The sequence below is a fragment of the Litorimonas sp. genome (assembly GCA_029936425.1).
Lineage (GTDB): Bacteria > Pseudomonadota > Alphaproteobacteria > Caulobacterales > Maricaulaceae > Litorimonas.
The window spans coordinates 1-55,994 of sequence record JAPYSU010000019.1; the positions used below are offsets into that span (position 1 = coordinate 1).

The window sequence follows — 55,994 nt, forward strand, 5'->3', positions numbered from 1 at the left end:
AAGCTTATATCCTGACGAAGGAAGAAGGCGGGCGTCATACGCCGTTCTTCAACAACTACCGTCCACAATTTTACTTCCGGACAACGGATGTGACCGGTGTTGTAAGTCTTAAGTCAGGGACAGAGATGGTTATGCCTGGCGACAATGTGAACATTGACGTTGAGCTTATCGTGCCGATCGCCATGGAAGAGAAGCTCCGCTTCGCTATCCGTGAAGGCGGACGTACTGTCGGCGCCGGCGTCGTCTCTAAGATTACTGATTAGGTCTTAAGATTTCATAGCGGGTTGAGAAAGCCTCAGCCTGCCGCCCGATCGGGACTGCTTTAGGGGTGTAGCTCAGTTGGTAGAGCATCGGTCTCCAAAACCGAGGGTCGTGGGTTCGAGTCCCTCCGCCCCTGCCAGCTTCGCCCGAGCACTTTGTAAGTATCAAAGTGTGCTTCAGTTCGTGGCAATCAACAACGCGAACGGCTTTTAGGGCTGTTTCGCGTTTTGGAGTTTGAGGAAAGAATGGCCAAGAAAAAGCCAGTACCAGCCAAAGCCGGTAATGCCAAAGACGATAAGTCGTCTGTTGGGCCTGTTCAATATCTTGGACAGGTTCGTCAGGAGGCTCGAAAGGTTGTTTGGCCGACCTGGCGTGAAACGCTCACCACAACAGTGCTTGTGATGGTTATGGTTGTTCTGATGGGTGTGTTCTTCTTCTTCGTTGATTGGGCGCTTGCGACAATCGTCAGACTCGTACTGAACATGGGAGGCGCGTAACTGTGGCGGCTAAGTGGTATATCGTGCAGGCTTATTCGAATTTCGAAAAGCATGTTCAGCGCAGTATAGAGCGCGAAGCGGAAGAGAAGGGCTTGTCTCATCTTTTCGAGGAAATTCTGGTTCCGACAGAGAGTGTTGTTGAGGTTCGTAAGGGCCGCAAGGTTGAGTCAGAGCGTAAATTTTTTCCGGGCTATGTCCTTGTGAAGTGTGATCTGACGGATGCGGTTCACAACATGGTCAAGAATACGCCGAAAGTAACAGGTTTCTTGGGCTCTACTTCCAAACCGCTCCCGGTGAGCGAAAAAGAGGTTGAGCGCATTGTTGGACAAATTCAAGAGGGCGTCGATAGTCCTCGTCCTATGGTGCAGTTTGACCTTGGCGAAACAGTCAAGGTTGTCGACGGACCGTTTCAAAGCTTTAATGGCACGGTTGAGAGCGTGGACGAAGAGCATGCGCGCTTGAAGGTCCTGATTAACATTTTTGGGCAGGGAACACCTGTCGAATTGAATTACACCCAGGTCGAAAAACAGAGCTAGGTGAATATTGTCTGTGGGAGGCGTGGCTAAGTCCAGTCATCGCCTTTCTGTCTTCTGTTATCAGGAGGCGCACCACGGACACCACAAAGCAGGCGGCATGAGGCGGCCTGCATCAATCCTTCCGTTAAATCGGGAGACACTTGAAGGAGTGGAACATGGCAAAGAAGATTCAAGGCTATATCAAGCTGACGATCCCTGCGGGTTCAGCCAATCCCTCACCGCCCCTCGGCCCTGCATTGGGTCAGCGCGGTGTGAATATTATGGAATTCGCAAAGGCGTTTAACGCCAAAACGGAAGATCTCGAAAAGGGTATTCCAACACCAACTATCATTACTGTCTATCAGGATAAGAGCTTTACGTTTGTTACCAAAACAGCCCCTGCTTCTTATTATCTGAAAAAGGCGGCGGGCGTGCAAAAGGGCGGAACACTGCCTGGCTCCGAGGTCGGCGGAACAGTAACGATGGCGCAGTGCCGCGAAATTGCAGAAGCTAAAATGGTAGATTTGTCTGCAAATGATTTGGATCAGGCGACAAAGATTATTGCTGGGTCCGCCCGGTCAATGGGCTTTGAGGTGACAGGGTAAGATCATGGCAAAAACAGGTAAAAGAATGACAGCGGCGAAAGCCAATGTTGACCGCGATAATAATTACAGCGTTTCAGACGCCGTAAAGATTGTAAAAGACAATGCAAAAGTGAAATTCGATGAAACTATCGATTTGGCTCTAAACCTCGGTGTTGATCCTCGCCACGCTGACCAAATGGTCCGCGGCGTTTGTCAGTTGCCGAACGGTACCGGTAAATCTATCCGCGTTGCTGTATTTGCAAAAGATGCAAAGGCAGATGAGGCGCGTGAAGCCGGAGCGGATATTGTCGGCGCCGATGATTTGGCTGAGCAAATTCAAAATGGCGATATGCCTTTTGACCGCGTAATTGCCACGCCGGATATGATGCCGCTTGTTGGCCGTCTCGGTAAGGTTCTGGGTCCTAAGGGCATGATGCCAAACCCGAAGGTTGGCACTGTGACAATGGATGTAGCCAAAGCTGTAGGAGATGCTAAAGGCGGCGCTGTTGAATTCCGGGCGGAAAAAGCCGGGATCGTTCACGCCGGTGTCGGGAAAGCAAGCTTTTCTCAAGACAAGCTGGAAGAAAACGTCAATGCGTTTTTGACAGCTATTCAGAGAGCGCGTCCTTCCGGGGCCAAAGGTACATATATCAAGCGCATCACGATCAGCTCTTCCATGGGCCCGGGTGTGAAAATCGATTCGTCTGAGGTGTCGACTTAGGCGATTAAAGAATTTGAAGTCGCGGGCTTTTGGGTCTGCGGCTCAATACCGGACATTTTCCTAAAGATTATGTTCGGTCTGTCCAAGACCACCGGTGCTCCGCAAACGCAGGGCTTAATTTCCGGCGCAGACAGAGTAAGGCCGATATAATTGTGCGCCCCGCGCGCGCTTGCGTCTCGGTTCGAGCCCTGTTGACCTGAAAAGGGACAGAAAAACCGCTGCGTCCTTAACTGGCCGCGGCACTTGTCGGGCCCCGCATGGTGTGAGGCCCATTAAACAGGGAGACCGCAAATGGATCGTTCTCAAAAAGAACACACCGTTAAAGAACTCACAGAGATCTTTGATGGTGCAGGCTCCGTGGTTATGGCTGCTTATTCAGGCATGACCGTTGCGGAAATGGAAGATTTGCGTGCCAAGCTCAGAGAGCAAGGCGCGACTTTCCGTGTTGTACAAAACCGTTTGGCAAAGATCGCTATGAAGGGGAAGCCTTTCGAAGCGGCGGGTGAAAAATTCACTGGTCCTATCGCAATTGCGTGGGCCGAGGATATGATCTCTGCGCCAAAAGTGACTGTTGAATTCGCCAAGGACTCGCAAAATCTCGAGATTATTGGCGGTTTCATGGGTGAGGATGTCTTTGACACATCAGGTGTTGAAGCTCTGTCCAAGCTTCCAAGTCGCGAAGAGCTTATTGGTATGGCGGCTCAACGTCTTATCGGTCAGGCTTCTGAGGTTGCTAAGCGTCTTACGTCACAAGGATCAAACCTCGCTGGTGCGATCAAGGTGATAGAAGAAAAAGCGGCGGCATAACACTTTCCATTCTCGCAAAATTCGAACTGAAACCTAAAAGGAAACTAAAAAATGGCTGATGTAAAAAAGCTAGCTGATGAGCTGATGGGCTTGACCATCCTCGAAGCAAAAGAATTGAATGATATTCTTGAAGAAAACGGCATTAAAGCCGCAGCCGCTGTGGCTGTTGCTGGTCCTGCCGGTGGCGGCGACGCTGGTGCAGCTGAAGAGAAAGACGAATTTGATGTCGTCATGACCTCTTTCGGCGGCAACAAGATTGCTGTTATTAAAGAAGTTCGCGGCATCACAGGTCTTGGCCTGAAAGAAGCCAAAGAGCTTGTTGAAGCTGCTCCTAAAGCCGTCAAAGAAGGCGCGCCTAAGGCAGAAGCTGAAGACATCAAAGAGAAACTCGAAGCCGCTGGTGCGACTGTCGAGCTTAAATAGTCTCAGTAGTCCGGGGCGTCCTCGCTCCGGACTATCCTCTTTTCGGCCTGTAGAGTGAACAGTCCGTCTGGTGAAAGCAGGTTAAAACTTTCACGGAATTTTAAAAAGCGAAACGCGCTTCGGGACTGCAGCCCGGAGGCGGATTTTTGCTTTAAAAGAGAAGGTGTCTTTGATGTCGCTTACATTCACAGGTAAAAAACGCATTCGTAAAAGCTTTGGCCGTATTCCCGAAGTTGTTCGGATGCCGAATTTGATCGAAGTTCAAAAAAGCTCTTACGATCAATTCCTGCAAAAAAGCATAGAGCAAGCCGATCGCGGTAAGGATGAAGGGATGAACGGCGTGTTCAACTCTGTCTTCCCTGTTCGGGATTTTTCCGACCGTGCGGTTCTGGAATATGTGTCTTTCGAATTCGAGACACCAAAATTTGACGAAGAAGAGTGTCAGCAGCGCGATATTACATTCGCCGCGCCGCTCAAGGTCAAAATGCGTTTGGTCGTCTTTGATATTGATGACGATACAGGCGCGCGGTCTGTGAAAGACATAAAAGAGCAAGATGTCTATATGGGCGATATTCCGCTCATGACGGACAAAGGCACATTTATTGTTAATGGTACAGAACGTGTTATCGTCTCTCAGATGCACCGCTCACCCGGCGTCTTCTTTAGCCATGACAAAGGGAAAGGCCATAGCTCAGGCAAGTTCCTCTTCTCAGCCCGTATTATTCCTTATCGCGGGTCTTGGCTTGATTTTGAATTTGACGCCAAAGACATTTTATATGCCCGTATTGACCGCCGCCGGAAATTGCCTGCGACAACCGTGCTTTATGCTTTGGGCATGTCTAAGGAAGATATTCTGGACCAGTATTATGAGTCCATTTCTTTCAAATTTGACAAGAAAAGCAATGGCTGGGTTCGTCCATTTAACGCCGAAGATTATCGCGGCGCAAAACTGCTTCGCGACCTCGTTGATGCCAAAACCGGCGAAGTTGTTGCGCCATCAGGCCGCAAGCTGACGAAACGCGGCGCCAAGAAATTGGCGGATGATGGTTTAAAGAACATTCTGATTTCCAATGAGGAAATGTCAGAGCGCTTCGCGGCGGAAGATATCGTCAATACGTCAACAGGTCAGATTTACGCCGAAGCAGGGGACGAGCTTTCCATTGAGTCCATGGAGCAAATCAACGAAGCTGGTATTAATGAGTTGTCCGTATTGAACATCGATTACGTCAATGTCGGCCCTTATATCCGCAATACGCTTGCGGCAGATAAAAACGAAACACGCGAAGGCGCGCTTGTTGATATATACCGCGTCATGCGTCCGGGCGAGCCGCCAACAGCGGAAGCCGCAGAGGATCTCTTTAATTCACTCTTCTTTGATGGGGAGCGTTATGACCTGTCCGCCGTTGGTCGAGTGAAAATGAATCTTCGTATGGATATGCAGGATGTGGGCGACGAAATCCGTGTCTTGCGCAAGGAAGATATTCTGGCTGTTGTAGATACACTCAGCAAACTAAAAGACGGCATTGGCCAAGTGGACGATATTGATAACCTCGGTAATCGCCGCGTTCGCTCAGTCGGTGAACTGATGCAAAATCAATACCGTATTGGTCTTTTGCGGATGGAGCGCGCCATTAAAGAGCGTATGCAATCTGTAGATATCGAAACGGTTATGCCGCATGACCTTATCAATGCAAAACCGGCTGCCGCTGTTGTCCGCGAATTCTTCGGCTCTTCCCAGCTGTCTCAGTTTATGGACCAGACCAACCCGCTTTCGGAGATTACGCATAAGCGCCGTCTCTCAGCGCTTGGCCCAGGTGGTTTGACGCGCGAACGTGCAGGCTTTGAGGTTCGCGACGTTCACCCAACCCATTATGGCCGCATCTGTCCGATTGAAACGCCCGAGGGCCCGAATATTGGTTTGATTAACTCACTCGCCACACATGCGCGCGTGAATAAATACGGCTTCATTGAGAGCCCGTATCGCAAAATCAATAACGGCAAACTGACCAATGAGGTCGTCTATCTTTCTGCTATGGAAGAGGCGCGCTATACCGTGGCTCAGGCCAATGCCGAAATTAACGACAAAACAGAGCTGGCCTCTGACTTTGTGACCTGCCGGGTCAACGGCGAAGTAACCTTGGTTGCAAAAGAAGACGTTGATTTTATCGACGTGTCTCCGAAGCAGCTTGTTTCTGTTGCGGCCGCACTTATTCCGTTCCTGGAAAATGACGATGCGAACCGTGCCTTGATGGGATCAAACATGATGCGTCAGGCCGTACCTCTGCTGAAGGCCGAAGCGCCTCTGGTCGGAACCGGCATGGAGTCTGTTGTAGCTCTTGATTCCGGCGCAACCGTTGCGGCGAAACGCGAAGGTATTGTTGAGCAAGTTGACGCAAAACGTATCGTTATTCGCGCGACCAAGGAAACTGACCTGACCCGTTCCGGAGTTGATATTTATAACTTGCTGAAGTTCCAGCGCTCTAACCAGTCCACTTGTATCAACCAGCGTCCATTGGTGACGGTTGGAGACGAAGTGAAAGCCGGCGATATTATTGCTGACGGCCCGTCCACCGATTTGGGTGAATTGGCGCTTGGTAAGAACGTGCTCGTCGCGTTTATGCCTTGGAATGGCTACAACTTTGAGGACTCGATCCTGATTTCAGAGCGTATTGTGCGCGACGATGTCTATACATCTCTTCATATCGAAGAGTTTTCTATCATGTCGCGTGATACAAAGCTCGGCCCTGAAGAGATTACACGCGATATTCCAAATGTCGGCGAAGAGGCTCTGCGGAACCTCGATGAAGCCGGTATTGTGGCTGTGGGCGCTGAAGTTCATGCCGGGGATATTCTTGTCGGTAAAGTCACGCCAAAAGGTGAAAGCCCGATGACACCGGAGGAAAAACTCCTCCGCGCAATCTTCGGTGAAAAAGCGTCTGACGTCCGCGATACGTCCTTGAAGCTTCCTCCGGGAGCGTCAGGAACTGTCGTCGAAGTTCGCGTCTTTAACCGTCACGGCGTCGACAAAGATGAGCGCGCGATGCAAATCGAACGCGAAGAAATCGAAGCTTTGGGCAAAGATCGTGATGACGAGCTCTCAATTCTTGAGCGGTCAATCTACGGCTCCGTTCAGAATACCTTGATGGGTAAAAATGCTGTTTCCGGTCCTCGTGGTTTCAAGAAAGGCCCTGTGACAGAAGAAACACTTAACGATATTCCCCGTTCCGACTGGTGGCGTATCGGCGTTGATGACGAGCAGGCAATCGGCGAATTGGAAGCTCTGAAAGAGCAGTATGATTCTTCTAAGTCCCGTTTGGATGCCCGTTTTGAAGATAAGGTTGATAAACTCCAGCGCGGTGATGAACTTCCGCCAGGCGTGATGAAGATGGTCAAAGTCTTTGTTGCCGTTAAGCGTAAGCTTCAGCCGGGTGATAAAATGGCCGGTCGTCACGGAAACAAGGGTGTTATCTCCAAGATTAACCCGATTGAAGACATGCCATTCCTTGAAGACGGTACCGCCGTTGATATCGTGCTGAACCCATTGGGCGTTCCGTCGCGAATGAACGTAGGTCAGATCCTCGAGACCCATTTGGGTTGGGCCTGTTCCGGTGTTGGCAAGATGATCAACGAGGCGTTGGAAACTTACAAGGCTGAAGGCGATATGTCGGCTCTGAAAGAGACGCTTCAACATGCTTACGGCGAAGAGGAAACTCTACCGCGCAAGAATGACGAGCTTATCGAATTGGCCGGGAACCTGACCAAAGGCGTTCCGATCGCAACGCCCGTCTTTGACGGCGCGCGCGAACCTGATATTGTGAAAATGCTTGAGAAAGCTGGACTACATAGCTCAGGTCAGGTCACATTGCATGATGGCCGGACAGGTGATCGTTTCACACGTCAGGTAACAGTCGGTTACAAATATCTTCTGAAACTGCATCACTTGGTGGATGATAAGATTCACGCCCGTTCTATCGGCCCATACTCACTTGTTACTCAGCAGCCACTGGGCGGTAAGGCACAGTTCGGCGGACAGCGCTTCGGTGAGATGGAAGTCTGGGCTCTGGAAGCTTACGGCGCAGCTTATACGCTGCAGGAAATGCTGACAGTCAAATCCGATGACGTTGCGGGTCGTACGAAAGTATACGAATCTATTGTCCGCGGTGATGACGGTTTTGAAGCCGGTATTCCTGAGTCCTTCAACGTTCTGGTTAAAGAGATCCGTTCTCTTGGCCTGAATGTGGAACTGACAAACGGATAAATCTTAAGACAGGGCAGGGGTGTTGACATCCCTGCTACACTGACTTGTCGGTGAATCGTTCTATATACGAATTCACCAAAGAATTTTTAGAGAGGCGGGACGCCGTCGCTCACTTTGAAAGGAAAATCCCATGAACCAAGAGGTCATGAACATTTTCAACCCCGCGCAAGAAGGCCCGACCTTTGACCGTATCCGTATTTCACTCGCGTCGCCTGAGAAGATTCTTTCTTGGTCGTTCGGGGAAATCCGCAAGCCTGAAACCATTAACTACCGGACCTTCAAACCGGAAAAAGATGGCCTGTTCTGCGCCCGCATCTTTGGCCCGGTCAAAGATTACGAATGCCTTTGCGGTAAATATAAGCGTATGAAGTATAAAGGCGTCGTCTGCGAAAAATGCGGCGTCGAAGTGACTGTCACCCGCGTTCGTCGTGAGCGTATGGGCCATATCGAACTGGCTGCGCCGGTTGCGCATATCTGGTTCTTGAAGTCTCTACCCTCGCGTATTTCAACCATGCTCAACATGACGCTGAAAGAAGTTGAGCGCGTACTCTACTTTGAATCCTATGTTGTGACAGAGCCAGGTTTGACCTCTCTCGAAGAGCGTCAAATCCTGTCCGAAGAAGAATATATCGACGCGCAGGCCGAATTCGGTGAAGACAGCTTTACCGCCGGTATCGGCGCGGAAGCCGTTCGCGACATGCTGCAAAACCTCGATCTCGAAGCCGAGATTGAGCGCACACGTTTCGATATGACCGAAACCGGATCTGTGCTTAAATTGAAAAAATTCCGTAAGCGTTTGAAGCTTCTTGAGGCCTTCGTTCAATCCGGCAACCGTCCTGAGTGGATGGTTCTCACTGTCGTTCCGGTTATTCCACCGGAGCTTCGCCCGCTTGTACCTCTGGATGGTGGCCGTTTTGCAACGTCTGACCTGAACGATCTTTATCGCCGCGTTATTAACCGGAACAACCGTTTGAAGCGTCTGATTGAACTCCGCGCGCCGGACATCATCATCCGTAACGAAAAGCGGATGCTTCAGGAATCCGTTGATGCCTTGTTTGATAATGGTCGTCGCGGCCGCGTGATTACAGGCGCCAATAAGCGTCCTCTGAAATCCATGTCCGACATGCTCAAAGGTAAACAGGGTCGTTTCCGTCAAAACCTTCTTGGTAAGCGTGTGGACTATTCCGGACGTTCCGTCATCGTGGTGGGCCCAGAGCTGAAACTTCACGAATGCGGTCTGCCAAAGAAAATGGCCCTCGAGTTGTTCAAGCCGTTCATCTATGCGCGTCTCGACGCCAAAGGTCTGTCCGGCACAGTCAAACAGTCCAAGAAATTGGTGGAGAAAGAGCGCCCTGAAGTTTGGGATATCCTCGACGAAGTTATTCGGGAGCACCCGGTCCTACTTAACCGCGCGCCGACCCTTCATAGATTGGGCATCCAGGCGTTTGAACCAAAACTGACAGAAGGTAAGGCGATCCGTCTTCATCCGCTTGTCTGTTCCGCCTTTAACGCTGACTTTGACGGCGACCAAATGGCTGTCCACGTACCGCTCTCAATCGAATCGCAGCTTGAAGCCCGCGTTTTGATGATGTCTACCAACAACATCCTGTCACCTGCCAATGGTAAGCCCATCATTGTACCGTCTCAGGATATTGTTTTGGGTCTGTATTACATGTCTTTGATGCGCGACGGCGAAAAAGGTGAGGGCATGATGTTTGCCTCCATCGAAGAAGTCGAAGCGGCTCTGGACAACGGAATTGTTAGTATTCACTCCAAAGTGAAGGGACGCTTCCCTGTCACGGATGCAGATGGCAAGGTAACTTATGAAGTGGCCGAGACGTCCCCTGGACGGTTGAAGCTGGCTGAATTCCTGCCAAATCATCACCTCATTTCTTATGACATCATCAACAGAATTCTGACGAAAAAAGAAATCGGCAAATTGATCGATACGGTTTATCGTCATGCTGGTCAAAAGGCGACTGTCATCTTTGCTGATAAGATGATGGGTCTTGGTTTCCGCGAAGCGGCGAAAGCCGGTATTTCCTTCGGTAAGGATGACATGGTCATTCCGGAAGAGAAATATACGCTCGTAAATCAAACTCAGGACCTCGTTTCTGATTTCGAACAGCAATATGCTGACGGTCTCATCACCAAAGGCGAGAAGTACAACAAGGTTGTCGATGCTTGGTCCAAATGTACGGATAAAGTGGCTGACGCCATGATGGGTGAAGCCGCGCGCGAGCGTAAGGTCATCAACTCTATCTTCATGATGGCGGACTCCGGTGCTCGGGGCTCCAAAAACCAGATGAAACAGCTTGCAGGTATGCGCGGCCTCATGGCCAAGCCGTCCGGCGAAATTATTGAAACTCCAATTACGGCAAACTTTAAAGAAGGTCTGACCGTGATGGATTACTTTAACTCGACCCACGGCGCGCGTAAGGGTCTGGCTGATACCGCTCTGAAAACGGCGAACTCAGGTTATCTGACACGCCGCCTCGTCGATGTGGCGCAGGATTGTATTGTGACCGAACAGGATTGCGGTACAGAGCAAGGCATCGAGTTCAAGCCAGTTGTGGACGGCGGTGAAGTCGTCGTTTCTCTGGGGGAACGGACATTGGGCCGGACGCTCGCCGAAGATATTCAGGATCCGCGTACGGGCGACCTCATGTTCCCAGCCAATACCTATGTTGACGAAGACATTGCCGCCGCAATCGATGAGTCCGGATTGCAAAATCTTCGCTCCCGTAGTGCGCTGACATGTGACACTGTAACCGGTGTTTGTGCGACGTGTTATGGCCGCGACCTTGCACGCGGCACCAAAGTCAATATGGGCGAAGCTGTCGGCGTTATCGCCGCTCAGTCCATTGGCGAGCCGGGTACGCAGCTTACCATGCGGACCTTCCATATTGGGGGGACGGCGTCTGTTTCTGACAAGTCCGTTATTGAATCTTCGAATGAAGGTATACTTCAATATGATAAGGAAGACGCAATTGAAGCCGGTAAGGTCTTTATTGCCAAATCCCGTAAGCTTGAGCTCTCTATCGTTGATAAAGACGGCAAAGAGTTGGAAACTCACAAAGTCGATTACGGTACGCGTTTGTCCAAAAAATCTGGCGCGAAAGTGGCCCGCGGCGATCGTCTGGCGGAATGGGATCCATATGCGACTCCAATCCTGACGGAAGTCGGCGGTACTGTCCGCCTGCTTGATATTGTCGACGGCGTTTCTGCCAAGGAAGAGACCGATGAAGAAACCGGTATCTCTTCCAAGGTGATTGTTGACTGGCGCGCCTCTTCCAAATCCGGCGATATTCAGCCTGTGGCGGTTATCGAGGACGAAAACGGTGAACCAATCAAACTGCCAAACGGCAATATTGCCCGTTACATGCTGGCTGTTGGCGCAATCTTGTCCGTTCAGGACGGCGCAAAAGTCAAGCCGGGTACTATTCTGGCCCGTATCGCCAAGGGCGGTGCGACCCAGCGGGATATTACCGGTGGTCTGCCGCGTGTGGCCGAGCTCTTCGAAGCCCGTCGTCCGAAGGATGATGCGGTTATCGCGGACATGGACGGCAAGATTGAATTTACGCGTGATTACAAAAACAAGCGTAAAATCCAGATCACACCTGAAGATGAAACAATGGAGCCGTCCAGCTTCCTTATCGCCAAGGGCAAGCACATGCTCGTCTCTGATGGTGACAAAGTGAAGAAGGGTGACTTCATCATCGACGGTAACCCAGCGCCGCATGACATTCTGGCCATTATGGGCGTTGAGGCCTTGGCGGAATATCTCGTGGACGAGGTTCAGGGTGTTTACCGTCTGCAGGGCGTTCCGATTAACGACAAACATATTGAAGTTATCGTGCGTCAAATGCTGCAAAAGGTCGAGATCACGGATCCGGGCGATACGACGCTGCTCAAGAATGAGCAGATGGATAAAATTGAATTTAACCAGGTCAACAAAGCCTTGCTCGAGCGCGATAAAAACGCGACTCCTGCGACGGCCGATCCGGTTCTGCTCGGTATTACCAAAGCGTCTCTGCAAACACGCTCCTTCATCTCCGCAGCATCCTTCCAGGAAACAACCCGCGTTCTGACCGAAGCGTCCGTCCTCGGTAAGGAAGACATGCTCGAAGGTCTGAAAGAGAACGTCATTGTGGGCCGTCTTATTCCGGCCGGTACAGGCGGTAACCTCCGCAAGTATCAGAAGCTGGCGAATGACCGCGACGAGAAGTTCTTGGCAGATAAAGCGGCCGCCGCGCCGCAGCTCGAAGAGTTCCCAACGGAAATCGAAGAGGGCGCCGCTGAATAAGCGACACCATGTAAAATTAAAAAAGCCGCTCCATTCGGGGCGGCTTTTTTGTTTTCGTTGACTGATTAGGTGGGTTTATTTTATTTCTTTATTTGAGTCTCAGGACTTTCAGATTTTCATCATAGTCACTTAAAAGTTGGGTGCTTCGGTCCACGACGGCTTGCCGCGCATCAGGATCGTTGAAAACATGCAGACGGTTGCTTTCGACAGCGTTCAGACAAAGCTCTGCATAGACATTTGCGTCCATACCGTTCTCTATCAACTCCTTGACGGCCTGATAGTGTTTTGAGCTTCTGATGGCCTCTACAAATTTTCCGGCTACAGGGGCCTTCTCTGTTGTGTTGTGAATATTGGATTTTACCCAGGTGGGGCAGAGACAGGAGACCCCTATTCCAACAGTCGAGAGTTCTTTCGACAGAGCCTCGGAATAACCGACCACGGCAAATTTGGTTGTGAAATAGGGCGACATCCCGATATCGGTCGAATGGCCGGCCATAGACGCCGTGTTAATCACATGACCGCCTTCCCCTTGCTCTATGAGAGTGGGTATAAAAGCTTCGCATCCATAGACGACGCCCATCACGTTGATATCGACGATCCATTTCCAATCTTCGAGCGCGATTTTACCGGGCCTTCCGCCAAGGCTGACGCCTGCATTATTAAATATCAAATGGACTTTTCCAAAAGCCTCTAAGGTGGCTTTGACGGCATTTTCAATATCACTGATTTTTGAGACATCGCATGTAACAGTTGCCGTCTGGTCAGGTGCGTTTAGCTTCTCTTGTGCGGCTTTCAGACCGTCAACATCAATATCTGCCATCATCACCTGAGCGCCCCGTTTTATCAGAGCTTCGCAAAGCGCGTAACCAATCCCCGAAGCCGCCCCGGTGACAAATGCAATTCTATTTTTTATTTCAGTCATGGATTTCCCCTTTTAGACCTGACTATAGTGGAGCCTGCGAAGAAAAAGACACGAATATGTTTAGCGCACATGCATATCCTCATTCCCGACTCGTAAATATCGACAATTATGCTTATCTCTAGACCATGAGGTTTGGCGAAGCATTTCTGGAGGAAATAAAGGCGCGCGTGCGTCCGTCCGATGTTGTGGGCCGCCACGTAAAACTTAAACGACAAGGGCGGGAATTTGCCGGCCTGTCTCCGTTTACGAATGAAAAAACGCCTAGCTTTTTCGTCAATGATGAAAAAGGCTTCTACCACTGTTTTTCGTCCGGAAAACATGGAGACGCCATCTCCTTTTTGATGGAGGTGGAAGGCCTGACCTTTCCGGAGGCGGTTGAAAAACTCGCAGGCCTCGCCGGTCTGGAAATGCCAAAATCCGACCCGCAGGCGGAAGCCCGTGCGGCGCGGAATAAGGAAACAATTTCCTGGATGGAGCGAGCGAAAGAGTTTTTCGAGCGCTCGCTTTATCGACAGGCCGGACAGGAGGCGAGGGACTATTTATCAAATAGGGGCCTGTCCAAAACGGCGGCGGAATATTTTGGAATGGGATTTGCGCCAAATGATTTTTCCGCGCTTAAGTCGGAATTAATTCAGCAGGGGGCGACGGAAAAACAATTGGTCGAAGCGGGCCTGATTATCGAGTCCGACGACAAGTCCCGCGATAGCTGGGACCGATTCCGAAATCGCATTATGTTCCCTATTCATGACAGTCGCGGGCGCTTGGTGGCGTTTGGCGGCCGTGCGATGGAAAAGGACGCCAAAGCCAAATATCTCAATTCGCCTGAAACCCCGGTTTTTTCAAAAAGCCGGTTATTGTACAATTATCACCGCGCCCGGAAAGCGCTTGCCGCCCCTAAAAACGGGGCGCGGGGCATGATTGTGGCCGAGGGATATATGGACGTTATTGCCCTATCCCGCGCCGGATTCGAACATGCCGTCGCCCCAATGGGGACGGCGCTGACAGAAGAACAACTTGATCTCCTCTGGCGCGCCGGGCCGGAGCCTGTGCTGTGTTTCGACGGAGACAGTGCAGGATTACGGGCGGCGTACCGTTCTATTGAACGGGCCCTGCCGTTGCTGAAGCCGGGCTATTCTCTCCGCTTCGCTCTCTTGCCCGAAGGTCAAGACCCGGATGATTTGATTCGCGCAGATGGCCCGCCCGCTATGCGCGCAGCGCTGGATAATGCTCTGCCTCTTATCGATATGCTCTGGCGGCGGGAGCGGGAGAAGGAGCCGCTTTCAACGCCGGAACAAAAAGCCGGGTTTAAATCCAGGCTCTATGCCGCATTGGACGAGATTGAGCATGCAGATGTAAAATCTCTTTATAAGACCGAGCTCTTGGCGAGGTTTGACAAAGCCTATGGATGGAGACCAAATCGGCGACAGAACCGCTCAGAGGAACCTAAGGCGGATAAACTGGCTATGAAACGCGATGCTGCCGCGCTGACGAAGAATTTGCGCCGAGAACGCGCTTTAATCGGGGCTGTTATGCTATATCCTGAGCTTTTGACGCGCGTGGACGAGACCCTTTTTGAGCTTCCCTTTACCAACCCGGGCTGCGCCCGTCTTCAACGCAGCCTTTTGTCATATTGGCGAGTCACAAAAGCGGTTGAAATCAATGCGCTTAATACGCATATATCAGAAGAGGGACTGGAAGCCTTACGTAAGGATATTCTCCGGGACCGATTATTAATAATAGCGGCCATGGGTGGTGCGTCTTCGGATTTGGATACACGAAAAGCCTTCTGGGAAGCAGAAGCTACCGCTCTTTTAGAGCAAGCCCAAACAAGTGACGAAACACATGGCACAAGACTGCGAATGGCCGACACCATTCGGGAAGACAACTCGGAAGCGCTCAGGCGCTTGATGCGGGCGGCCAAGCTGGATGACGACAGCTAGCGGCACGTGAAGTAAACTTATGGCCGTATGTTAGATTAACATGCAGCTAAGACTATATTAAAGCCTGATGAGTATATCTTCAGCCTTTGACATTGGAAAGGTGCCTCTATGGCCGGCACAGCCACCTCTAAGAAAAAACAGTCTTCTGAGACAACAGAAGTCACTAAAGATACAGATGCCGCCGTGATCGTTCCCGGCAAACGCCTTGATATGGAACATATCGAGGTCAAGCGAATGCTTGCCAAAGCGAAGAAGAACTCCGGTCTTCTTCCGGTTGACGAATTGCGCAAGCATATTGATATGGACGGTATCTCGGCGGACGAGATTGAAGTCGTTTTGGCGGCGTTATCCGAGCAGGGTATTTCCGTCTATGATGATACGGAAGAGCCGACACTTGGCTCCAAAACACTGGCACGGGCCGAAACAACCACTGTTAAAGGCGGTAACTCCAAAGAAGAATTAGACCGTACCGACGACCCTGTGCGCATGTATTTGCGTGAAATGGGTGTTGTTGAGCTCCTTTCCCGTGAAGGCGAGATTGCGATTGCCAAACGGATCGAAGCCGGCCGCGATACAATGATCAAGGGCCTGTGCGAATCCGCTCTGACTTTCGAAGCGATCATGATCTGGCGCGAGGAACTGGAAGAAGGTCACATCCTGCTCCGCGATATTATTGATCTTGATGGGACGTATAACCAGTCTATCGGGAATATTCAGGAAGACCGTTCTCAGGCCGCTGTTCGGCGCGAAAAAATCGAAAAAGGCGAGATCGAAGCCACGGAAGAGGACGACCTCTCCAAACCGGTACATCCACCACGCAATAAAATGCCCGAGCGCAATTACAAGCCGGGTGAAAAACCGATTGAGGATGATGACGAGGATGAGGATGATAAGACAAACCTCTCCATGGCAAATATGGAAGCGGCTCTCCGTGACACGATCATGGACAAGCTTGACCGGATTTCCGAAGATTTTGGCCGCTTTCAGAAGCTTCAGCAAATGCTTATCAAAGCGCGTTTGTCCGGTAAGAAACTGCGCAAGCCTCAAGCCGAGGAATATGATCAAATTCAGGAAACCATTATTGAGGAGATCAAATCCCTTCAGCTCAATAATGCCCGTATTGATGCCCTGATTGACCAGCTTTATGCAATTAACCGACGTTTCATCAGTCTCGAAGGACGTTTGATGCGCTTGGCTGATGGTAACGGCGTGCCGCGTCACGAATTTCTACAGGCCTATCTGGGCTCTGAGCTTAATCCGAACTGGATGGAAGATATGGCGGGCACGTCCGAGGCCTGGGATCGCTTCCTGAAACGCGAAAAAGTTTCTATCGATAAGCTTCGCAGTGAGATTGGTGGGTTGGCTCAAGAGACAGGCGTGCCAGTCGATGAATTCCGCCGCATCGTCCAAACCGTTCAAAAAGGCGAACGCGAAGCCCGTCAGGCAAAGAAAGAAATGGTTGAAGCCAACCTTCGTCTCGTGATTTCTATTGCCAAGAAATATACCAATCGCGGTCTGCAATTCCTCGACCTTATTCAGGAAGGCAATATCGGCCTGATGAAGGCGGTAGATAAGTTCGAATATCGCCGGGGTTATAAGTTTTCGACTTATGCGACGTGGTGGATTCGTCAGGCGATTACGCGCTCTATTGCGGATCAGGCCCGGACTATTCGTATTCCGGTGCATATGATCGAGACAATTAATAAAATTGTTCGGACGTCACGTCAGATCCTTCACGAAATCGGGCGTGAGCCGACACCGGAAGAGCTTTCCGCTAAACTCTCCATGCCGCTTGAGAAAGTTCGCAAGGTCATGAAGATCGCCAAAGAGCCTATCTCTCTTGAAACGCCAATTGGCGACGAGGAAGATAGCCAGCTGGGCGACTTTATCGAGGATAACAATGCAATCCTGCCGATTGAGTCGGCCATTCAATCCAACCTGCGCGAAACAACCACCCGCGTTCTGGCTTCTCTTACCCCGCGCGAAGAACGGGTTCTTCGGATGCGGTTCGGGATTGGGATGAATACGGACCACACGCTCGAAGAAGTCGGGCAGCAATTCTCGGTTACACGGGAACGTATCCGCCAAATCGAAGCTAAGGCTCTACGGAAGCTCAAACATCCGAGCCGAAGCCGCAAATTACGGTCTTTCCTGGATCAGTAAAATTCAAGCAAACCGCCTCCGGGCGGTTTTTTTGTGGCTAGAATCCTTTGAATTTCACGCATTGATTTTGAATGAGTTTCGCTTCACGCTATTTATAATCGGCATGTGCCAGTTTAAATATCTTTCAGAATAAATTTGAAGCGAGGACGATTATGACATTCAAACAATACACACTTTCAGGACTTTCGGCTCTGACCTTGGCGGCTTGCCAAACGACAGCCCCGGCGCCAGCCTTTGCGCCAGAGATGAGCGTTGCAGAGGTTCATGACGCTACTCTCACACTTGATACGCATATCGATATCCCTCTGACCTATATGAGCGAGATTGACCCGGGACTTGCAACAGACCTTCAGGTGGACCTTCCCAAACTTGTCTCCGGTAAGCTCGATAGCGGCTTCTGGATCATTTATACGCCGCAGGGCGAACTAACAGCTGAAGGCTACGCAGCAGGTCTCGACATTGCAGAAACGCGCGTCAAAGCAATCACGCAAATGTCTCAGGCCTATCCTGAAAGTATAGAAATGGCGAAAACGGCAGAAGATGTTCGCCGCATTGTCGGAGAGGGCAAGCATGCCGTCTTGATCGGAATGGAGAATGCCTATCCCTTAGGGGAAAGCGTCGAGACCATTCCTCTTTGGGCGGAAAGAGGCGTTCGATATGTTGGGCTGACCCATTTCGGTCACAATCAGTTCGGAGACAGTTCCAATCCGAATCCGGACAGAGACTCCGGTCCGAAATGGAACGGACTCTCGCCACTTGGCGAAGATCTGGTTCGGGCATTGAATGAGAACGGGATCATGGTTGATGTTAGCCATACTGGCAAAGCTACAATGATGCAGGCTGCGGATCTATCGACAACGCCGATCATCGCGTCTCATTCGGGTGTTAAAGCGATTGCGGATACAGAACGCAATTTGGATGATGAACAGCTCCGGAAAATTAGAGACGTTAACGGCGTCGCGCAAATGGTCGCTCTGGGCAGTTATGTAAAACTCCCAACACCGGAGCAACAGGCCGCTCGTGATGCTCTGGATGAAGAGTTCGGCGACCGCAGCGATTGGGATCAGGCGAAGCGAGATGTCTATGGAGAGCGCAGAGCCGAAATTACGGCCATGGCTCCGGAGGCGAATGTGTCAGATTTTGTTGACCATATAGATCACGCGGTTGAAGTGGCGGGAATCGACCATGTCGGTATCGCCTCGGACTTTGACGGCGGCGGCGGGATTGATGGATGGCAGGACGCTTCAGAAACGGAAAACGTAACGGCTGAGCTTCTCCGCCGCGGCTATTCCGTGGAGGAAATCGAAAAGATTTGGGGCGGCAACCTGTTACGGGTATTAGAGACGGTTGAAGCCGCTGCCGCAAATTAGGCCAATAGGTCAGCCCATGGCCTGCATGACGAGCCAAACTAAATAAGCGATATAGGCGGCCACCATCAGGCCGCCTTCCCATCGGGAAATGCGGTGGCGCGTTGCCGCAAAAGCGAACATCGCTATTGTTGCTACGACGAGTATCACCCCATCCCAGATAGAAAATCCACCTAGATCCGTTAAAGGGAAGAAAAGCCCTGTAATGCCCAAGACGGCAAAGACGTTGAATATATTTGATCCAATTATATTGCCGAAAGCGATGGCGTTTTCCTTTTTGAAACTCGCCATAATGGAGGCAAAAAGTTCCGGCGCGGAGGTGCCGACGCCGACAATGGTAATGCCTATGATCGCTTCCGGAACGTTATAAAATGTGGCGATACCGGATGCGCCTTTAATCAGAAGTTCCGCGCCTGCAACCAAAAGCCCGATACCGAAAACGCTGAGTATGAGCGCTATGGGCATGGAATGAGCGACTACGGAGACTTCGCTTTCAAACCCGCCTTTATCAGAGCGGAAAAGTTGAACCATATATACAATAAAAACAGCCAATAAAATGGCTGCCATCCAGACGGGCAATCCGCCAAGGTAAATGATGAGAAGGCAGATGAGAGAGGCCAACATCACAAAAAAGAAATCCAATCCCAGTCGTCCGCGAGGCGCAGCCATAGGATAAATAAGCGCGCAGGCCCCTAGAATCAGCAATAGGTTAACAGTGTCGGATCCAACGACATTGCCCAAAGCGATAGCGTCTTCGCCGGCAGCGGCGGCCCCAAAACTGGCCACAAACTCCGGCATGGACGTTCCAAATCCTACAAAAGTGGCCCCGATGAGAGCTTTGGAAAGCCCCATACGATCGGCAATGGCGACAGAGCCTCTAACGAGAAACTCTCCTCCGCCCATTAACAAACCCAAGCCAATTAAGACAAAAACGATACTTAAAAACATATATTATGCAGATTTCTTTTTTCGGCGGCGCCAAAACCAGCGCAGTAAGAGGAGTCCCGGCAATATAACAAAAACAAGCCAGGGAAGTACAGAAGCAAAAAAGCTGATAACACCTGCCAGACCATAAGACAGCTCACCAAAAAAGTTTTTCATGGCAGTCAGGATCGGCGCAAAAGCGCTCCGGCTGACAGCCACGCTTTGAGATTGGTAATTGATGTTGACCTGAGACATGGTCACGCGTTGTTGCAGAACGGCCAAGGTGGTTGTTGCGCTTTCTATTTCGCTTTGAACACGGGCTAATTCGCGCTCGAGAGCAAGCAAATCCTGGAGTTCGGCGTCTCGCGTCGCCAGCAATCCTTGAAGTCTGTCACGTAAAGTCGTTTGAGCTTTCAGTCGGGCGTCCGTATCCAGGATTGACCGGGTGAGATCTTCGGCCGACACGGCATTAGATGTCATGCGTCCATCGTTTTCAGAAACAGAGGATTGGATCTGAACAATGAACGTTTCGAGCCAGTCCGGCTCAGCGCGCAGGCTTAGATTAGCGCTGACATACTCATCATTAGAGTCGTTTGTGGAAGAGGAGAGAAGTTGGCATTTATTTGCGCCGGCGCTTTGGCACATCTCGGCGTGTGACTTCGCTGTCGCGGCCACTGTCTTAGCCGGGAGTTCAAACCCATAATTATATCGGTAGGCAAGATAAGATTGACGGCTGGGGTTGTCCGAGCTGTGCGGCACAGGTTCGGACGAGGCTTTGCTGTAAGCCATATCGCTTTCCATGCGCATAGCCGGGGCAGGCGAAGGCTGAGCCCCTTCATAAGGCGGCGCAGCCCCGTCCTGATTGCAGCCTGCCAGAAAGAGCAGGCTCGCAGCTACGAATAATGAACGCATTTATTCAGCAGGCTCATTGAGAAGAACAGCTTCGCCAAAGCCCAAATCATTCAGGCGGTCAGCTTGGGAGCTGGCATCGCCCACAACGATAATGCGCATAGCGTCAGGACGGATAAATTGCCCCATCAGCTCTTTGGCACTCGCAAGATCCATCGCTTTGACTTGCTCCATATTCTGCTTGTTCACATCATCTGGAAGGCCGTTACGGCTGATTTCCTGAACCAGACGCAATTTATCTCCAAGCGTCTCATTTTTAAGAGCCTGACCGCGAAGGAGCGCGTCTTTTGTTTCGGTCAATTCTTCCTCTTCCATCGTTGTGGCATGGTCTTTGAGGATATCACGGATAAGCTCGAGGCTTTCTTTCGTAGCATTGGTTCGCACAGACGTTTGAACGCCGAACGTGCCGTCTTTGGCATTTCCGTTGGCATAGGACCGGATGCCGTAAGTATAGCCCTTATCCACGCGTAAAGTCGTATTGAGCTTGGATGTGTAAATGCCGCCAAGTGGAAAGTTCAGGGCCTCTAGCTTGGCGTAATCCGGATCGGTTATCGGGAGAGCGGGACGTTCCATTCGGATGACGGACTGTTTGGCTTCAGGTATATTGTAAAAATAAACCGTGGTATCTTCGACAGGTTTCATATCCGGCAATGGCTTTGGATCCGGAGATGTATCGACGGGGTCTGCAATGCCCCCAAACAAGGTCTCCACATTTGCCGCTTCAAAATCTCCGACAATATTTAATTTCGCGGTGGACAGGTCGAAATATTTGCCGTGGAAATCTTTCACGGCCTCCAAGGTGATTGCGCGAACCTGATCTTCAGATCCCGAACCGGCTGTCGCGAGAGGGGTCTCTTCCGCATAGGCTAATTTCTCTGACTCACGAAGCGCGATGAAGTTAGGGTTGGCCAGAGACGCAACAGCGTTTTGAGCGTAGCTTTCCCGTAATGTTTCAAATTCGGTTTTATCAAATTTTGGGGCATTAATGATGTCAGCCAAAAGCGCCACCGTTTCCGGTAGGTTCCGCGCCAGTGTTTTACCGCTGATGGTCGTGAATTGATCGCCTGTTGAGACAGAAAGTTCAGAACCCAGCTCCCCTAGAGCCTCTTCAAACCCAGCCGTGTCGTAGTCTCCGGCGCCTTTCAGGAGCATGTCGCCAGTGAAGGACGCCAGGCCGGGCGTTGCCAGCGGCGCGCGGTTTTTACCCGCGTCAAAATCCAAGGAGAACTGAATTAACGGAACTTCTTCAGACTGTATTCCATAAATTTTGACACCGTTTTTTCCTTCGGCGTGGAAAATTTGAGGAGATGGGAGCGTATAGCTATCACCAAAAGGAGGTTCAGTTGTGCGATCAAAAGAGGACGGCGTAGGCTCAAAAACACGGGCTTCCGGATTATAGGGAACATCTTTTTCTGCGCCTTGTACAACTACTTCTTCAACGACTTCGGCTGTCTCAGCGCCTTCCAAGCCGAGCTCGAGCTGTCCTTCTGGCACAAAGCTGGTTGCAACATAGGGTTTGTCTTTGATGTAACGGTTATAGACGTCCATCACATCATCAGCAGTGACGGCTCGAAGGCGCTCTACATCTTTGGTAAAAAAGCCCGGATCTCCGGTAAATGTATTATATTCTCCAAGCGCGATGGATTTTCCGAGCGCGCTTTGGACCTCGTCATAAACGGCGACTTCGGCTTCGGTTTTGATACGCTCCAAAGCGTCTTGCGGAATCCCGTTTTCCTCGAACCGGGCGAAGGCGGTTTGAATGGCGGGCAAAAGAGCATCTGTATCTTCACCGGCTTTGGGAGAGATAAATAAATAAAGTTCCCCTGCAATCTCTTTGACATAATTGAAGCCGCTGACACTTGTCGTCAGCTGCTCCTCGTCAATCAACACTTCATTCATTGGGGCGCGTTTTCCGTCTGTCATATAATCCAGCAGAACGTTTAGGGCATAGGAGTCGGGGTGGTATTCCGGAACCGTTGGCCACACCATGGTCAATTGCGGGACAGTGGCAAAATTGTCTTCATGAATGAAAGTTTTTGTTGTTTCTAGTTTAACAGGCTGGGCCTCAATCTTGGGGATAGGCTCACCTGCCGGAATTTCGCCGAAATATTTTTCAACCATGTCTTTGGCGTCTGAAATGTCGAAGTCCCCAGCAATGGTGACGGTGACATTATTTGGCTGGTACCATTTGGCGAAAAAGTCCTTAGTGTCTTCCAACGACGCGTTCTCAAGATCTTCGAGCGAGCCGATGACCTGATGGTTATAATGATGACCTTCAGGATAAATTGCTTTCCCGATAACATAGAGATTATGCCCATAAGGCTGATTATCTACGCGTTGACGCTTTTCGTTTTTGACGACCTGTTTTTCGCGGTCGATCACGTTTTGGTTGACGGTATTGATGAACCAACCAAGCTTGTCAGCTTCCGCCCAGATAATTTTTTCCAATCCATCTTTCGGGACGGCTTGAAAATACTGGGTCATGTCATTGGTGGTAAAGCCGTTCGTGCCTTCGCCGCCAATGCGTGTGTTCATTTCATCTAGGCCGCCATAGCCAAGGTTTTCAGAATCAAGAAACAGCAAATGCTCGAATAAATGAGCGAAGCCGGTCTTGCCGGGCGTTTCCCGTCCAGACCCAACATGAGCGGCTAAGTCAATTGCGACGACCGGGTCAGACCGGTCCACGTGGAAAATTACATCCAGGCCGTTATCAAGAGTGATTTTTTCATATTCGATTTTTGGAAGCGCACTGGCCTCTGTTTCAGCTGAAGTTTGTGCTGCCGTTTCAGGATTGGAGGCCGTCGTCTCTTCAGCGGAATTACAAGCCATGAGCGCCAAGGGAGCCAAAAATAAAGCGGTATTTTTAAAACAGAGTGTCACGTGAAGTCTTTCTGAAAAACAAAGTGTTATTTCAAATTACGCTATGACTACACGCATGTCGATAAGTAAGGCGGTGTGATATATTGCCTTTTTGTAATGTTACTTCTTCAATCGTCGAAGCGGCCGGTTTCTGTATTTTTATGGAGCTCTTGAGCTTTGAAAACCCGGCCGTTCATTATGCCGTAAACCCCGGGCGAAAGCGTCTGAGCCGCTATCATGGCCCCTCCGACATTAAATCCTGCATCTGACCGCCCGAGAGATTGAGGCCTCATGGCGCCCGTTAGTATAATGGTCTTGTTTTTGACCTTACCGTCCAGGAACTGCGCCGTCAGCTCCATGGTTCCTGTGCCGTGGGTTACAATAATTCGGGTCTCAGGCGCTTTCTCAATCGCCTCCAATATTTTCTGTCGGTGGGTATCTTCCATATCAAGACTGTCTATCTGAAAGAGGTTTTGCCGCCGCACAGGCCGGCTGCGGCCCTGTTTCAGAATGGCGGCTATTCTGGATTTTCCCTTGGGATCGAAAATCAGGCTCTCGGTCTGGGTGTCGTGAACCTTGTCCATTGTTCCGCCGGTAACCAATATTGCAATTTCATGAGTCATTAGCGTTCTTTAGTCCAAATTTAGCTGACTCCCAAGAGCCATTCGTCTTTAGCAAATGTCAGGACAGACTTGCATTTTTGTGTCTTCACCTTTTGTATTGCTCCTGGCATCCCTATATAGGGCGTGAAGATAAAGGAGAGCGCTATGCTTCTAACAATGATGAAAGGCAAGATTCACCGGGCCACGGTGACACAAGCCGATCTGCATTATGAAGGATCTATTTCAATCGACCAAGACCTCTTGGAGCGCTCCGGAATCCTGCCAAATGAGCAGGTGGATATACTCAATATTACCAATGGCGAGCGGTTCACGACTTATGCGATCACAGCGCCGAGAGGGTCCAAAACCTTTGGTCTGAACGGCGCCGCCGCGCGACGGGTTCAAATCGGGGATAAGATTATTATTATCTCTTACTGCCAGATGGAAGCGGAAAAGGCCCGCAATTACGCGCCGGATGTTGTCCTTCTGGACGAAAATAACGACGTCATAATTCCGCCCGTCCACTAGGATACAAAAAGAAATATTCGAATTTGGTATTTAAGCGGGGGCTAAGCCCCGCTTTTTTTATTACTCAATTGCGTAGCTCAGATTGACGGTCACTCGGAGAGATTGCTCTCCGCCTGCGATAGGTGTCGGCGCACTTTCTAGAGAATCGCTGGCATAACGTGCCTGCATCATGGGGCGCGGCGGATTGCCCGTATTGGATTCGCTCATATTCAGGAGGGGACCGAGTTTAACGCCCGCGGCCTCTGCCATGCCTTGCGCTTTTACTTTCGCCTTTTTGATCGCCTTTTCTCTGGCACGGCTTAAAACTTCTTCCGGATCATCTACAGAGAATTCTATTCCGCCAATATTGTTGACTCCGGCTTTGACTAGGGCGTCCAGCATAGCGCCGACGGATTGTATATCTTCGCTTTTGGCCGAAACGTTGTTGCGGGCCTCATAGCCGTCGATTGTCGGTGTTTTACGGTCTTGGTAATTATAACGCGGCTGAAGCGAGAGTTGACTGGTCTGAATGTTTTTCTCTTCGATTCCGGCGGCGATCAGTTCTTCAAAAACAGAATTCATTTTCGTGGCATTAGCCATCATGGCTTCGCGCGCCGTTTTCCCTTCGGTGACGACACCCGCGCTCACTGTGGCGCGATCCGGCGCAGTGGAGACATCTCCTGTCGCGCTGACATCAAGGCTCGAGGTTCGGGTGTCAGAGGAGCTCACATGTGTGACGGGAGCAGGGGTGCAGGCGGCAAAGCCCAAAGCGGCGAGAGAACTCAATACCAGTAAACGCATAAAATCTCCTTTATTTTTAAGTCATTATGTCTGGGTTACGATGCAAATCAATGCTGAAATTCTGTCTAAATTAAGTCATTGATTTCACTCCGAGCATAAAATTTTATTGTTTTTCAATAATAAATTGACATATCTATCCTTTTGGTTTATCGAAAAACGATAAAGGAGAATATTATGACCCACTTTCAAAATAAGAAACGATTTAAAGCCACTCTTGCGTCTTTGATAGTAGTTGCTGGTGCCACGGGAACTACATTCACCGCGCAGGCTCACCCAGACCACGAGGAAAATGGCAGTAAAAAACGCGTTGAACAGAGTTTTGATTACCGGGATTTCGACAAAATTTCTGTCGTCGGCGTTTACAATATGGATGTAAGGGTTGGCGAGCCTGATTACACAATCAATATGTCCGGCGAAGAACGTTACATGTCTAATGTAAGAGTCTATGTCGATGATGATACGCTTTATCTCGAGAATGACGAAGACGAGAAAAAACGATCCTGGAGAGGGAAAAACAATAGAGGTATTGATATTACAATTACCCTTCCTGCCCTGAACGGTTTAGAGATAACAGGCATTGGAAACGGTGAAGTCTACGGGATCAGTAGCGATGAATTTGAGGTGGAATTCGCCGGACTGGGCTCAATGGAGCTATCTGGTGAATGCGGGACGCTGGATGCCGATTTTGCCGGTATGGGAGACTTGGACGCACGCGACCTGGAATGCGAAGATGTCACAATTGATATGTCGGGAATGGGGTCTGCCAGTGTCTTTGCTTCGGAGAGCATTGATGCCGACATATCCGGAATGGGGAGTATAGATGTCTTCGGCAGTCCGAAAACAGTGAAGAAAGATAAGGGCTTTATGTCCTCTATCGATATCCGCTAATAAAGATAATCATACGTCAGAAAGGAAGAGCGCGCCGGCTCTTTCATATCAGGAAAGTCGTCGCGGAAATGTCCGCCGCGGCTTTCTTCTCGCGCGAGTGCGGCCGCCGCAATAATGCGGGACGTCACGAGCGGATTGGCCCGTCCGACTTGGTGAATTAATTCGTCAATATAGCTGATAAGTTCATTCAATTCATTCGCGTTGCGTCTGACGCCGCATTTCAACGTCATGGCCTGGCGCAAGCCCTCGCTCACCCCCTTGGTCATGGACAGCCAAGGCTGTGATCGAATAGTCGTGGCCCGCTTCGGGGATATTTGCATATTGTTTATATGCGCCGCGGCACGCCCGCCAAATACAATGGCCTCAAGCAGGGAATTACTTGCTAAACGATTGGCACCGTGGAGGCCGGTTGCGCTACACTCCCCGATAGCAAATAATCCGTCGAGACTGGTTTGCCCCACACTGTTTGTCGCCAAACCGCCCATATGGTAGTGGACGGCAGGTGACACAGGAATGAGCTGCGTGCGCGGATCAATTCCGGCTTTCATGCAACTTTCAAAAACAGTCGGGAATTCTTTATCGAAATGCGTTCCGATGGCCTCTCGGCAATCCAGAAAAGGTTGTCGACCCGCTTGTATTTCCGCGAAAATTGCGCGGGCGACATCGTCTCTGGGGGCGAGTTCACCTTGTTCATGATATCGATGCATAAATCGCACGCCGTCGGAATTGGTCAGGGTTGCGCCTTCTCCGCGTAAGGCCTCTGTGGCCAGTGGAGCCGGATCGCGTCCCACATCAATAGCGGTGGGGTGGAACTGGACAAATTCCATATCGCGCATCTTTGCCCCGACAACCGCCGCCATACCAAGCGCGTCGCCTCGAGCGGTTCTGGGGTTGGTTGTAACCGAGAATAAGCCGCCAATTCCGCCCGTCGCCATAACGGTAATATCGGCTTCAATTCCAAGTAAAGCACCGTCATCGCGGCGCGCTAGTGCGCCCGCAATGCCGCCATAACCGTCCGTTAGGAGGCTTTCTGCGCGCCAACCGATTAGGCCTGTAATATGATCGGCGGTTTGAACCTTTTTGACCATGATATTGATGATTTCGCGGCCGGCTGTATCGCCTTTAACCCGGGCGACACGCGGCATGGAATGCGCCGCTTCCAGTGAAAGATAGAGCCGCCCTTGATCGTCACGATCAAAGGGAACGCCCATTTCGGCCAGGTCGTGTACCCGCGCAGGACCCTCTTCGGACAGGATTTTGGCGATGATCGGGTCAACTAATCCGTCTCCGGCCGCAATAGTATCGGCGGCGTGACTTTCCGGCGTGTCATCCGGCGACAGCGCGGCGGCGATACCGCCCTGGGCCCAGGCAGACGCCGCCCCGACCGTAGAGCGGCGAGAGGTCAAAACGAAGACCGGACGTGGGGCGAGTTTTAAAGCAAGATAAAGGCCCGCTAACCCTGCGCCCACGACAAGGACTGCGCCCGGCGGCAGGCGTTTCGTGTCGAGGGACGACGACAAACCTAGATCACTTTCACATTTTCTTCGGGCAGAGTGGGGTCGAAATGGCCTTTAACAGGGTCAAACTTGACATTTATCATCCTCATGACCGCGTCATAGGCTTTAACGCGCATGTCTTCGGGAACGAGCACTTCATTGGTTTCGTCGCGAAGGCACTGATACATATTTTCCAGTGTAATACGTTTCATGTGCGGGCAGAGGTTACATGGCCGAACAAAATCCGTGTCGGGGTTCGCCATCGCTACATTATCCGACATGGAACACTCTGTCAGAAGAATAACGTTTCTCGGGCGGTTATCAGACACGTAATCGCTCATCGCTTTTGTCGAGCCAGTAAAGTCTGATTCTTCAACCACTTCTGGTGGACATTCAGGGTGAGCCAAAACCGTTACCCCAGGATTAGCTTCGCGCATCTCGCGCACATCTTGAGCCGAGAAGCGGGCATGAACCTCGCAGCGGCCATGCCAGGCGATAATTTCAATATTTGTTTGCTTGGCGACGTTTTTTGCCAGAAATTCATCTGGAATCATGATAACTTTATCCACGCCCATTTCCGCTGCAATATGTTCAACAACCGCCACGGCGTTTGAAGACGTGCAGCAAATATCGCTTTCGGCTTTCACATCGGCAGAGGTATTCACATAAGTCACAACCGGAATGCCGGGGTAGCGCTCTTTGATAAGTTTTACGTCTTCACCCGTAATAGAGGAGGCAAGAGAGCATCCGGCCCGCATGGAGGGGATAAAGACTTTTTTGTCCGGACAAAGAATCTTAGACGTCTCAGCCATAAAGTGAACGCCGCCCTGAATAATCATATCGGCATCTGTTTTGGTGGCTTCTATGGCGAGGCCCAAGCTGTCGCCGCGATAATCTCCTACGAGACCGAAAATATCCGGCGTCATATAATTATGCGCAAGAATAACCGCGTTTTTTTCTTTTTTCAGCTTGTTGATAGCGTGAACAAGCGGGGCATAAGCCGGCCATTCAAATTCGGGGATAAAGTCGCTGACTTGTTCATAAAGGTGGTCCGTTGCTGCCTTGACCTCGTCGTCATAAGGCAGATCTTTTCCAGGCACATCCGGCACGGCACAAACGCCGTTCTCGACCTCAAGCGTTTGGCCGATCCAACGACCATTTTCCCAATTGACGAGTTCTTTGCCCATAGTCCTGCTGACCTCCTAAAAATGTCCTATGACGTATATAAGGACGTGGCACCAGCGATGCTATTGAATTTCTGGTATTAAATCTCTTTACAGATACGGAAGGGCAAGGACGATAAGACCGCCGATAAAGCCCAGAAAAATACCAAGATTGCTTACTCGCGAGACGGGAAGCGGGGCTCTGCGATCCATAAAGCGACCGATAAAGCCAAAAACAAGTGCTACTAAAGCGCCCGTCATCGCCATTAGCTGAAGCGCCATTTTACTTGTCGAATTGTCAATAAACATATCTGTTGCGTGACCGAAAAGCAAATAAGCAATGGCAAAGACTGCAAGGGCAATGCCGATAATCGTAAGCGTGTTAATGAGTCTGCGCATAATAATCTAACGTGTTATCTTGTTTGAGAGTTCCTCAAACCGCTTGAGAAAAGCTTGTTCGGCCTCTCTGACGGGTAAGGGCGAAAGGGTCAAGCTAAGACCTTTTGGAGGGCGCTTGAAAAGTGTGTTGGCTTCGTCCTTGTCGAATCCGGCGATTTGCGTGGCTTCAAACCAAGCGCAGTAAATATCACAGCGTTTGATCCGTTTTTTCAGAGCTGCCGGTATTTTTGCCGGAAGGCCAAATCGAAGATGGATGGCTTCCTCCAGACGGACTTCAAAAGATTTATAATCCAATCCGAGGGCGTTTTTGAACGGACTTATCATATCTCCGATAACGTATTCCGCTGCGTCATGTAGAAGCGCCGTGAGGCGCTGCTCCGGCATTGAGTCAGGGTAAAGCTCTGTCAGCAACTCCTCAACAATGACGCTGTGCTCGGCGACTGAAAAGGCATTGTAACCCGTTGTCTGTCCGTTCCAACGCGCAACCCGCGCCAGCCCGCGCGCAATATCTTCGATCTCGATATCAAATGGGGAGGGGTTGAGCAGGTCAAGTCGCCGACCCGAGAGCATTCTCTGCCAGGCGCGTTTCGGAGAGGGAGCCTTCGTCACGCCACCTTCCGTACAAAAATGGCCCCAGCAGAATACCCGGCGCCGAAACTACAGATTAAGCCAGTTTCGCCGGCTTCAAAGTCATCGCTATGTTTGTGAAAGGCAATAATAGAGCCAGCGGAACTGGTATTGGCGTATTCATCCAAAACGACTGGGGCTTGCTCGATTTCGACATCTTTGCCGAGCACCTTTTTGGCGATCAGAACGTTCATGTTGAGGTTGGCTTGATGTAGCCACATGCGTTTTAAATCATGCGGGTCAATTCCGTTGACTTCACATTCATGCGTAATCATTTTTGCGACGAGCGGCACGACTTCTTTAAAGACGCTGCGGCCGTTCTGAACAAAGAGTTTGTCTGTCAGGCCTTTGCGCCCTCGGGCGCCGTGGAGACCATCATCTTCCGGTGCAGCCGTGTTGAGAAAACCGAAATTGTTTCGGATGTTGTTGGAAAATTGCGTCACTAATTTCGAGCCAATAATTTCCCAATGCTCCGTCGGTGCCATGTCGTCGGATTCAACTAAAAGAGCCGTCGCCACATCGCCAAAAATAAAATGCGCGTCCCGATCTTTGAAATTCAGATGGGCTGTGCAGATTTCGGGATTGACGACTAAAACGGATTTGGCCTGCCCTCCGAAAATCAGGCCGCGCGCTGTTTCAAGCCCGAAAGTGGCAGAAGAGCAAGCCACATTCATATCGAACGCAAACCCGGACGTTCCCAAAATAGATTGTACTTCAACGGCGATAGCCGGATATCCGCGTTGTAAGTTGGAGCAGGCGACGATGACAGCGCCGACATCCTCTGCGCTACGTCCCACCGCATCGAGAGCCTGTTGTGCGGCTTTGGCGGCGATTTCGGCCAGAATAGAGGGCTCTTCATTCGGGCGGGCCGGAATACGCGGCGCCATAATCTCGGGGTCAAGAATTGGGTCTTTGGAGATGACATAGCGAGATTTAACGCCTGAGGCTTTTTCTATGAATTCTGCGTTGGAATAAGTCAGCGCGTCAAGCTCGCCTGCTTCAATCGCCTCGGCGTTTTCTGCATTCCACTTATCGACATAGGCATTAAAGCTTTCGACCAGCTCTTCATTTGAAATTGAATTTTCCGGTGTCCAGAGACCTGTCGAACTGATAACGGCTTTCATACCTTAACCCTTTGTAGGTTTTTATTTATCACATAGCTATGCAACGTTCCGCGCATGTAATTCAAGGGCTAAGAGGCAGAACATTTCCCCTCGTAATTACTTACCTTTTTCAATACGCCTCTATTTCAACAGGCAAGGAGGGTCCTCAACTTCACGGTCTTTATCCCTCAGGCAATCCACATAGCGTTCCATTCGAGAAGTTTCATCCTCATACGGATCGGGCTCTTTGGGTTTAGGATCGAACAGAGACGCGCAGCCAGTCAGTAAAATAGCGGACAAAGCTACGGTGAGGCTTGGAGAGAATTTCGACTTATTAAGCTCTCGCAACATTTTACACCCGCCTGGTGTTTTTGCATACTTCGTTGACGTGACAATTAAGGCTGTGATCATTGACCATCCCGACGGCTTGCATGAAAGCATAAAGAATGACCGGGCCTACAAATTTAAAGCCCCGCTTTTTTAATTCTTTCGACATGGCAATTGATTCTGGAGTTTCGACCGGCGCATCTTTAAATTCCTGCCAGTCATTTTGAACAGGTTTGCCATCAACATAGCTCCAGAGGTATTCCGAGAAATCGATACCTTCTTCATCCCGCATTTTAAGGTAGGCTTGCGCGTTTGAAATAGCCGCATTGATTTTCAAACGAGATCGAATGATGCCGGGGTTTTCGAGCAACCTCGCCCTGTCTGCATCTGTGTAATGCGCGATAATGTCCGGATCAAACCCGTCATAGGCTTTCAGCAAATTATCCCGTTTTCGCAGGATAGTAATCCAGGCCAGTCCCGCCTGTTGCCCATCCTGTATAAGTTTGGAAAAAAGAGATTTAGAATCGTAGAGTGGTCGTCCCCATTCTTTATCGTGATAGGCGCAGTAAAGCGCATCGTCCGGAGGCACCCACCCACATCGCGGCAGGTCAGGATCATGATTTGGGAAATCCGTCATTTCATCAGCTCCCGCTCTGTGAGTTCTTCATATCGGGACCGACCCTGAAATGTATCACCGGGTTGGCCGTTCTTCGTTATCCATTCCCAGTTCAAATCCATAGCCACACGACCATCCTCAAATTTGGTAAATTCTGCGATGGCTTTCCCCGCTTTCAAATCTCGTTCCGTCGTGAGGCAGTGATAGAGCATATGACCGCGGCCCGTTTCGTCAAACTGGCCGATGATGTGACCTTCCCGAACATCGCCGCCGAAATAATCCGCGAAAAAGACCATTCCCTCTTGCCAGAAATGAAATCGAGTGGTTCCGCTGACGACTCCGTTATCGGTGTTCTCAACCGGAACAAATACGCGGTTGTCGAGCGAAAGCCGGCTCACAGGATTTTCTCCATACCTATGTTGGCGCGCGCGTAAACCGGGTGGGGGCCCTCATGATTTACGGTCCAGCCATTACGAGCATAAAGACGCAAAGCCGCCGCATTTTTTGTATTGGATAAAAGAAAAATTGTTTTCAGCTTCAGTTCTTCCTTGGCGTAATTCTCAACCGCATCCATTAGAATCTGGCCGATGCCTTGCCCTCGAAACTGTTCATCGACTGCCATTTTTGTGAGTTCGTATCGCCCGTCTTCATGGCGTTTCAGAGCCACCGCTCCGGCAATATCGCCTTGGTAATGCGCCGAGAAAACGTGACTGCCATTTTCAATATAAATTTCAGGACGCGCTACCATTAATTTATCTGACTCTTCCATATGGTGAAGATCTTCGATCCACTGCGCATTCAGAGCCGCGAAACGGGGAAGGGCGCTTATGTCATTTCGTCTTATTTCGATTTCATCCGGAATGGCCATCTACCGAATCCATAATTTCAATATTCATATCATTTATTGAGGGCTCGACTTCGGCTTCTTTCCAGCGATTAAGCCGGATCATGGCCATGCCCATTTGTTCATGAACCGAGAGGAGTTCACCAATAACCCGGTCTCCCCCCATTATTTTGTCGCCTGCTTGAGCTGACCCTTCCAGGATTACGCCTCGCATTCGTTTTTTGACAGTCGTCATCCGTTTCATCCGGCTAACGACTTCTTGGCCGATAAAGCACCCTTTCTTAAAATCCACGCCGTGCATTAAATCCATATTGGCATCGGCGGGAAAAGTGGTCGCCGTTTCAAAGTCCCACTCACTCTCTACCACCCCGAGCGAGAGACGGTGAGCATTATAATCTCCGTCGCCGGGAATATCCGATTTAGAAATAACGCGCTTTCCCAGCGAGGCGTGCCTCGGGTCGTCATAACCTGAAAAGGTTTCTTCCTGACCTTTCGCATCGCCCCATATTGCGTAAACCGAATACTCGTCTGAAATGTTGTCGATTTGAATTGGGGCCCGCAATTTGTAGAGCGCCAAGCGTTTTTCCAGAAGCGATCCAAATTTCTGCGGCGTATCCAGGATTAGCCCAGTTTCATGCTTGGCGACAAAAAAATCAGCGATGATTTTCCCTTGCGGCGTCAGGAGGGCGGCAAAACTCATATCCTGAGCCAGAGTATTCGTTACCAAGCCGGAGAGCCAGTCTTTGACATTGTCCCCTGACAAACGAAGGAGGCTACGATTGAGGCGGGAAATAGGCATAATCCGAAGCTAATCCTTTGTCATAACTTTACAAGGCCGGAACCTTTTCAAAAACTGCGGATAGCAATGATAACTCCATTTTTCGGAAAGGAAAATTTTTATGTCTATCAAACGCTATGCATCTGCCCAATGGTCCGGAGACCTAAAAGGGGGCAAGGGCACTATTTCAAGCAAGAGTGGCGCTCTGACCAATCAGCCTTTTGGTTTCAACACACGGTTTGAAGATAAGAAAGGCACCAATCCCGAAGAACTTATAGGGGCAGCCCATGCCGGTTGTTTCGCGATGGCCTTCGCGAATGAGCTCAGCAGCCTTGATATTGTTCCGAAGGATGTTTCGACGAAAGCTACAGTGCATCTGGAAGAAATCGACGGCGAATTTAAAATTACGCGTTCCGATATTGATGTCACTCTGGACGCGCCGGGCGCTGACCGAAGTGATATTGATAAGGCCCTGAAAGCCGCAGAAGCCGGTTGTCCGGTCTCCAACGCCTTAAATGCCGAAGTAAAAGTGACTTTAACGGTCAAATAAGAAGGCACAAACAACCCAATAAAAAAGCCGCCCAGAGAGGCGGCTTTTTCTTTTTCAAGTTACGAGTGGCTTAGCACTTGTAATACATGTCGAATTCGACCGGATGAGGGTGCATGGCGAGGCGGTGAACCTCTTCCATCTTCAAATCGATATAGGCGTCGATTTGGTCGTCATCAAAAACGTTCCCGGCTTTCAGGAAGTCACGGTCTGCGTCAAGCGAGTCCAGAGCTTCACGAAGCGAGCCGCAAACCTGCGGGATTTTGGACGCTTCCGCCGGAGACAGCTCGTACAAATCCTGATCCATAGGATCGCCCGGGTGGATTTTGTTTTTAATGCCGTCAAGACCCGCCATAAGCAGAGCTGTGTATGTTAAGTATGGATTGCCGGCCGGATCCGGGAAGCGGGCTTCCAGACGTTTCCCTTTCGGAGACGCTGTCCAAGGAATACGGATAGAGGCAGAGCGGTTACGACTGGAGTAGGCCAGCATGACAGGCGCTTCGAAGCCAGGAACCAGACGCTTATAAGAATTGGTCGAGGCATTGGAGAAAGCGTTGATCGCTTTGGCATGTTTGATGATACCGCCAATATAATACAGACAGGATTCTGAAAGTCCTGCATATTCGTCACCTGCAAAAAGAGGCTTTTTGTCTTTCCAGATGGACATGTGAACGTGCATGCCTGTGCCGTTATCAGCATACATCGGCTTTGGCATAAAGGTTGCTGTCTTGCCGTAAGCATGAGCCACATTGTGCACGAGATATTTATAGAGCTGCATGTTGTCAGCCATTCTCAGCAAAGTATCGAATTGCATGCCGAGCTCATGTTGAGCCGGGGCGACTTCATGGTGATGTTTTTCCGGGCGCAGACCAAGCTCTTCCATAACGGAAATCATTTCGGAGCGCATATCCTGAGCGGAATCCACAGGAGGAACAGGGAAGTAACCGCCCTTTGGCCCCGGACGGTGACCCATATTGCCGCCTTGATACTGCGTTCCCGTGTTTTCCGGGAGCTCAGTTGAATCAATGGCGTAGCCCGTTACGTTTTTGTCTGTATTCCAACGAACATCGTCGAACACAAAGAATTCGGCTTCCGGCCCAAAATAAACTTCATCGCCGACATTAGCTGAACGCATATACTCTGCAGCGGCTTTGGTCGTTCCGCGAGGATCCCGGTTATAGGCCTCGCCTGTATCCGGTTCCAGAATGTCGCAGAAAAGGGCAATTGTGTCCTGCTGATAGAACGGGTCCATTTTCGCGGTCGAGGCTTCGGGCATAAGGACCATGTCGGACTCATTAATGTCTTTCCAACCGGCGATTGAAGAGCCGTCAAACATTGTGCCGTCTTTGAAAAGATCCTCGTCGACGAGGTCAGTATGGAACGTCACATGCTGCATTTTACCGCGCGGATCCGTAAAGCGCAGGTCAACGAACTTGATATCCTCATCTTTGATTTTTTTAAGTAGCTTCTCTGTATCGGACATTGTCCAAAGTCCTTTCCCAAAAGGTTCTTTTAAGTTGTTTTAAGTCTGTGCGTCGACGAAATTAAAGTGCCGCGTCGCCGGATTCGCCTGTCCGGATACGGATTGCCTGACTGACGTCAGAAACAAAGATCTTGCCATCGCCGATTTTGCCTGTCTTCGCGGCCGTTTGAATGGCTTCAAGAGCTGACTCGACTTGATCGTCAGCGACAACTAGTTCGAGTTTCAGCTTGGGTAGAAAGTCCACAACATATTCTGCCCCGCGATAGAGTTCTGTATGCCCTTTTTGGCGGCCAAAGCCCTTGGCTTCAACAACGGTCATACCTTGCAGGCCAACGCCTTGCAGGGCTTCTTTGACTTCATCGAGTTTGAACGGCTTGATGATGGCTTCAATTTTTTTCATGGGTTCCTCCTAAAGACCGTCATGATAATCGTCAGGACGGTTGAAAATCGACTCACTTCTGAAATCTGAAGGCATCAGAGTCGAGTCACGCGAACGGGCCAGTTTGATAGAGTGACCGGTAAAGGAATTATTGCACTTCTATTGGGCGACAACAACTGGTCGCGCCTTATTTTTAATCAGCAGAATTCAATATAAAAGCAATTATGGGTAGGATTGGAAGGCAAACGGCGTTATGAGCCTGCAAATTTAAGTGACAAATAAACCTATTGTATCATTGACTTTAAGACCTTTATTGTCGTGACCTAGAAATAGAGCGATGAATCAGGGACAGAACGAGACTTACGAATGGCAAAACTCGAACCGCGTCCACCGAAACGGACATATATCACTGACCAGCAGGCTTTGGATTTTCACTCCAAACCATTTCCGGGTAAATTGTCACTCCAGCCGACAAAACCTATGGCGACACAACGTGATTTGAGTTTGGCTTATTCTCCGGGCGTGGCGGTTCCTGTTGAAGCTATCGCAGCAGATAAGGACACGGTTTACGACTACACGTCCAAGGGCAATATGGTTGCTGTCATCTCGAACGGAACCGCGATTTTGGGACTCGGGAATCTGGGCGCGATGGCGTCCAAACCGGTCATGGAAGGTAAGTCTGTCCTCTTTAAGCGATTCGCGGATATCGACAGTTTTGACATTGAAGTTGAGGAAGAAGACGCCGAGAAGTTTATTGAATGCGTTCAGCGTTTTGGCAACACATTTGGGGGCATCAATCTGGAAGATATCGGGTCTCCGGAATGCTTCATCATAGAGCAGGAGCTTCGGGACAAACTTGATATTCCCGTCTTCCATGATGACCAGCACGGCACAGCCATTATCGCGACAGCAGGTTTGATAAATGCATGTCACCTGACGGGCCGGAAGTTCGAGGATTTGAAACTCGTCCTTTCCGGGGCCGGAGCCGCAGGCCTTTCTGTTCTCAATCTGGTTAAAGCAATGGGCGTTAAGGATGAAAACGCAATTGTTGTCGATAGTCGGGGGGTTATTTATCAAGGTCGCAAGGAATATATGGACCAATGGAAAGCGCCGCACGCCGTTGAGACTGATAAGCGGACTTTGGCTGAAGCGATGGATGGGGCGGATGTCTTTTTCGGACTATCTGTTGCCGGTATTGTAACCAAGGAAATGGTTGCCTCCATGGCGCCGAAACCGATTATTTTCGCCATGGCTAATCCTGATCCAGAGGTCCTGCCCGAGGACATTAAAGATGTGCGCGATGATGCTATCATTGCGACCGGGCGTTCCGATTATCCAAACCAGGTCAATAATGTTTTAGGGTTTCCCTATATTTTCCGCGGCGCGCTGGATGTGCGGGCTCGAAACGTAAATGAGGAAATGAAGCTTGCTTGCGCCCGAGCTCTGGCTGATTTGGCGCGACAAGACGTCCCTGAAGAAGTGGCGGCGGCTTACCACGGTAAGCGCCCGTCTTATGGACCGGAATATATTATTCCGGCCCCGTTTGATCCCCGTCTTATTTCTGAAATTCCGCCTTATGTGGCGCAGGCCGCCATGGATACAGGCGTAGCCCGCAAGCCTATTGAGGATATGGACGCTTATCGGAAATCCTTGGCGCGACGTCAGGATCCTACTGCGGCTATATTGCAAGGCATTACGGCTACAGTTCAGCAGGATCCGAAAACGATTATTTTTGCTGAAGGGGAAGAGCCTGCCGTTATTCGCGCGGCTCAGGCTTTCCAGCAACGCGGTCTTGGCAAAGCTATTTTGATCGGTCGGGAAAAGCCGATTTATGATAATATGAAGCTCTTGGGCATCGAAAAGCCAGATAGTTTAATGGTCCTAAATGCGCGGTTGTTTGATCGAAATGCAGAATTTACGGATTATCTCTACTCCAGATTACAACGCAAAGGTTTCCTTCGCCGCGACGCGCAACGCCTGGTCAATAATGATCGGAATGTTTTCTCCGCCCTGATGCTGCATCATGAATTAGCGGATGGTATGGTGACGGGGGTTACCCGGAGCTATGACATCGCATTGAATGACGTTCAGCTTGTTCTGAACCATGTCGAACATGAACGCACGATGGGCGTGAGTGTTGTGGTAAATAAAAACAGGACATTATTTATTGCCGACACCAATATAACCGAACTACCAGAAGCCGAGGACTTGGCAGATATTGCGGAAACAACAGCTCATTTTGCGCGGCAATTCGGTTTCGAGCCTCGCGTGGCCTTTTTATCTTACTCGACATTCGGAAATCCTATTGGAGAACGTATGCTGAAAGTCCGTAAGGCCGTCGAAATATTGGACGGGCGAGATGTTGATTTTGAGTATGAAGGAGATATTGCGGCGGATGTCGCGCTCGACCCGCTTCATGTTCTTACATACCCTTTCTCACGTTTGACGGATGCGGCGAATGTTCTCGTCATGCCGGCCATTCATTCGGCTTCGATTTCTACGAAGTTATTGGACGCCCTTGGAAGTGCTACCGTTTTGGGGCCTTTCCTGACTGGTTTGGAAAAACCCGTCCAAATTTGTTCCTTGGGGGCCACCGCGTCAGAAATTGCTCAAATGGCAACTTTGGCGGCATTTGCTCCGTCCCATCGAGATGAGTAACGATTGACAGACGATAACAGAGCTGAGCCTGATGAAACGCTTGATGCCAAGCTTTCTGAGGTATTACCGGAAGCTATTACGCCGCCCCTTACATCCGGAAAGGGTAAGGTCGATCTGACTGAAGGGCCTGTTCAGGGGCATATCTTCCGGATGCTCGGTCCTTTCGCGATTGCGGTCATCGCTCTGCTTTCGGCTGGGATCGTCGACACAATTTATCTGGGTAATTTAACCAATATAGACGGCGATCCAGCTCTGGGTGTCTTGGCGCTCGCCGCAGTCGGATTTGCCTACCCTCTCACATTTTTGGGTAATAGCGTAAATATCGGTCTTGGGGCCGGTACGATGAGCGCACTCAGCCGAGCCATTGGCAGTGGGCAATATGAAAAAGCCAAGCGTCATGCTGCGGCGGCAATTCTTTTCGCTCTCTTCGTCATGACTTTGACCGTGGCTTTTATCTGGATCACTTTGCCTTTTGCTCTCGATTTCCTGGGCGCAAAGGGTCAAGCGCGGGAGATGGCCCGGGAATATATGTTGATTTCTTTGCCTGGCTTGGTGGTCGTTTCGATTGCCATGATTTCGAACAACATATTGCGCGCAGGCGGAGAAGCTATTCTTCCGTCTGCCATCATGATCATGGGCGCCATCCTCAATATCATTATAGATCCATTCCTGATATTTGGGTTTGGGCCTTTTCCGCGGCTAGAGGTACAAGGCGCGGCGATCGCAACCGTTCTGGGAAATTCAATAGCCGCCATTTTCGGATTCTATATCGTCCAATTCCGCCGGAAAGCCGTTGATTTTGCTCATATGACAATGGCCTCTATTCGACATGCCTGGTGGATTATTGGACGGGTTGGAATTGTTGCAGCAGTCACAAATGTTGTGGTTCCGGCAGGGACTTTTCTTGCGGTTGCGGCCGTCCAGAGAACCGGAGGCGACATTTATAATGCTGCCTTTACGTTAACGAGCCGCGCAGAGCTGATTTCTGTAGGCGTACTTTACGGACTTTCTGCCTGTATCGGCGCCGTAACGGGGCAGAATGGCGGGGCGGGACTGACCGATCGTGTTGAGGAGACATTCCGGGTTTGCTATAAAATTTGTCTCTATTGGAGCACCGGAATGGCTATTATATTAGCTGTTCTGGCCGGTCCAATAACAGGGCTATTTACGAATGACCCGCAAGTCTATGATCTTGCCAAATCCTATTTCTGGATTGTCCCTATTACAATTGCCGGATATGGATTCGTTTTTGTCAGCGCGGCAGGTTTTAATGCCTTGGGACGCCCTCTCTACGGTCTGAGTTATACCGTCATTAGATCCCTTTTACTTTACGCCCCATTGGTCGCTATCGGCGTTAGCCTCGATGATCTCAGAGGCGCTTTTATTGGAATTGCAGCCGCGAATATTATCAGTGGTAGTATCGCTTATTATTGGTCACTGCACAAAGCACCGATGATTGCAAAAGACGGTTGACGAAGAGGGGTCAGACGGCTAATCCGCGCGCCTACTTACCACCTCTTTGAGGTGCGAGCATCGTGCGGGTGTGGCGGAATTGGTAGACGCGCCAGATTTAGGTTCTGGTATCGAGAGATGTGAAGGTTCAAGTCCTTTCACCCGTACCATTTGATTTCATGAAAATTTGAGGCGTGACTCTCCAGAGTCTCAGGCACATTTGTTCTGTCCCCTGCGCCATTAGAAACGCGCATGACCGTAGTCATGCCTGGCTGGCGAAATGTTATTTCACGGGTGTGTAAGTGACTAGCTAAGGACAGAGATGATAGCTCTTTCCTTCATACTTTGACCATACGTTTTGTTGGAACGATGGCGCAGCTATAAGCAGGCCATCGACTAAAGCGTGATCAGGTTACCTGTGGCAATCCAAGGAACGATAACTGCCAGAACAATACTGACAATAAGACCAAAGAAGAGTTTGCCCATATCCAAAAGAACGTCTCGAACAGCCTTTTTCAAAGGGCGGAGATTCGCAATCAGACTAATGGCCAATTCGCGGCCTGCGATAAGGCCCAGAAACACCCAGGTTGTTGACATGGGCACGTCGTTCATTTCCTTGAAATAATATAGGATGAGCGCGAAAATAAGGTCAATCAGAGTGGCAGCCCGAACATCCGTCGTATTGGTTTTAGACAGAACAATTCCCTGAATTTTACCGCCTCGGGACTTAAACACCCAGCCGAGCAAAGCGACCATTATAATGGTCGCAAAAACTAGAGTAGGGGTGTTAAACGCAACTTGCGTGACGCCGTCAATTTCGGTCGTCGTGCGCGGCAGGAAAATAAAGATATTTGCAAAGTCCTGCGCGAGCCATTGCCACCAAAGAAAAGCTGTCGAGGCCCATTGTATCAAGGTCCAGTAATAAGGAAGCGGGTGATCACGCGTATTACTGATCCAACGTGACCAGGCTCTGGAAATAATGGCATAAATCAAAATACCTGCTGCAAAAGCCACAATGTAGCCCATGCCGGACTTGATAAGCATTTTGCCTAAAACGCCCTCTGTTTCCGCTCCGCCAGTCAAGGCGAACACGGTCAAAACCAAGAAGGTCGTAGAAACAGGGATACCAAAGCGAGTTAGGAATAAGAGAACGATCGGAGGGAGGACATGATACCATTTCACGCCGCCTTCCGGGTAGGGAAGCCGGTTTAGCCGTCCAAACGCAATATCTCCGGCATTTGTGTAAAATCCATAAATCATAACAATGACAAGAACAGTGGCCGCAAATAACCACAAAACCCACCAAGGCCGCTTGGAATTGGATGATAAGAAAGTCCCCAAGGTTTGAATCGCATCATTGGCAACAACAGAATAGGCCGCGACCAAAAAGCCTAGAATGGCTAGTATTTCTATGCCCAGAAAAGACATTCAATTCTCCTACAAGTCTTGCCTGATTCAGGCTTGGAGCTTTTTCTTACGAGTTGTTACAGGCGTATGACAAAGAATGAACAGTTTTATGACAAACACATAAAATAGTTGTTCTGCACACAAATTTATTGGGTCTGCTATAACTATCACGATAAGGAATGCTAGGTGAGGTTATACACAAAGAGACAAGTTGATTCTTATATAAGCCCTTAATTTCTAAGCTTTACGGGTAGTATTATGAAATGTTTTGACTTTTCTTAGGAGATGAGTCGAAAGATTTGAGGGATAAGAATTCAGAAGCTGAGTTTGTCGTAAATCTGTCGTAAATTATGAAAGAAACTGACACGAAATTTTGGCATGGGCCCGTATTACTGCCCGGTTTGATTAGCAGGTTTGGTAGATTTTACATAAATAGGTGTAATATGAGAATTAAAGCCGTTCACAGTGCAATTTTTTCTCTACTCGCATTGGTAGGCTGTCAGCCCTCTGAAACAGAGTTTGGCCGGGCCGAGTCCGGCGAAGTCAGGGTCGTTGGCTCTTCAACTGTCTACCCATTTTCCACTAAAGTGGCGCAGGAATTTAAAAACATCACGGGGAATAATGTCGTTGTTGAGGCAACAGGCTCAGGCGGCGGGCATAAATTGTTCTGCGGCGGAACGGGACCGGAAACCCCGGATGTTACAAATTCCTCTCGACGTCAAAAAAAGTCAGAATTCGAACTCTGCCAGAAAAATGGTGTAACGGATATCGTCGAAGTCAAAATCGGATTTGACGGCATCGTCTTGGCAAATTCGCTAGACGCCCCTGTGATGGATATGTCGATGAAAGACATTTATCTCGCATTTGCCAAAAACATCCCCACATCCGAGACAGATTGCACGATGCGTCCAAATCCTTACGAGAAGTGGTCAGAAATTGAACCTAGCCTGCCCGAAACGACCATTGAGGCTTATGGCCCGCCGCCAACGTCAGGGACACGCGACGCTTTTGTCGAAATCGCCATGGAGGGTGGTGCGAAGGAAATAGAATGTCTGGCCGAGCTGGCAGAGGTGGATGGTGATGCCTTTGAAGTCGCGGCCCACACTGTTCGAGAAGACGGTCATTGGATTGATAGCGGCGAGAATGACAATGCCCTGGTTCAAACTCTCGTCAATACACCGACGGCGCTCGGCGTTTTTGGATACTCCTTTCTGGATCAGAACATTGATAAAATAAAAGGAGCCAATATTGGCGGAGTGGAGCCCATATTCGAGAATATTGCCTCCGGGCAATATAAAGTGTCTCGGTCTTTATACTTCTATTTGAAAAAAGCGAATATAGAGGTGACGCCAGGTCTGAAGGCATATGCTTTAGAATTTACATCTGACCAAGCCGTTGGAGAAGGGGGGTATCTTGAAGAGATCGGTCTTGTCCCCCTCCCAGATCCGGAACGCAATAAAGTGCGCGAGGATGTCGAGGCGCTTAGAACTTATAGCCAGTAATATTCTCCATCGGATCAGCCAACTGTGACCAGGTGACGGATTGTCACAAAAGCATAGTATATCTGTCTTATGCGGGCCCCGAACTTTGGATGAGAGGAAACCCCAGTGGATCAGATCATAATCTATATTCTGATTCTTATGGCTGTGCTGACAGTCGGTGGGTATATCTATAATAAGAATCTGGCATTTGACCGATACCTATTAAGCCGGGCAAATCAAACTCAGCCTTTGCAACTGCTCAAAGGATCCGGGTGGCACTCGCAAGCGAGCTATCATGGATATTATACCGCTTGGCTGGTAGGTTTTGTTTGTCTCATTCTTTTTGTGGCAGGGCTTTACTTTCGAAATGGCAGCCAGGCTTATGACTTAACTTGGCTGGCTTTGATGCTCGTAACAGGGGCGTCGCTTGTCTTTTTTCTAAATCGGATGATTAAGCCGGATTTCGCGGCCCGGACATGGGTAGAGCGATTTATCCATGCCTGCTTGATTGTTTTGTCTTTCATCGCTGTTTTTACGACATTTGTCATAGTGCTTTCTCTCTTGTTTGAAAGCCTTCGGTTTTTCTCCAAAGTGCCGTTTTTGGACTTTCTTTTTGGACTGCAATGGTCCCCGCAAATGGCTCTTCGCGCGGATCAAGCCGGACAATCAGGGAGTTTTGGGGCGGTTCCGATTTTCGCTGGTACGTTTTTGATAATGCTTGTCGCTATGGCCATTGCCGGTCCTGTTGGTCTGATGATTGCAATTTATTTGTCGGAATATGCCTCTGCGACAACGCGGAAATATGTCAAACCTATCATCGAAATTCTGGCTGGTATACCGACCGTGGTTTATGGCTTTTTTGCTTTGCTGACAGTCGGCCCAACGATCAGGACTTTTGCTGAGAGTATGGGGTTTGCTGTTCCGACCCAGAGCGCGCTGGCCGCTGGCGTTGTAATGGGCGTCATGATTATCCCTCTCATTTCCTCCCTGTCTGATGACGTAATTAATGCTGTTCCGCAGTCCCTTCGGGACGGGTCCTACGCTTTGGGCGCGACCAAATCGGAAACAATGAAGCAGGTCGTTTTCAAGGGGGCTCTGCCGGGCATAATTGGTGCGTTTCTTCTGGCCGTTTCTCGGGCGATTGGCGAGACCATGATTGTTGTTATGGCGGCGGGTCGCGCCGCTAACCTGACGGGAAATCCGTTTGAAGCGGTCACGACAGTGACAGTTCAGATTGTCGCCTTGCTGACAGGCGATCAGGAATTTGACAGTCCGAAAACGTTGGCAGCTTTTGCTCTGGGCTTGGTTTTGTTCGTCATCACTTTGATCTTGAATATGATCGCTTTGTCCGTCGTCCGCCGTTACCGCGAGAGATATGATTGATGGCAACGCAAACCGACATCACCGAAAATGAAGCCCGTAGAGAGTCGCAAGAGACTATTGCGCGGGCGAGTAAGCGTCTGAAATCCAGACGCGGAAAAGAGTGGCGATTCCGGCTCTGGGGCCGGGCGGCAGTGCTGTTCGCACTGGCAGCTCTGGGATGGTTATTATTTAGCCTCGTCGGAACAGGTTTTACCGCGTTCCAGCAAAATTTCATGACTTTGGAAGTGGACATAGAGGCCTCTGTCATTTCCCCCGACGACTATAATAATCGACAAGAGCTCAGAGGGGCGAATTACCGCCGGGTCATGCAAAACGCCATGTATGAACTATTCCCAGACGTCACAGAACGCCGGGAGAAACAAGAACTTTTCGCGTTGACATCGGCGTCCGGAGCGACGCATCAAATACGCGAAATGGTGTATGAGGACCCCTCCCTAATCGGTCGAACTGTTACGGTTAGCGTCCCGACATCGGATCAGGTCGACCAACTTCTCAAAGGCTATATCGACCGGGACCAACCCGAGTCACGTCGACAGGTTTCAGACAATCAGATTGCCTGGATTGATTCTTTGAAAGAGCGTGCAATTATTGAAAAGAAATTCAATACGGTTTTATTCACCCAGCCTGATAGCCGGGATCCGGAACTGGCGGGTATTGCCGGCGCTGTGGTGGGCTCTGTCATGATTGTGGCGATCGCCTTTCTTTTGGCACTACCGATTGGAGTTGGCTCCGCCCTTTATCTGGATGAATTCGCCCCTAAAAACCGCTGGACCGACCTCATCGAAATTAACATCAATAATTTGGCGGCTGTGCCCTCCATTGTTTTTGGCCTTTTAGGACTCGCGATTTTTATTAACTTTTTCGGACTGTCGCGATCCATCCCCTTGGTAGGCGGTATGGTTTTGGCATTGCGGGCCTTTCCGACGATTGTGGTCGCCACACGGGCGGCGCTTCGTTCTGTTGGTTCGGGCATAGTCGATGGGGCTCTGTCACTCGGCGCATCACATACACAGGCTGTTTTTCAACAAAAACTCCCTCTGGCCGCACCGGGTATTTTGACTGGTTCCATTATCGCGATGGCTCAGGTCTTGGGCGAGACCGCTCCGCTGTTGATGATAGGTATGGTTGCCTTTGTGACAGAGGTGCCCCAGAGCGTGACAGACCCGTCAACAGCTCTGCCGGTGCAAATTTTCCTCTGGTCTGATAGTGCCGAGAGAGCCTGGTCGGAGAGAACAGCCGCGGCCATTATTGTCCTCTTATTTATACTTGTTCTCATGAACGGGTTGGCGATTTGGCTTAGAAACCGCCTTGAGAAACGCAGATAGAGATTCTTCGATTATGGAAATTCAAGATCCAAAATTTATTTGTCGGGACGTCCGTGTTCACTACGGTGAGTTCGAAGCCCTTCACGGCATAAATATGGATATTCCGGATAGAGGCGTCACCGCCTTTATCGGCCCGTCCGGTTGCGGAAAATCCACATTTTTGCGTACATTTAATCGTATGAACGATACAATTGACGGGGCGAGGGTCGCCGGCACTATCACGATGGACGGGCAAGACATTTACGATAAAAATCTGGATCCTGTCTTATTGCGTGCCAGAGTGGGCATGGTTTTTCAGAAGCCGAACCCGTTCCCTAAATCTGTTTACGATAATGTTGCTTACGGGCCTAAAATTCACGGACTGACCTCCAGCAGAGCCGAAATGGATGCATTAGTCGAAAAATCCTTGCGCCGCGCGGGTCTGTGGGAAGAAGTCAAAGATCGCCTGAGACTTCCGGGGACAGGGCTCTCCGGTGGGCAGCAGCAGCGCTTGGTGATTGCCCGGGCTATTGCCGTCAATCCCGAAGTCATTTTAATGGATGAGCCCGCCTCTGCCCTTGATCCGATCGCGACAGCTAAACTCGAAGCTTTGATACAAGAGCTGAAAGAGCGTTACTGCATTATTATCGTAACTCACTCTATGGCTCAGGCGGCGCGTGTATCCGACAACACGGCTTTTTTCTATATGGGCGAATTAATTGAGTATGACGCCACCGAGAAAATATTTACAAACCCGGGGGATAGCCGGACACAGGATTATATTACTGGCCGCACAGGGTAATGCGTAGGAATGAAGGTGACATAAGTCTCCTACAGAACCCGATAACCTATCAGCTTCACATCTTGGCTTAAATAGTTGTCTTTTACCGGTTCAACCTTAGTCAAATCGGTCGATAAATATTTCTTACTGTCGTCACAGAAAACCGTAGCGATCTTTGCCTCGGGGCCCATTTTCTGCTGAACTTTGAGCGCCGCAATAAAGTTGGCACCTGATGAAATACCCACTCCGAGACCGAGCTCGGAGCTGAGCTTTTGCGCCATAATAATCCCATCACCGTCATTGACGCAGATCACCTTGTCGAGCGTATTCAAACAGACAATGTCTGGAATGAACTCATCCGAGACGCCTTGTATACGGTGTTTGCCTACTTTGTGCCCTGTTGACAGGGTTGGACTTTCGGCGGGCTCCATTGGATGAATTTTGATGTTCGGGCAAAGTGCTTTCAAGGCTTTACCGACCCCCATAACCGTGCCGCCCGTGCCAACGCCTGCAACAAACGCGTCAGGGCAGCTTCCGAGTTGGCGTGCTATTTCCGGCCCGGTGGTGCCGCAATGGGCCTTGCAATTATCTTCGTTAGAGAACTGTCGCGGTAAGAACACATCATTGCGGGATCGCGCTAAATCTTCGGCCATTGCAATAGAGCCGACAAAGCCGCCTTCCTCGTGAGTCACAAGCCGAACTTCCCCGCCATAGCTCTTCATCAGAGAAATGCGCTCTTGGCTCATCCAATCTGGCATATAAATCCGAACGGGATGGCCCAAAGCCCGGCCCAAGGCGCAAAAAGCGATGCCGGCATTTCCGCTCGTCGCTTCGACAATCAAATCGCCCGGGCGCAATGCACCGGATTCATAAGCGCAGCGAAGCACTTCCAGCGCCATTCTGTCTTTAATGGAGCCTGAAAGGTTGAAATATTCCAACTTGGCATAAATTGTGACAGGGGCGCCGAGATAGAGCATATCCACCGCAACCATGGGTGTGTTTCCGACAAGTCGTTCCAATGTTTTGAACATCGCCGGAAGGCGGAAATCCATTATTGGCTTTTCTAGCGTTGGAGTCATGGCGTCCCTTTCCAATTTACGAAAAGAGTATCGCGCCCCGCATCAAAAGACTTCATCATGAAACTCCTAATTCAGTAGTAAAAAATAAAAAAATTTGATATAATGAGATCATGAAAGAAAAAATTACACATTATGATGTAAAAATTTTAGAAATTCTTCAATCAGATGCGACTCGCTCCCTTGAGTCTATCGCCGACGAAATTGGCGTTTCTTTAAATACATGTTGGCGCCGCGTTAGAGCTCTAGAAGAAACGGGAGTTCTAGAGCGCCGCGTTGCCTTGGTTGATAATGAAAAGGTTGGACTGCCGCTCACAATATTTGTATCCGTCCGTACGGATGATCACTCCAAGGCTTGGTCCGAAGCTTTCGACAAGGCGGTTCGGGATATGCCGGAAATAGTCGAGTTCTACCGCCTTGCTGGTGATGTTGACTATATTATGAAAATGTTGGTTTCGAATGTGGCGCATTATGACAGGGTCTATCAGCGTCTCATTAGCCGGATTAGTCTTTCGGATGTCTCGGCCAGTTTTGCTATGGAGAAGCTGAAATTCACCACGCAGCTACCTCTGTCACAAATAGAGGCCAAGTAATTTAAAACAGGCAGGGAGAGTGATACTCGACCCAAGCTCCGCCCGTGGGCTCACGAAATTTCAAGGTTTCTGCGTGGAGGTGTAATCGCTTGCTGTGTTGAAAGATCTCGTCTGCCGCATAAAGCCTGTCTCCGATAATGGCATGGCCCAAGCAGAGCATATGTAGACGTAGTTGATGTGACCGCCCCGTTACGGGGTACAAGCCCACATGGGTTGTGTTTGAACTCCTTTTTATAACCGTCCAGTCTGTGACAGCGTTTCGGCCCTGCTGGAAATCAATTTTTTGTCGGGGCCGGTGCGGCCAATCTGTCCAGATCGGCAGGTTCAATCGTCCGCTCTTTGCATTTGGGTGCCCGGCTATTTCCGCCTGATAAGTTTTCACAGTTTGGCGCTTCTCAAATTGCAGGCCGAGATGGCGTTGGGCATGTTTGTTCTTGGCAAATATTATTAGACCGGAGGTGGCCATATCAAGCCTGTGAATGGTCAGGGCAGTTGGGCAATAGGATTGAACCCGCGCTTCCAGGCAGTCCGGTTCAGATTTACCGGGGACACTTAACAGACCAGCAGGCTTGTCCGCCAAGAGATAATCTTCCGTTTCTGCAATAACAGAGAGCGCCTCATTCGGCGGTGAATATTCGAACGGTCGGCTATAGACCGGAAAGTCATACATTTTCCGGCTCACATTTCGTCGGTTAAGCTGAGCCGACAGGTTCCACGACTACGTCTTCCCCGTCCAATCGCAAAGCGAGTTTGCCGTCCAGTAATGCCAGAGCGTCCTCTCCGAAAATTTCCCGCCGCCAGCCTTTAAGCGCGTCGATATCCGCGTCCTCGCCAAAGGCGGCGAGTTTATTGATGTCAGCAGAATTTGCGACTAGACGCGTCGCGAGTCCGACGACTTCTGTTCGAAGTCTTAAAAGGGTCCGTAACATTTCAACGCGCGGTCCCAAATTGGGCGGCATGTGCTGAACTTTCGGGGCAGGCGGGGCATATTCAGCCGCATTATCCACGGCGGCGCTAATCGCGTCCACAAGAGGCTGGGCCGAACGGGACTTTTCGAAACCGCGAGGGATACCTCTTAATCTTTCAAGGGCTTTAAGGTCTCGAGGTTTTTGCTGTGCCAGATCATACATGGCGTCATCTTTGAGGATTCGCCGGCGCGGGACATTTTTGGCAATGGCTTCTCGCTCTCGCCAAGCGGCAGCGGCCTTAAGCGCCGCGAGATATTGTTTCTTTGGATTTCGAACCTTGAGCCTTTGCCATGCTTCCTCCGGTTCGAATGTATAAAGGTTCTCCTTCATTTGCGGGAGCATTTCTTCTTTCACCCATTTGAGACGCCCTCTGTCTTTCAACTCTTCTATGACGCCTGGATAGAGATCCCGCAAATGTGTGACATCGGCCAAAGCATAGGAAAGCTGTTTTTCCGATAGCGGCCGTCGCGCCCAATCGGTAAAACGCGCGCCTTTATCAAGGCTTATATTCAGCCGGCCTTTAACGAGTGCGCCATATCCGGCGCTATCTCCGAACCCCAGTGCCATAGCCGCAATCTGTGTATCAAATATGGGGCCAGGAACGGCGTCACACAGCTGATAGAAAATTTCCATATCTTGTCGCGCCGCATGGAGCACCTTAGTAACGCTCTCATCCATGAGCATTTTACAAAAAGGCTCGAGGTCTATCCCCTCTGCAAGCGGATCAACAACCACCTCGCGTTCATGGGTCGCCATTTGTATCAGACAAAGTATGGAGTAAAATGTGCTCTCGCGCATGAACTCGGTATCGACGCAGACAAAGTCCTGCGCCGCCGCATGCTCGCAAAACTCAGCCAGCGCTTCGGTGGTTGTAAGTATTTCCAAAATATTGATCGACGCTTAGGCCGATTTAACTCCATGATTGCCAAAGACGTCTGCGAGTAAATCCTGCGCTGCCATGATGGAACGACGCTCGCTGTCTGGATTGAATTGTAAGCCTAGCTCATCATTATCGGCCCCAGGGACAGTAAAGGCATGAGAGGTGTTTCCGTAAGCATGAAGCTGCCAGTCACAGCCGGCTTCTGCCATTTCTTTACCGATGCTGACAACATCTTCTGGCGGCGCCATAGGATCATCCCAGCCATGAGCAATAAGAACTTTGGATTTAATTTTATTTTTAGGCAGATCAGGGGCGTCCAATAGACCATGAAAGGAAATAGCCGCTTTAAGGTCCAAGCCTGCCCGCGCCATATCGAGCGTGCATAAGCCGCCAAAGCAAAACCCAATCGCCGCCATCGCTTTTTCGTCAACCTCCTTCAGCGCCGCGGCGGCGTCATAACCCGCTTTGAGGCGTTTTAGAAGCTTTGCGCGGTCTTCTTTCAAAGGAGTCATACGCTCCATTTTATCTTCAGTGGTTTCCGGCTGTTCCCCATTGCCGTAATTGTCCAGACAAAAGCCGACATATCCCAGCGCGGCCATTTGTATTGCTTTGTCCTGTGCGAAAGTGTCCAGTCCGCCCCAAGCGTGATTGACTAAAACGCAGGGTTTAGGGTCGGCATAACTCTCATCCCATGCCAAATATCCAATACAAGTCAGGTCTCCATCCTTATATTCAATCGGGCGTGTCGTGATCGTCATAAAAAACTCCGGCGATATATATGTGCAGAGTTTATCCGTCACATCTGTTTCGTCAACTGGTCAGGTCCCGAACTGCACAGGATTAACGAAACATTAGTCATAAAATGCGATTCTGATCTTTAAAATGTGGAGGGAATTATGATGATCCAGAAATTATTTTTATTTGGTAGCTTATTGGCTTTGACGGCCTGCGCCACTGCGCAGGAGAATCCGAACTATCAATATTCTTCAACATACGAAGAAGCCGGACAGGTAAGCCGGATGGCAGCAAATTCTCAAAACTCAAAAGTGGTCTATGTCAGCCCGGATATGAGAGCGTCTGAACTGGACCAACAAGCTGGACAGCCCTCAACCGGAGCTAATGTTACTTATGCAAATTCGACGGCACCACAGAATGACTATTCTGACGAGGTGACAGTTGTGAGGCCTTCCGCGGTCGGTACGCCAGGCTATGGCGTATATGTCCCAGAGACCGTTGAAGATTATGATTATTCGGAGAATGTATTATCCGTCAACAATACGGTCCAAGCTGGTCGTGGATCGCAAAGCGTAGAAACAAGAGCGGTTCAGCCTGCATACACAAATCAACCATCTGCCAATTATGTCGTCGGTAGTGGAGACACAGTATATAATATTTCGCGGCGCCTATGCGTAAATGTTGAAGAGGTCCAAGCGCCAAACGGCCTGGGCAATGACTTCGCGATTGATATTGGACAAGCTCTCTATCTGCCGCCTTCGCGCTGTTAAACCGGTGCCAGTCTAAAGGATTTGCTTGAGGTATTTCTTCAGGTTCTTCTAAGATAATCTAGGCCTTTACGGAGATTAAGGGTGCAATTTGGCTGTGATCGGACTATGGGCGATTGCGAACACCTATAGCGAGTCAGTCATGCGTAAACGTTTTGCCAAAATTCTAGCAACTCTTGGGCCGGCCAGCCGCTCTCCGGATACGCTGCGACTATTGCATGATGTCGGTGTCGACGCATTTCGTCTAAATTTCTCGCATGGGTCTCATGAAGACCACGCCCAATCGGTTAAGAATATTCGGGAAGTTGAAGCCTCGACAGGTAACCCCATCACGATTGTGGCGGATATGCAGGGACCAAAACTTCGCTGCGGTCCGTTTAAAAACGGCTCGATAGAGTTGCGCTATGGCGAGACAGTCATCATCGAAAACTCGACTGATCTTGGTGAGGATGGCCTCATTCGTATGCCGCATGCTGAACTTATCGAAGCGCTGGACGAAGGTCACATCCTGAAATTTGATGACGGCAAATTGCAGGTCACGATTTTAGAGAAGAAAGAAGGTCGCCTTCACGCCAGGGTCGACGTTCCTGGCACGCTGTCAGACCGCAAAGGCATTAATGTGATCAATGCCGTCCTGCCTATGAGCGCGATGACAGACAAAGACCGGGAGGACATGGCTTTCGCCCTAACCCAAAGCGTGGATTACATTGCTTTGTCATTCGTGCAGACCGCCCAAGACGTCATCGACGCCCGTAAAATTATTCAAGACCATTCAGGCGATATCAAGCCTGGAATTATTGTGAAGATCGAGAAACCTTCGGCCGTCGAGGACTTGGACTCCATTCTGATGATGGCAGATGCAGCCATGGTGGCGCGTGGCGATCTTGGCGTAGAACTGCCGCTTGAGCAGGTTCCGGTAGTCCAGCGCAAAATTATCCGCAAGTGCCGCGCTCTTGGAAAACCGGTGATTGTCGCGACCCATATGCTCGAGTCCATGATTGACGCGCCGACCCCGACACGGGCCGAAGCGTCGGACGTGGCGACAGCTATTTACCAGGGCGCGGATGCCGTGATGCTGTCGGCGGAAACCGCCGTAGGGCGTCATCCCGCGACCGCTGTGGCGATTATGGACCGAATAATTGTGGCTGCCGAAAATGATCCCGAATATTGGCAGTATTTTGAGCAGATGGCGCTGCCTCATGAACCGACTGCCGAAGACGCGATTGGCCAGTCCATCGGCGGAATTGCCCGTACATTGGGATGCAAAGCCGTGCTCGGTTTCACCTTTACAGGATCTACCGTGCAGCGGATCAGCCGCGAGCGCCCGCCCTGCCGCATTGTCGGCCTGACCCCGCAAGCGCGAACGGCGAGCCGCTTGGCGCTTTCCTGGGGCGTCTTGCCAGTCGTGACAGAAGATCCGGAGAGTTTCGATACCATGGTGGCCAGTGTGAATAAGCTGGCCAAAGATAATGTTGGCCTCGTTAAAGGGGATCGTATCATGATCACCGCCGGCGTGCCCTTTGGCCGTCCGGGCACAACGAACACCCTCAAGATCGAAACGATTGATTAGACTCGAATTTGTTTTCATCTCTTAAGGGTCGGAAGTCGTGTTGGAGCGTAAAGAGTTTGGCGCAAGTGGCGACGAATAATATCCAGGACAGGCTGTTCTGCTGAAGGATTGCGCTCTCGGACATGGAAAATCCGATATAGGATAAGAGCATCAGCACGACCCAATAGGTTTCACGCCCGCCGCATCTGATATTATAAACCGCAAAACCAAGTGTCAGCAGAATTTGCAGTGCGAATAAAATAACGATTCCGATTCCGGCCGAAAGCCAGATTTCTATCCAGCCATTATGGGCTGTCGGGACTCCCCATTCCAGAACCTGCCGAACAATATAGGACGGCCCCAAAGGGTCATCCCAAAATATACCATATCCATAACCAAGCCAGAATTTCTGCTGGATAGCCTCGCTCAGAAGCGCCCAGATATCCGTCCGCCCTGTCAGAGACGGATCTTTGCCGATGATCCCGAACATAACCTCAGGGAACATCGCCAGAGCAACGGAGAGAAACCCAATGCTCATGACAAGTGTGAAAATGAGTGGAATACGGGTGACGGGATTAGTCCGATAGAGCTTTAGAAAAATATAGGTCCCGATGCAGAGCATGGATATCAAGAGAGCCGTTTTTGATGTCGAGGCAATGACCAACCCAAAGCATAACAGGGCAATCGGCAGATAAAGCCATCCGCGTTTGGGACGCAGGGCGAAGGCACAAATGGCGGCAATCAATCCCTTTGTCATCATTCCGCCAAGCTGGTTTTTCTCGGCAAAAGGTCCGCGCCAGGCCCCGGCATTGACTTCCTGCATAATGGCTCGGCCCGGATCCATAACAACGAGGGCAATGGTAATCAGCCCAATAAACAGAAAAGCGATCGCGATAATCTGAACCAGACGGCCCCAGCTAAACCACGCTGCCAAAGTCAGGCCGATATAGCTGGTGAGCAAAAGCGCGATAGAGCGCCGCAAAGTCGTTGGCGGGTCAATCGACCAGAACATGGAAAGACCGCAAAACAGAACGCAAAGAATGAGAATTGGCGAGAACGTCGCAAGACGCACAATTTCCATCAGTTTTGGCAGGCTGAGGAGCAGGACTAAAAGATAAACCGGGTACCAGACATATCGCGCCAGAGGACTTTCGGCGGCCAGTTGATCCGTGCTGGCAAATAGCTCTGGGAAAAGGATGCCGACACCCGCGCCGCTCGCAAAAATTACAACGGCAATAAATATCGATATGACAAGAAATTGACCCAAATCACCGAGCGCGCGGTTACGCGAGCGAAGTTGCAGTTCGGAATAGGGAACAGTGACCATAGGGCGGGGGTAGACAATTATAGTTAATGAAGATTTACGTTTAAACGGGCGAAACTCTTTGGTTCCGACCTTGAGAGGCAGGAAAACAATCTTAAACATTTTGGCTTATGGCTTTGCCATGTTTAAGCGACTGACATCAGAGGCCCCGCTGACGGCCGAGGCCCGATACGGATATATTCCGGGACTGGACGGCATCCGGGCGATTGCCGTTCTGATCGTCATCATCGCGCATTTCGGTTTGACGACGCTTGTTCCGGGCGGCTTTGGGGTGACGGTTTTCTTTTTCATTTCAGGCTTTCTGATTACGCGGCTCCTCTTGGCGGAGGCGCGGACAAAAGGAAAAATCCATCTCAAGGATTTTTATATCCGGCGAATTGTCCGGCTCTATCCGGCGCTGATCTTCATGGTGGTCGGGAGCACGGCGCTTTATCTGGGGTTAGGGCAGGGCGGCCCGAAACCTCTCGAATTTACGGCCGCCCTCGGTTATTTCACCAATATCTATCAAGTCGCCGTTCGGGCCGGAGGGGAGCTGCCCTTTATGCCGTGGACACATCTCTGGTCGCTGGCGGTGGAAGAGCATTTTTATCTCATATTTCCGCTCCTCATGGTGATTTTCGGGATCTTCAAACGGCGCTTGATCTGGGCCTTAATGGGGCTTCTCGCGCTTGTGCCTTTATGGCGTTTATTTACCTATTCCACTTTCGAAACCCTTCCGGTCGTTGATTATAATTACATGATGACGGACGCCCGAATTGATTCCATCGTTTGGGGCTGCCTCCTCTCTGTTCTGCTTGATAAGGATATTCGGGAAGGGCTGTTTCAAAAACTCATCGGCTGGTTTCCGATTATCGGGGCGGGGGCGATTTTGCTCCTTTGCTTTGCCCTGCGCGATGAAAGCTTCCGCTATGTTTGGCGATACAGCCTCCAAGGCGCGGCGTTGTTTGTTCTCGTGTTAAACCTCTATTTCTTTCGCCCGGTTCGGTGGAGCCTTGGTATATTGGAGCTCTGGCCGCTCGTCTGGATGGGACGGCTCTCCTATCCGCTTTACCTCTGGCATTTCCCCGTTCTGGATCTGTCTCACAGATTTATGGAGCCGGGACTGGCGCAGCTCAGCGTTGCCGTTGTCGGCAGTTTGGGCATTTCTATTTTCTCCTTCTTCCTCGTCGAAAAACCCTTCATGACGCTTCGCAAACGCTTCGGCGCGCATATCGTGAAGAGGCCCGCCATTACGAAGGACGCCCCGCCGGAAGCCAGAAAACCCGATCCGGCACTGATGTCCTGATACCAGAACGAATTATTCCTTTTTCCTGTCATTCCGCACGGAGCTATGCGTAGATGCGGAAGGTCGAGAGTTTGCGGACTGATTTAGAGAGGGCTCACAACCTCTCGGCCTTCCGCATCTGCGGCCTATCGGCCTTGTGCGGAATGACAAGAAAAAATTGAATTGTGCACTGCCCATGCGCTTTTCCCGCTCGCCATCGAGGGCCAAGCCTTTTTCACGGTTTCCAGATAAAGTGGACTGCCCGCGGGGTCGGTATCCTTGCCGGAGACCGAATATGGTTATGTTTCGCAAGGGACAAACCCCGCGGCGGCGGTTTATATCGCAGCGGCCTTGTA

48 protein-coding genes, 2 tRNA genes and 1 pseudogene are annotated in these 55,994 nt (G+C 50.3%); 27 read left to right on the top strand and 24 right to left on the bottom strand.

Features of this window, described 5'->3' with window-relative positions:
• From tuf to rpoC, 10 genes and pseudogenes are all read left to right on the top strand, one after another.
• Positions 1-263, top strand: a pseudogene (gene tuf / locus ACN0IC_RS12780) (elongation factor Tu); the annotation flags it as partial.
• A gap of 61 nt (positions 264-324) precedes the next feature.
• Positions 325-400, top strand: a tRNA-Trp gene (locus ACN0IC_RS12785).
• Positions 401-488: 88 nt separating this feature from the next.
• Positions 489-758: a preprotein translocase subunit SecE gene (gene secE, locus ACN0IC_RS12790; protein WP_416879174.1), complete on the top strand. Its 270-nt coding sequence runs from the start codon at positions 489-491 to the stop codon at positions 756-758.
• Positions 759-760: 2 nt separating this feature from the next.
• Positions 761-1,294 carry a transcription termination/antitermination protein NusG gene (gene nusG / locus ACN0IC_RS12795; protein WP_416879175.1) on the top strand — a complete coding sequence of 178 codons (534 nt, stop codon included), beginning with the start codon at positions 761-763 and terminating at the stop codon, positions 1,292-1,294.
• Positions 1,295-1,449: 155 nt separating this feature from the next.
• Complete coding sequence (gene rplK, locus ACN0IC_RS12800) at positions 1,450-1,878, top strand: 50S ribosomal protein L11 (protein ID WP_416879176.1); 429 nt, start codon at positions 1,450-1,452, stop codon at positions 1,876-1,878.
• Positions 1,879-1,882: 4 nt separating this feature from the next.
• Positions 1,883-2,578, top strand: coding sequence for a 50S ribosomal protein L1 (rplA, locus tag ACN0IC_RS12805; RefSeq protein WP_416879177.1), 696 nt, complete (start codon positions 1,883-1,885; stop codon positions 2,576-2,578).
• Positions 2,579-2,869: 291 nt separating this feature from the next.
• Positions 2,870-3,385 (top strand): 50S ribosomal protein L10, encoded by a 516-nt coding sequence (gene rplJ, locus ACN0IC_RS12810; protein ID WP_416879178.1) that lies wholly within the window; start codon positions 2,870-2,872, stop codon positions 3,383-3,385.
• 51 nt (positions 3,386-3,436) lie between these two features.
• Positions 3,437-3,808, top strand: a complete 372-nt coding sequence (rplL, locus tag ACN0IC_RS12815) for a 50S ribosomal protein L7/L12 (protein WP_416879179.1) — start codon at positions 3,437-3,439, stop codon at positions 3,806-3,808.
• A 172-nt stretch (positions 3,809-3,980) separates the two neighbouring features.
• Positions 3,981-8,066 (top strand): DNA-directed RNA polymerase subunit beta, encoded by a 4,086-nt coding sequence (gene rpoB / locus ACN0IC_RS12820; RefSeq protein WP_416879180.1) that lies wholly within the window; start codon positions 3,981-3,983, stop codon positions 8,064-8,066.
• Positions 8,067-8,196: 130 nt separating this feature from the next.
• Positions 8,197-12,372 carry a DNA-directed RNA polymerase subunit beta' gene (gene rpoC / locus ACN0IC_RS12825; RefSeq protein WP_416879181.1) on the top strand — a complete coding sequence of 1,392 codons (4,176 nt, stop codon included), beginning with the start codon at positions 8,197-8,199 and terminating at the stop codon, positions 12,370-12,372.
• An 88-nt stretch (positions 12,373-12,460) separates the two neighbouring features.
• On the opposite strand, the gene ACN0IC_RS12830 is transcribed toward rpoC, so the two are convergent.
• The gene (locus ACN0IC_RS12830) at positions 12,461-13,294 is read right to left on the bottom strand and encodes an SDR family oxidoreductase (protein WP_416879182.1); all 834 of its coding nucleotides are present in this window, start codon (positions 13,292-13,294) and stop codon (positions 12,461-12,463) included.
• Positions 13,295-13,419: 125 nt separating this feature from the next.
• On the opposite strand from ACN0IC_RS12830, the gene dnaG reads away from it, so the two are divergent.
• The 3 genes from dnaG to ACN0IC_RS12845 all read left to right on the top strand — a co-directional run bounded on the left by dnaG (position 13,420) and on the right by ACN0IC_RS12845 (position 18,767).
• Positions 13,420-15,234 carry a DNA primase gene (dnaG, locus tag ACN0IC_RS12835; RefSeq protein ID WP_416879183.1) on the top strand — a complete coding sequence of 605 codons (1,815 nt, stop codon included), beginning with the start codon at positions 13,420-13,422 and terminating at the stop codon, positions 15,232-15,234.
• A gap of 108 nt (positions 15,235-15,342) precedes the next feature.
• Positions 15,343-17,397, top strand: coding sequence for an RNA polymerase sigma factor RpoD (gene rpoD, locus ACN0IC_RS12840; RefSeq protein WP_416879184.1), 2,055 nt, complete (start codon positions 15,343-15,345; stop codon positions 17,395-17,397).
• Between the two features lie 152 nt (positions 17,398-17,549).
• Positions 17,550-18,767, top strand: a complete 1,218-nt coding sequence (locus ACN0IC_RS12845) for a dipeptidase (protein WP_416879185.1) — start codon at positions 17,550-17,552, stop codon at positions 18,765-18,767.
• A 9-nt stretch (positions 18,768-18,776) separates the two neighbouring features.
• Here the strand turns inward: ACN0IC_RS12845 and ACN0IC_RS12850 are convergent, their stop codons facing one another.
• The 4 genes from ACN0IC_RS12850 to ACN0IC_RS12865 form a co-directional block, all read right to left on the bottom strand.
• Entirely contained in the window at positions 18,777-19,712 is a 936-nt protein-coding gene (locus ACN0IC_RS12850) for a calcium/sodium antiporter (RefSeq protein WP_416879186.1), read from the bottom strand.
• 3 nt (positions 19,713-19,715) lie between these two features.
• Positions 19,716-20,600, bottom strand: coding sequence for a DUF4349 domain-containing protein (locus tag ACN0IC_RS12855; protein ID WP_416879187.1), 885 nt, complete (start codon positions 20,598-20,600; stop codon positions 19,716-19,718).
• On the bottom strand, positions 20,601-23,426 hold the full coding sequence (locus ACN0IC_RS12860; protein WP_416879188.1) for a M16 family metallopeptidase: 2,826 nt from the start codon (positions 23,424-23,426) through the stop codon (positions 20,601-20,603).
• Positions 23,427-23,584: 158 nt separating this feature from the next.
• A complete protein-coding gene (locus ACN0IC_RS12865) occupies positions 23,585-24,079 on the bottom strand; it encodes an asparaginase domain-containing protein (protein ID WP_416879189.1) in 495 nt (164 codons plus the stop codon).
• A 144-nt stretch (positions 24,080-24,223) separates the two neighbouring features.
• Between ACN0IC_RS12865 and panD the strand changes: the two genes are divergently transcribed.
• Entirely contained in the window at positions 24,224-24,586 is a 363-nt protein-coding gene (gene panD, locus ACN0IC_RS12870; RefSeq protein WP_415811301.1) for an aspartate 1-decarboxylase, read from the top strand.
• Between the two features lie 60 nt (positions 24,587-24,646).
• Here the strand turns inward: panD and ACN0IC_RS12875 are convergent, their stop codons facing one another.
• Entirely contained in the window at positions 24,647-25,366 is a 720-nt protein-coding gene (locus ACN0IC_RS12875; protein ID WP_416879190.1) for an SIMPL domain-containing protein, read from the bottom strand.
• A 174-nt stretch (positions 25,367-25,540) separates the two neighbouring features.
• On the opposite strand from ACN0IC_RS12875, the gene ACN0IC_RS12880 reads away from it, so the two are divergent.
• Positions 25,541-26,254, top strand: a complete 714-nt coding sequence (locus ACN0IC_RS12880; protein ID WP_416879191.1) for a head GIN domain-containing protein — start codon at positions 25,541-25,543, stop codon at positions 26,252-26,254.
• Here the strand turns inward: ACN0IC_RS12880 and ACN0IC_RS12885 are convergent.
• The 10 genes from ACN0IC_RS12885 to ACN0IC_RS12930 all read right to left on the bottom strand — a co-directional run bounded on the left by ACN0IC_RS12885 (position 26,251) and on the right by ACN0IC_RS12930 (position 33,628).
• A complete protein-coding gene (locus ACN0IC_RS12885) occupies positions 26,251-27,774 on the bottom strand; it encodes an L-aspartate oxidase (RefSeq protein ID WP_416879192.1) in 1,524 nt (507 codons plus the stop codon). The genes ACN0IC_RS12880 and ACN0IC_RS12885 overlap by 4 nt on opposite strands.
• Before the next feature lie 2 nt (positions 27,775-27,776).
• Positions 27,777-28,937, bottom strand: a complete 1,161-nt coding sequence (gene nadA / locus ACN0IC_RS12890; RefSeq protein ID WP_416879193.1) for a quinolinate synthase NadA — start codon at positions 28,935-28,937, stop codon at positions 27,777-27,779.
• An 87-nt stretch (positions 28,938-29,024) separates the two neighbouring features.
• Entirely contained in the window at positions 29,025-29,312 is a 288-nt protein-coding gene (locus tag ACN0IC_RS12895) for a hypothetical protein (RefSeq protein ID WP_416879194.1), read from the bottom strand.
• A 6-nt stretch (positions 29,313-29,318) separates the two neighbouring features.
• Positions 29,319-29,882, bottom strand: a complete 564-nt coding sequence (locus ACN0IC_RS12900) for an HD family hydrolase (RefSeq protein WP_416879216.1) — start codon at positions 29,880-29,882, stop codon at positions 29,319-29,321.
• 35 nt (positions 29,883-29,917) lie between these two features.
• Entirely contained in the window at positions 29,918-31,063 is a 1,146-nt protein-coding gene (locus ACN0IC_RS12905) for a beta-ketoacyl-ACP synthase III (protein ID WP_416879195.1), read from the bottom strand.
• A 120-nt stretch (positions 31,064-31,183) separates the two neighbouring features.
• Positions 31,184-31,393 carry a hypothetical protein gene (locus ACN0IC_RS12910; RefSeq protein WP_416879196.1) on the bottom strand — a complete coding sequence of 70 codons (210 nt, stop codon included), beginning with the start codon at positions 31,391-31,393 and terminating at the stop codon, positions 31,184-31,186.
• Position 31,394: 1 nt separating this feature from the next.
• Complete coding sequence (locus tag ACN0IC_RS12915; RefSeq protein ID WP_416879197.1) at positions 31,395-32,006, bottom strand: DNA-3-methyladenine glycosylase I; 612 nt, start codon at positions 32,004-32,006, stop codon at positions 31,395-31,397.
• Positions 32,003-32,383: a hypothetical protein gene (locus ACN0IC_RS12920; protein WP_416879198.1), complete on the bottom strand. Its 381-nt coding sequence runs from the start codon at positions 32,381-32,383 to the stop codon at positions 32,003-32,005. The genes ACN0IC_RS12915 and ACN0IC_RS12920 overlap by 4 nt, the downstream gene beginning before the upstream one ends.
• A complete protein-coding gene (locus tag ACN0IC_RS12925; RefSeq protein ID WP_416879199.1) occupies positions 32,380-32,853 on the bottom strand; it encodes a GNAT family N-acetyltransferase in 474 nt (157 codons plus the stop codon). Before ACN0IC_RS12925 ends, ACN0IC_RS12920 begins: the two co-directional genes overlap by 4 nt.
• Entirely contained in the window at positions 32,837-33,628 is a 792-nt protein-coding gene (locus ACN0IC_RS12930) for a YgfZ/GcvT domain-containing protein (RefSeq protein ID WP_416879200.1), read from the bottom strand. Before ACN0IC_RS12930 ends, ACN0IC_RS12925 begins: the two co-directional genes overlap by 17 nt.
• A gap of 106 nt (positions 33,629-33,734) precedes the next feature.
• On the opposite strand from ACN0IC_RS12930, the gene ACN0IC_RS12935 reads away from it, so the two are divergent.
• Positions 33,735-34,157, top strand: coding sequence for an OsmC family protein (locus tag ACN0IC_RS12935; RefSeq protein ID WP_416879217.1), 423 nt, complete (start codon positions 33,735-33,737; stop codon positions 34,155-34,157).
• Between the two features lie 70 nt (positions 34,158-34,227).
• Here ACN0IC_RS12935 and glnA read toward each other — a convergent pair whose 3' ends face one another.
• Together glnA and ACN0IC_RS12945 are read right to left on the bottom strand one after the other, a co-directional pair.
• The gene (glnA, locus tag ACN0IC_RS12940; protein ID WP_416879201.1) at positions 34,228-35,637 is read right to left on the bottom strand and encodes a type I glutamate--ammonia ligase; all 1,410 of its coding nucleotides are present in this window, start codon (positions 35,635-35,637) and stop codon (positions 34,228-34,230) included.
• Between the two features lie 61 nt (positions 35,638-35,698).
• Positions 35,699-36,037: a P-II family nitrogen regulator gene (locus ACN0IC_RS12945; protein ID WP_415811315.1), complete on the bottom strand. Its 339-nt coding sequence runs from the start codon at positions 36,035-36,037 to the stop codon at positions 35,699-35,701.
• A gap of 345 nt (positions 36,038-36,382) precedes the next feature.
• On the opposite strand from ACN0IC_RS12945, the gene ACN0IC_RS12950 reads away from it, so the two are divergent.
• From ACN0IC_RS12950 to ACN0IC_RS12960, 3 genes are all read left to right on the top strand, one after another.
• A complete protein-coding gene (locus ACN0IC_RS12950) occupies positions 36,383-38,674 on the top strand; it encodes an NADP-dependent malic enzyme (RefSeq protein ID WP_416879202.1) in 2,292 nt (763 codons plus the stop codon).
• A gap of 3 nt (positions 38,675-38,677) precedes the next feature.
• Positions 38,678-40,147, top strand: coding sequence for an MATE family efflux transporter (locus tag ACN0IC_RS12955; protein ID WP_416879203.1), 1,470 nt, complete (start codon positions 38,678-38,680; stop codon positions 40,145-40,147).
• A gap of 64 nt (positions 40,148-40,211) precedes the next feature.
• Positions 40,212-40,296: transfer RNA gene (locus ACN0IC_RS12960), tRNA-Leu, on the top strand.
• 226 nt (positions 40,297-40,522) lie between these two features.
• On the opposite strand, the gene ACN0IC_RS12965 is transcribed toward ACN0IC_RS12960, so the two are convergent.
• Positions 40,523-41,545, bottom strand: coding sequence for a hypothetical protein (locus ACN0IC_RS12965; protein WP_416879218.1), 1,023 nt, complete (start codon positions 41,543-41,545; stop codon positions 40,523-40,525).
• Positions 41,546-41,976: 431 nt separating this feature from the next.
• Here ACN0IC_RS12965 and ACN0IC_RS12970 point away from each other — a divergent pair, with 431 nt between their 5' ends.
• From ACN0IC_RS12970 to pstB, 4 genes are all read left to right on the top strand, one after another.
• Complete coding sequence (locus ACN0IC_RS12970) at positions 41,977-43,035, top strand: substrate-binding domain-containing protein (protein ID WP_416879204.1); 1,059 nt, start codon at positions 41,977-41,979, stop codon at positions 43,033-43,035.
• A 105-nt stretch (positions 43,036-43,140) separates the two neighbouring features.
• On the top strand, positions 43,141-44,397 hold the full coding sequence (gene pstC / locus ACN0IC_RS12975) for a phosphate ABC transporter permease subunit PstC (RefSeq protein ID WP_416879205.1): 1,257 nt from the start codon (positions 43,141-43,143) through the stop codon (positions 44,395-44,397).
• Positions 44,397-45,722, top strand: a complete 1,326-nt coding sequence (locus ACN0IC_RS12980) for a PstA family ABC transporter permease (RefSeq protein WP_416879206.1) — start codon at positions 44,397-44,399, stop codon at positions 45,720-45,722. The genes pstC and ACN0IC_RS12980 overlap by 1 nt, the downstream gene beginning before the upstream one ends.
• A 13-nt stretch (positions 45,723-45,735) precedes the next feature.
• Positions 45,736-46,503: a phosphate ABC transporter ATP-binding protein PstB gene (gene pstB / locus ACN0IC_RS12985; RefSeq protein WP_416879207.1), complete on the top strand. Its 768-nt coding sequence runs from the start codon at positions 45,736-45,738 to the stop codon at positions 46,501-46,503.
• 29 nt (positions 46,504-46,532) lie between these two features.
• Here pstB and ACN0IC_RS12990 read toward each other — a convergent pair whose 3' ends face one another.
• Complete coding sequence (locus ACN0IC_RS12990; protein ID WP_416879208.1) at positions 46,533-47,561, bottom strand: PLP-dependent cysteine synthase family protein; 1,029 nt, start codon at positions 47,559-47,561, stop codon at positions 46,533-46,535.
• Between the two features lie 110 nt (positions 47,562-47,671).
• Here ACN0IC_RS12990 and ACN0IC_RS12995 point away from each other — a divergent pair, with 110 nt between their 5' ends.
• Positions 47,672-48,151, top strand: coding sequence for an Lrp/AsnC family transcriptional regulator (locus ACN0IC_RS12995; protein ID WP_416879209.1), 480 nt, complete (start codon positions 47,672-47,674; stop codon positions 48,149-48,151).
• A 1-nt stretch (position 48,152) separates the two neighbouring features.
• Here ACN0IC_RS12995 and ACN0IC_RS13000 read toward each other — a convergent pair whose 3' ends face one another.
• From ACN0IC_RS13000 to ACN0IC_RS13010, 3 genes are read right to left on the bottom strand one after another with little or no spacing between them, the layout of a single operon-like run.
• The gene (locus ACN0IC_RS13000; protein ID WP_416879210.1) at positions 48,153-48,821 is read right to left on the bottom strand and encodes a pseudouridine synthase; all 669 of its coding nucleotides are present in this window, start codon (positions 48,819-48,821) and stop codon (positions 48,153-48,155) included.
• A 22-nt stretch (positions 48,822-48,843) separates the two neighbouring features.
• Entirely contained in the window at positions 48,844-49,998 is a 1,155-nt protein-coding gene (gene rnd / locus ACN0IC_RS13005) for a ribonuclease D (protein WP_416879219.1), read from the bottom strand.
• Positions 49,999-50,019: 21 nt separating this feature from the next.
• The gene (locus ACN0IC_RS13010; protein ID WP_416879211.1) at positions 50,020-50,757 is read right to left on the bottom strand and encodes a dienelactone hydrolase family protein; all 738 of its coding nucleotides are present in this window, start codon (positions 50,755-50,757) and stop codon (positions 50,020-50,022) included.
• A 138-nt stretch (positions 50,758-50,895) separates the two neighbouring features.
• Here ACN0IC_RS13010 and ACN0IC_RS13015 point away from each other — a divergent pair, with 138 nt between their 5' ends.
• Positions 50,896-51,504 carry a LysM peptidoglycan-binding domain-containing protein gene (locus ACN0IC_RS13015; protein WP_416879212.1) on the top strand — a complete coding sequence of 203 codons (609 nt, stop codon included), beginning with the start codon at positions 50,896-50,898 and terminating at the stop codon, positions 51,502-51,504.
• A gap of 139 nt (positions 51,505-51,643) precedes the next feature.
• Positions 51,644-53,071 (top strand): pyruvate kinase, encoded by a 1,428-nt coding sequence (gene pyk, locus ACN0IC_RS13020; protein ID WP_416879213.1) that lies wholly within the window; start codon positions 51,644-51,646, stop codon positions 53,069-53,071.
• On the opposite strand, the gene ACN0IC_RS13025 is transcribed toward pyk, so the two are convergent.
• Positions 53,049-54,476 carry an O-antigen ligase family protein gene (locus tag ACN0IC_RS13025; protein ID WP_416879214.1) on the bottom strand — a complete coding sequence of 476 codons (1,428 nt, stop codon included), beginning with the start codon at positions 54,474-54,476 and terminating at the stop codon, positions 53,049-53,051. The two genes, pyk and ACN0IC_RS13025, sit on opposite strands and share 23 nt — an antisense overlap.
• A gap of 19 nt (positions 54,477-54,495) precedes the next feature.
• Between ACN0IC_RS13025 and ACN0IC_RS13030 the strand changes: the two genes are divergently transcribed.
• Positions 54,496-55,659 carry an acyltransferase family protein gene (locus ACN0IC_RS13030; protein WP_416879215.1) on the top strand — a complete coding sequence of 388 codons (1,164 nt, stop codon included), beginning with the start codon at positions 54,496-54,498 and terminating at the stop codon, positions 55,657-55,659.
• Positions 55,660-55,994: the final 335 nt, after the last annotated feature.

What these genes read in the sequence shown, in the direction of transcription:
- rpoB (WP_416879180.1), top strand. Translation starts at nt 3,981, where the DNA reads ATGTCGCTTACATTCACAGGTAAAAAACGCATTCGTAAAAGCTTTGGC.
- ACN0IC_RS12970 (WP_416879204.1), top strand. Translation starts at nt 41,977, where the DNA reads ATGAGAATTAAAGCCGTTCACAGTGCAATTTTTTCTCTACTCGCATTG.
- pstB (WP_416879207.1), top strand. Translation starts at nt 45,736, where the DNA reads ATGGAAATTCAAGATCCAAAATTTATTTGTCGGGACGTCCGTGTTCAC.
- ACN0IC_RS12950 (WP_416879202.1), top strand. Translation starts at nt 36,383, where the DNA reads ATGGCAAAACTCGAACCGCGTCCACCGAAACGGACATATATCACTGAC.
- rplJ (WP_416879178.1), top strand. Translation starts at nt 2,870, where the DNA reads ATGGATCGTTCTCAAAAAGAACACACCGTTAAAGAACTCACAGAGATC.
- ACN0IC_RS12990 (WP_416879208.1), bottom strand. Translation starts at nt 47,561, where the DNA reads ATGACTCCAACGCTAGAAAAGCCAATAATGGATTTCCGCCTTCCGGCG.
- ACN0IC_RS12995 (WP_416879209.1), top strand. Translation starts at nt 47,672, where the DNA reads ATGAAAGAAAAAATTACACATTATGATGTAAAAATTTTAGAAATTCTT.
- ACN0IC_RS13025 (WP_416879214.1), bottom strand. Translation starts at nt 54,476, where the DNA reads ATGTTTAAGATTGTTTTCCTGCCTCTCAAGGTCGGAACCAAAGAGTTT.
- pyk (WP_416879213.1), top strand. Translation starts at nt 51,644, where the DNA reads ATGCGTAAACGTTTTGCCAAAATTCTAGCAACTCTTGGGCCGGCCAGC.
- rplL (WP_416879179.1), top strand. Translation starts at nt 3,437, where the DNA reads ATGGCTGATGTAAAAAAGCTAGCTGATGAGCTGATGGGCTTGACCATC.
- ACN0IC_RS12930 (WP_416879200.1), bottom strand. Translation starts at nt 33,628, where the DNA reads ATGCCTATTTCCCGCCTCAATCGTAGCCTCCTTCGTTTGTCAGGGGAC.
- ACN0IC_RS12945 (WP_415811315.1), bottom strand. Translation starts at nt 36,037, where the DNA reads ATGAAAAAAATTGAAGCCATCATCAAGCCGTTCAAACTCGATGAAGTC.
- ACN0IC_RS12855 (WP_416879187.1), bottom strand. Translation starts at nt 20,600, where the DNA reads ATGCGTTCATTATTCGTAGCTGCGAGCCTGCTCTTTCTGGCAGGCTGC.
- ACN0IC_RS13010 (WP_416879211.1), bottom strand. Translation starts at nt 50,757, where the DNA reads ATGACGATCACGACACGCCCGATTGAATATAAGGATGGAGACCTGACT.
- rplA (WP_416879177.1), top strand. Translation starts at nt 1,883, where the DNA reads ATGGCAAAAACAGGTAAAAGAATGACAGCGGCGAAAGCCAATGTTGAC.
- ACN0IC_RS13000 (WP_416879210.1), bottom strand. Translation starts at nt 48,821, where the DNA reads ATGTATGACTTTCCGGTCTATAGCCGACCGTTCGAATATTCACCGCCG.
- ACN0IC_RS12830 (WP_416879182.1), bottom strand. Translation starts at nt 13,294, where the DNA reads ATGACTGAAATAAAAAATAGAATTGCATTTGTCACCGGGGCGGCTTCG.
- rpoC (WP_416879181.1), top strand. Translation starts at nt 8,197, where the DNA reads ATGAACCAAGAGGTCATGAACATTTTCAACCCCGCGCAAGAAGGCCCG.
- ACN0IC_RS12980 (WP_416879206.1), top strand. Translation starts at nt 44,397, where the DNA reads ATGGCAACGCAAACCGACATCACCGAAAATGAAGCCCGTAGAGAGTCG.
- ACN0IC_RS12895 (WP_416879194.1), bottom strand. Translation starts at nt 29,312, where the DNA reads ATGCGCAGACTCATTAACACGCTTACGATTATCGGCATTGCCCTTGCA.
- rpoD (WP_416879184.1), top strand. Translation starts at nt 15,343, where the DNA reads ATGGCCGGCACAGCCACCTCTAAGAAAAAACAGTCTTCTGAGACAACA.
- panD (WP_415811301.1), top strand. Translation starts at nt 24,224, where the DNA reads ATGCTTCTAACAATGATGAAAGGCAAGATTCACCGGGCCACGGTGACA.
- ACN0IC_RS12905 (WP_416879195.1), bottom strand. Translation starts at nt 31,063, where the DNA reads ATGAAAGCCGTTATCAGTTCGACAGGTCTCTGGACACCGGAAAATTCA.
- ACN0IC_RS12915 (WP_416879197.1), bottom strand. Translation starts at nt 32,006, where the DNA reads ATGACGGATTTCCCAAATCATGATCCTGACCTGCCGCGATGTGGGTGG.
- ACN0IC_RS13015 (WP_416879212.1), top strand. Translation starts at nt 50,896, where the DNA reads ATGATGATCCAGAAATTATTTTTATTTGGTAGCTTATTGGCTTTGACG.
- rplK (WP_416879176.1), top strand. Translation starts at nt 1,450, where the DNA reads ATGGCAAAGAAGATTCAAGGCTATATCAAGCTGACGATCCCTGCGGGT.
- ACN0IC_RS12910 (WP_416879196.1), bottom strand. Translation starts at nt 31,393, where the DNA reads ATGTTGCGAGAGCTTAATAAGTCGAAATTCTCTCCAAGCCTCACCGTA.
- glnA (WP_416879201.1), bottom strand. Translation starts at nt 35,637, where the DNA reads ATGTCCGATACAGAGAAGCTACTTAAAAAAATCAAAGATGAGGATATC.
- ACN0IC_RS12845 (WP_416879185.1), top strand. Translation starts at nt 17,550, where the DNA reads ATGACATTCAAACAATACACACTTTCAGGACTTTCGGCTCTGACCTTG.
- ACN0IC_RS12900 (WP_416879216.1), bottom strand. Translation starts at nt 29,882, where the DNA reads ATGCTCTCGGGTCGGCGACTTGACCTGCTCAACCCCTCCCCATTTGAT.
- ACN0IC_RS12850 (WP_416879186.1), bottom strand. Translation starts at nt 19,712, where the DNA reads ATGTTTTTAAGTATCGTTTTTGTCTTAATTGGCTTGGGTTTGTTAATG.
- nadA (WP_416879193.1), bottom strand. Translation starts at nt 28,937, where the DNA reads ATGGGCAAAGAACTCGTCAATTGGGAAAATGGTCGTTGGATCGGCCAA.
- ACN0IC_RS13030 (WP_416879215.1), top strand. Translation starts at nt 54,496, where the DNA reads ATGTTTAAGCGACTGACATCAGAGGCCCCGCTGACGGCCGAGGCCCGA.
- ACN0IC_RS12875 (WP_416879190.1), bottom strand. Translation starts at nt 25,366, where the DNA reads ATGCGTTTACTGGTATTGAGTTCTCTCGCCGCTTTGGGCTTTGCCGCC.
- ACN0IC_RS12865 (WP_416879189.1), bottom strand. Translation starts at nt 24,079, where the DNA reads ATGACTCATGAAATTGCAATATTGGTTACCGGCGGAACAATGGACAAG.
- ACN0IC_RS12880 (WP_416879191.1), top strand. Translation starts at nt 25,541, where the DNA reads ATGACCCACTTTCAAAATAAGAAACGATTTAAAGCCACTCTTGCGTCT.
- ACN0IC_RS12860 (WP_416879188.1), bottom strand. Translation starts at nt 23,426, where the DNA reads ATGGCTTGTAATTCCGCTGAAGAGACGACGGCCTCCAATCCTGAAACG.
- ACN0IC_RS12925 (WP_416879199.1), bottom strand. Translation starts at nt 32,853, where the DNA reads ATGGCCATTCCGGATGAAATCGAAATAAGACGAAATGACATAAGCGCC.
- dnaG (WP_416879183.1), top strand. Translation starts at nt 13,420, where the DNA reads ATGAGGTTTGGCGAAGCATTTCTGGAGGAAATAAAGGCGCGCGTGCGT.